47 protein-coding genes (2 of these 47 running past the window's edge) are annotated in these 56,914 nt (G+C 70.8%); 25 read left to right on the forward strand and 22 right to left on the reverse strand.

Translation table 11 applies throughout. From position 1 onward, the window contains the following. From ACIBG8_RS49425 to ACIBG8_RS49440, 4 genes are all read right to left on the reverse strand, one after another. Positions 1–3,051, reverse strand: partial view of an amino acid adenylation domain-containing protein gene (locus ACIBG8_RS49425; RefSeq protein WP_397350292.1) — the beginning only. Its footprint begins 5,100 nt before the window's first position; 3,051 of the gene's 8,151 nt are visible here — the first part of the coding sequence; the start codon lies at positions 3,049–3,051; its stop codon lies beyond the left edge, outside the window. Beyond that, positions 3,048–7,445 (reverse strand): amino acid adenylation domain-containing protein, encoded by a 4,398-nt coding sequence (locus ACIBG8_RS49430; RefSeq protein WP_397350293.1) that lies wholly within the window; start codon positions 7,443–7,445, stop codon positions 3,048–3,050. Before ACIBG8_RS49430 ends, ACIBG8_RS49425 begins: the two co-directional genes overlap by 4 nt. Positions 7,446–7,651: 206 nt before the next feature. After that, positions 7,652–8,212, reverse strand: coding sequence for a dihydrofolate reductase family protein (locus ACIBG8_RS49435; RefSeq protein ID WP_397350294.1), 561 nt, complete (start codon positions 8,210–8,212; stop codon positions 7,652–7,654). Between the two features lie 150 nt (positions 8,213–8,362). Further along, on the reverse strand, positions 8,363–9,562 hold the full coding sequence (locus ACIBG8_RS49440; protein ID WP_397350295.1) for an MFS transporter: 1,200 nt from the start codon (positions 9,560–9,562) through the stop codon (positions 8,363–8,365). 51 nt (positions 9,563–9,613) lie between these two features. On the opposite strand from ACIBG8_RS49440, the gene ACIBG8_RS49445 reads away from it, so the two are divergent. Further along, the gene (locus tag ACIBG8_RS49445) at positions 9,614–9,847 is read left to right on the forward strand and encodes a LapA family protein (RefSeq protein WP_397350296.1); all 234 of its coding nucleotides are present in this window, start codon (positions 9,614–9,616) and stop codon (positions 9,845–9,847) included. Here the strand turns inward: ACIBG8_RS49445 and ACIBG8_RS49450 are convergent. The 3 genes from ACIBG8_RS49450 to ACIBG8_RS49460 are packed head-to-tail and all read right to left on the reverse strand — an operon-like array spanning position 9,812 to position 12,047. After that, positions 9,812–11,380: a CocE/NonD family hydrolase gene (locus ACIBG8_RS49450; RefSeq protein WP_397350297.1), complete on the reverse strand. Its 1,569-nt coding sequence runs from the start codon at positions 11,378–11,380 to the stop codon at positions 9,812–9,814. The genes ACIBG8_RS49445 and ACIBG8_RS49450 overlap by 36 nt on opposite strands. Before the next feature lie 25 nt (positions 11,381–11,405). Further along, positions 11,406–11,849, reverse strand: coding sequence for a Clp protease N-terminal domain-containing protein (locus tag ACIBG8_RS49455; protein ID WP_397350298.1), 444 nt, complete (start codon positions 11,847–11,849; stop codon positions 11,406–11,408). Positions 11,850–11,852: 3 nt separating this feature from the next. After that, positions 11,853–12,047: a hypothetical protein gene (locus ACIBG8_RS49460; protein ID WP_397350300.1), complete on the reverse strand. Its 195-nt coding sequence runs from the start codon at positions 12,045–12,047 to the stop codon at positions 11,853–11,855. Between the two features lie 51 nt (positions 12,048–12,098). Here ACIBG8_RS49460 and ACIBG8_RS49465 point away from each other — a divergent pair, with 51 nt between their 5' ends. Continuing rightward, positions 12,099–13,406 carry an FAD-dependent monooxygenase gene (locus ACIBG8_RS49465; RefSeq protein ID WP_397350301.1) on the forward strand — a complete coding sequence of 436 codons (1,308 nt, stop codon included), beginning with the start codon at positions 12,099–12,101 and terminating at the stop codon, positions 13,404–13,406. On the opposite strand, the gene ACIBG8_RS49470 is transcribed toward ACIBG8_RS49465, so the two are convergent. Continuing rightward, positions 13,363–13,869: a pyridoxamine 5'-phosphate oxidase family protein gene (locus ACIBG8_RS49470; RefSeq protein WP_397350302.1), complete on the reverse strand. Its 507-nt coding sequence runs from the start codon at positions 13,867–13,869 to the stop codon at positions 13,363–13,365. The genes ACIBG8_RS49465 and ACIBG8_RS49470 overlap by 44 nt on opposite strands. 52 nt (positions 13,870–13,921) lie before the next feature. Between ACIBG8_RS49470 and ACIBG8_RS49475 the strand changes: the two genes are divergently transcribed. The 5 genes from ACIBG8_RS49475 to ACIBG8_RS49495 all read left to right on the forward strand — a co-directional run bounded on the left by ACIBG8_RS49475 (position 13,922) and on the right by ACIBG8_RS49495 (position 17,421). Then, the gene (locus ACIBG8_RS49475; protein ID WP_397350303.1) at positions 13,922–14,224 is read left to right on the forward strand and encodes a YciI family protein; all 303 of its coding nucleotides are present in this window, start codon (positions 13,922–13,924) and stop codon (positions 14,222–14,224) included. Further along, positions 14,221–15,378 (forward strand): RNA polymerase sigma factor, encoded by a 1,158-nt coding sequence (locus tag ACIBG8_RS49480; RefSeq protein WP_397350304.1) that lies wholly within the window; start codon positions 14,221–14,223, stop codon positions 15,376–15,378. The genes ACIBG8_RS49475 and ACIBG8_RS49480 overlap by 4 nt, the downstream gene beginning before the upstream one ends. 40 nt (positions 15,379–15,418) lie before the next feature. Beyond that, positions 15,419–16,150, forward strand: a complete 732-nt coding sequence (locus ACIBG8_RS49485; protein WP_397350306.1) for an alpha/beta fold hydrolase — start codon at positions 15,419–15,421, stop codon at positions 16,148–16,150. 227 nt (positions 16,151–16,377) lie between these two features. After that, positions 16,378–16,968, forward strand: coding sequence for a hypothetical protein (locus ACIBG8_RS49490; protein ID WP_397350307.1), 591 nt, complete (start codon positions 16,378–16,380; stop codon positions 16,966–16,968). A gap of 237 nt (positions 16,969–17,205) precedes the next feature. Then, positions 17,206–17,421, forward strand: a complete 216-nt coding sequence (locus tag ACIBG8_RS49495; RefSeq protein WP_397350308.1) for a hypothetical protein — start codon at positions 17,206–17,208, stop codon at positions 17,419–17,421. Here the strand turns inward: ACIBG8_RS49495 and ACIBG8_RS49500 are convergent. After that, positions 17,404–17,928 carry a hypothetical protein gene (locus ACIBG8_RS49500; RefSeq protein WP_397350309.1) on the reverse strand — a complete coding sequence of 175 codons (525 nt, stop codon included), beginning with the start codon at positions 17,926–17,928 and terminating at the stop codon, positions 17,404–17,406. The genes ACIBG8_RS49495 and ACIBG8_RS49500 overlap by 18 nt on opposite strands. 36 nt (positions 17,929–17,964) lie before the next feature. Here ACIBG8_RS49500 and ACIBG8_RS49505 point away from each other — a divergent pair, with 36 nt between their 5' ends. Genes ACIBG8_RS49505 through ACIBG8_RS49515 form a run of 3 tightly spaced genes read left to right on the forward strand, consistent with a single transcriptional unit; the run spans position 17,965 to position 22,437 of the window. Continuing rightward, complete coding sequence (locus ACIBG8_RS49505; protein ID WP_397350310.1) at positions 17,965–18,468, forward strand: hypothetical protein; 504 nt, start codon at positions 17,965–17,967, stop codon at positions 18,466–18,468. 48 nt (positions 18,469–18,516) lie between these two features. Further along, entirely contained in the window at positions 18,517–19,653 is a 1,137-nt protein-coding gene (locus ACIBG8_RS49510) for an amidohydrolase family protein (protein WP_397350311.1), read from the forward strand. A 3-nt stretch (positions 19,654–19,656) separates the two neighbouring features. Continuing rightward, entirely contained in the window at positions 19,657–22,437 is a 2,781-nt protein-coding gene (locus ACIBG8_RS49515; protein WP_397350312.1) for a BTAD domain-containing putative transcriptional regulator, read from the forward strand. On the opposite strand, the gene ACIBG8_RS49520 is transcribed toward ACIBG8_RS49515, so the two are convergent. Beyond that, on the reverse strand, positions 22,356–23,588 hold the full coding sequence (locus ACIBG8_RS49520; RefSeq protein ID WP_397350313.1) for an FAD-dependent monooxygenase: 1,233 nt from the start codon (positions 23,586–23,588) through the stop codon (positions 22,356–22,358). The two genes, ACIBG8_RS49515 and ACIBG8_RS49520, sit on opposite strands and share 82 nt — an antisense overlap. An 88-nt stretch (positions 23,589–23,676) precedes the next feature. Between ACIBG8_RS49520 and ACIBG8_RS49525 the strand changes: the two genes are divergently transcribed. Together ACIBG8_RS49525 and ACIBG8_RS49530 are read left to right on the forward strand one after the other, a co-directional pair. Next, on the forward strand, positions 23,677–24,840 hold the full coding sequence (locus tag ACIBG8_RS49525; protein WP_397350314.1) for a low temperature requirement protein A: 1,164 nt from the start codon (positions 23,677–23,679) through the stop codon (positions 24,838–24,840). 132 nt (positions 24,841–24,972) lie between these two features. Next, the gene (locus tag ACIBG8_RS49530; protein ID WP_397350315.1) at positions 24,973–25,998 is read left to right on the forward strand and encodes a fatty acid desaturase family protein; all 1,026 of its coding nucleotides are present in this window, start codon (positions 24,973–24,975) and stop codon (positions 25,996–25,998) included. Here ACIBG8_RS49530 and ACIBG8_RS49535 read toward each other — a convergent pair. After that, the gene (locus tag ACIBG8_RS49535) at positions 25,995–26,204 is read right to left on the reverse strand and encodes a hypothetical protein (RefSeq protein WP_397350316.1); all 210 of its coding nucleotides are present in this window, start codon (positions 26,202–26,204) and stop codon (positions 25,995–25,997) included. The genes ACIBG8_RS49530 and ACIBG8_RS49535 overlap by 4 nt on opposite strands. 31 nt (positions 26,205–26,235) lie before the next feature. On the opposite strand from ACIBG8_RS49535, the gene ACIBG8_RS49540 reads away from it, so the two are divergent. The 5 genes from ACIBG8_RS49540 (at position 26,236) to ACIBG8_RS49560 (ending at position 30,521) form a co-directional block, all read left to right on the forward strand. Then, complete coding sequence (locus ACIBG8_RS49540) at positions 26,236–27,351, forward strand: sensor histidine kinase (protein ID WP_397350317.1); 1,116 nt, start codon at positions 26,236–26,238, stop codon at positions 27,349–27,351. Next, on the forward strand, positions 27,348–28,016 hold the full coding sequence (locus ACIBG8_RS49545) for a response regulator (RefSeq protein WP_397350318.1): 669 nt from the start codon (positions 27,348–27,350) through the stop codon (positions 28,014–28,016). The genes ACIBG8_RS49540 and ACIBG8_RS49545 overlap by 4 nt, the downstream gene beginning before the upstream one ends. 96 nt (positions 28,017–28,112) lie before the next feature. After that, on the forward strand, positions 28,113–29,363 hold the full coding sequence (locus ACIBG8_RS49550) for a cytochrome ubiquinol oxidase subunit I (protein WP_397350319.1): 1,251 nt from the start codon (positions 28,113–28,115) through the stop codon (positions 29,361–29,363). Positions 29,364–29,374: 11 nt separating this feature from the next. Further along, complete coding sequence (locus ACIBG8_RS49555; protein WP_397350320.1) at positions 29,375–30,121, forward strand: cytochrome d ubiquinol oxidase subunit II; 747 nt, start codon at positions 29,375–29,377, stop codon at positions 30,119–30,121. A gap of 10 nt (positions 30,122–30,131) precedes the next feature. Continuing rightward, positions 30,132–30,521 carry a VOC family protein gene (locus tag ACIBG8_RS49560; protein ID WP_397350321.1) on the forward strand — a complete coding sequence of 130 codons (390 nt, stop codon included), beginning with the start codon at positions 30,132–30,134 and terminating at the stop codon, positions 30,519–30,521. Here ACIBG8_RS49560 and ACIBG8_RS49565 read toward each other — a convergent pair. Further along, on the reverse strand, positions 30,518–31,237 hold the full coding sequence (locus ACIBG8_RS49565; protein ID WP_397350322.1) for an SDR family NAD(P)-dependent oxidoreductase: 720 nt from the start codon (positions 31,235–31,237) through the stop codon (positions 30,518–30,520). The genes ACIBG8_RS49560 and ACIBG8_RS49565 overlap by 4 nt on opposite strands. Positions 31,238–31,304: 67 nt before the next feature. On the opposite strand from ACIBG8_RS49565, the gene ACIBG8_RS49570 reads away from it, so the two are divergent. Continuing rightward, on the forward strand, positions 31,305–31,886 hold the full coding sequence (locus ACIBG8_RS49570) for a TetR/AcrR family transcriptional regulator (RefSeq protein ID WP_397350323.1): 582 nt from the start codon (positions 31,305–31,307) through the stop codon (positions 31,884–31,886). Between the two features lie 10 nt (positions 31,887–31,896). On the opposite strand, the gene ACIBG8_RS49575 is transcribed toward ACIBG8_RS49570, so the two are convergent. Together ACIBG8_RS49575 and ACIBG8_RS49580 are read right to left on the reverse strand one after the other, a co-directional pair. Continuing rightward, positions 31,897–32,697, reverse strand: a complete 801-nt coding sequence (locus ACIBG8_RS49575; protein ID WP_397350324.1) for a tyrosine-protein phosphatase — start codon at positions 32,695–32,697, stop codon at positions 31,897–31,899. Positions 32,698–33,061: 364 nt separating this feature from the next. Next, on the reverse strand, positions 33,062–34,042 hold the full coding sequence (locus ACIBG8_RS49580) for an aldo/keto reductase (RefSeq protein WP_397350325.1): 981 nt from the start codon (positions 34,040–34,042) through the stop codon (positions 33,062–33,064). A 62-nt stretch (positions 34,043–34,104) separates the two neighbouring features. Between ACIBG8_RS49580 and ACIBG8_RS49585 the strand changes: the two genes are divergently transcribed. Genes ACIBG8_RS49585 through ACIBG8_RS49595 form a run of 3 tightly spaced genes read left to right on the forward strand, consistent with a single transcriptional unit; the run spans position 34,105 to position 36,409 of the window. Beyond that, positions 34,105–34,983, forward strand: coding sequence for a LysR family transcriptional regulator (locus ACIBG8_RS49585; RefSeq protein WP_397350326.1), 879 nt, complete (start codon positions 34,105–34,107; stop codon positions 34,981–34,983). Between the two features lie 10 nt (positions 34,984–34,993). Beyond that, the gene (locus tag ACIBG8_RS49590) at positions 34,994–35,194 is read left to right on the forward strand and encodes an EF-hand domain-containing protein (protein ID WP_397350327.1); all 201 of its coding nucleotides are present in this window, start codon (positions 34,994–34,996) and stop codon (positions 35,192–35,194) included. A 30-nt stretch (positions 35,195–35,224) separates the two neighbouring features. Then, positions 35,225–36,409, forward strand: coding sequence for a helix-turn-helix domain-containing protein (locus ACIBG8_RS49595; protein WP_397350328.1), 1,185 nt, complete (start codon positions 35,225–35,227; stop codon positions 36,407–36,409). On the opposite strand, the gene ccrA is transcribed toward ACIBG8_RS49595, so the two are convergent. Together ccrA and ACIBG8_RS49605 are read right to left on the reverse strand one after the other, a co-directional pair. Then, a complete protein-coding gene (gene ccrA, locus ACIBG8_RS49600) occupies positions 36,390–37,673 on the reverse strand; it encodes a crotonyl-CoA carboxylase/reductase (RefSeq protein WP_397350329.1) in 1,284 nt (427 codons plus the stop codon). The genes ACIBG8_RS49595 and ccrA overlap by 20 nt on opposite strands. After that, positions 37,670–43,753, reverse strand: coding sequence for an SDR family NAD(P)-dependent oxidoreductase (locus ACIBG8_RS49605; RefSeq protein WP_397350330.1), 6,084 nt, complete (start codon positions 43,751–43,753; stop codon positions 37,670–37,672). The genes ccrA and ACIBG8_RS49605 overlap by 4 nt, the downstream gene beginning before the upstream one ends. Positions 43,754–43,948: 195 nt before the next feature. Here ACIBG8_RS49605 and ACIBG8_RS49610 point away from each other — a divergent pair, with 195 nt between their 5' ends. From ACIBG8_RS49610 to ACIBG8_RS49620, 3 genes are all read left to right on the forward strand, one after another. Beyond that, complete coding sequence (locus ACIBG8_RS49610) at positions 43,949–45,289, forward strand: alpha/beta hydrolase-fold protein (RefSeq protein WP_397350331.1); 1,341 nt, start codon at positions 43,949–43,951, stop codon at positions 45,287–45,289. An 18-nt stretch (positions 45,290–45,307) separates the two neighbouring features. Further along, the gene (locus ACIBG8_RS49615; protein WP_397350332.1) at positions 45,308–45,937 is read left to right on the forward strand and encodes a hypothetical protein; all 630 of its coding nucleotides are present in this window, start codon (positions 45,308–45,310) and stop codon (positions 45,935–45,937) included. A gap of 629 nt (positions 45,938–46,566) precedes the next feature. Further along, on the forward strand, positions 46,567–47,115 hold the full coding sequence (locus ACIBG8_RS49620; protein ID WP_397350333.1) for a helix-turn-helix domain-containing protein: 549 nt from the start codon (positions 46,567–46,569) through the stop codon (positions 47,113–47,115). 355 nt (positions 47,116–47,470) lie between these two features. On the opposite strand, the gene ACIBG8_RS49625 is transcribed toward ACIBG8_RS49620, so the two are convergent. Further along, positions 47,471–49,237, reverse strand: coding sequence for a LuxR C-terminal-related transcriptional regulator (locus ACIBG8_RS49625; protein WP_397350334.1), 1,767 nt, complete (start codon positions 49,235–49,237; stop codon positions 47,471–47,473). A gap of 171 nt (positions 49,238–49,408) precedes the next feature. Here ACIBG8_RS49625 and ACIBG8_RS49630 point away from each other — a divergent pair, with 171 nt between their 5' ends. Continuing rightward, a complete protein-coding gene (locus tag ACIBG8_RS49630; RefSeq protein ID WP_397350335.1) occupies positions 49,409–50,200 on the forward strand; it encodes a LuxR C-terminal-related transcriptional regulator in 792 nt (263 codons plus the stop codon). Here ACIBG8_RS49630 and ACIBG8_RS49635 read toward each other — a convergent pair. The 5 genes in view from ACIBG8_RS49635 to ACIBG8_RS49655 are tightly spaced (at most 52 nt apart) and all read right to left on the reverse strand, a layout consistent with a single transcriptional unit that may run on beyond the window. Further along, entirely contained in the window at positions 50,185–51,474 is a 1,290-nt protein-coding gene (locus ACIBG8_RS49635) for a hypothetical protein (protein ID WP_397350336.1), read from the reverse strand. The genes ACIBG8_RS49630 and ACIBG8_RS49635 overlap by 16 nt on opposite strands. Before the next feature lie 52 nt (positions 51,475–51,526). Continuing rightward, positions 51,527–52,909: a glycosyltransferase gene (locus ACIBG8_RS49640; RefSeq protein ID WP_397350337.1), complete on the reverse strand. Its 1,383-nt coding sequence runs from the start codon at positions 52,907–52,909 to the stop codon at positions 51,527–51,529. Continuing rightward, positions 52,906–54,249 (reverse strand): DHA2 family efflux MFS transporter permease subunit, encoded by a 1,344-nt coding sequence (locus ACIBG8_RS49645; protein ID WP_397350338.1) that lies wholly within the window; start codon positions 54,247–54,249, stop codon positions 52,906–52,908. The genes ACIBG8_RS49640 and ACIBG8_RS49645 overlap by 4 nt, the downstream gene beginning before the upstream one ends. Beyond that, entirely contained in the window at positions 54,242–56,782 is a 2,541-nt protein-coding gene (locus ACIBG8_RS49650; RefSeq protein WP_397350339.1) for an MMPL family transporter, read from the reverse strand. The genes ACIBG8_RS49645 and ACIBG8_RS49650 overlap by 8 nt, the downstream gene beginning before the upstream one ends. Next, positions 56,775–56,914: the 3' portion of a fatty acyl-AMP ligase gene (locus tag ACIBG8_RS49655; RefSeq protein ID WP_397350340.1), read on the reverse strand. The gene runs 1,615 nt beyond the window's last position; the window shows 140 of its 1,755 coding nt (coding positions 1,616–1,755); the start codon falls outside the window, past its right edge — the gene reads right to left on this strand; its stop codon occupies positions 56,775–56,777. Before ACIBG8_RS49655 ends, ACIBG8_RS49650 begins: the two co-directional genes overlap by 8 nt.

The following is a 56,914-nucleotide window of genomic DNA, read 5'->3' on the forward strand; positions in this document are numbered from 1 at the left end:
TTCGAGCTGGGCGAGGAACCACAACCTCGCCTGCGCCCCGGACAACGCGCCCGGCGCGAGCGGCGTGACAGGCCGGTGGGACCCGGAGGTCGGCAGGTGCGCGGCCAGGTCGGCCAGCACGGGATGCTCGAACAGCACCCGTACGGCCAGCGAAGCCCCCAACCGCTCCCGCAACCGCCCCGCCACCCGGGTGGCGGCGAAGGAGTGCCCGCCCAGGGCGAAGAAGTCGTCGTCCGCCCACACCTCGCCGAGACCGAGCACCTCCGCCCACACCTCGGCGACCAGGTGCTCCTGCGGCGTCCCCAGCGGCACCCGCACGTCGGGCGCGCTCTCCGGAGCAGGCAGCGCCGCCCGGTCGACCTTGCCGTTCGGCGTGAGCGGCAGAGCGTCCATGACGGCGATCCGCGCAGGAACCATGTAGTCAGGCAGCCGCTCACGCAAAGCCGCCCGAAGCCCGGAGACATCGGTGGAAGCAGGCGTCACCCAGGCCGCCAGCCGCCGCTGCGCCCCCTCACCGACCGGCAGCACGACGGCCTCGTCCACCAGCGAGCGCAACGCGGTGACGATCTCCCCCAGCTCCACCCGGAACCCGCGGATCTTCACCTGGTCGTCGACCCGGCCCAGGAACTCGACCAGCCCGTCGCGGTTCACCCTGACCCGGTCACCCGTGCGGTACCAGCCGTCCACGAACCGCTCGGCGGTCAGGTCGGCGCGTCCCAGGTAACCACGGGCCAGGCTGGGCCCGCCGATCCACAACTCCCCAGGCACGCCGTACGGCACGGGCCGCCCGGACGGGCCGACCACCCGGCACACGACGTCGGCCAGCGGACGCCCCAGCGGCGCCGTACCCGAGGCCACCTCGCCCGCGTCGCAGGCCAGCACGGACACGGTGGTCTCGGTGGGCCCGTAGTGGATCTGCACGGCCAGGTCGGGCCTGGCCCGCCGTACCCGGTCGAGCAGGTCCTGCGGCACCGCCTCGCCCGCCAGGATCAGCAGCTTGTCCGGCAGCGATTCCGTGCCGAGGAGTTCGAGCTGGCTGGGCACCATCTTGACCGCGTCCGCGCGGGGCGCGGCCAGGTAGGCCTCGGGGTCCGTGGCGGTCTCGTGGTCGATCAGGTGCAGGGTCGCGCCGGTGGTGAGCGCGCAGAGCACGTTGGTCAGGCCGAGGTCGGCCGCGTGCGTGGAGACGAGGGCGAAGGAGGTCAGGCCCTCGGGGAGGCGTTCGGCGACCGCGCCCAGGTAGTGGACGATCTGCCGGTGCTCGACGGCGACACCCTTGGGCTCGCCGGTGGAGCCCGAGGTGTAGATGACGTAGGCCAGGTGGTCGGGGCTGACCGCAACCTGAGGCCTATCAACGGATTTATCCGGAAAAAGGCCGTCGGTCAGGACGATCCGCGCGCCCGAGGCCTCGATGATCGCCTGGGTGCGTTGCGACGGGTAGACCGGGTCGAGCGGCAAGTACGCCGCGCCCGCCTTGAGCACGCCGAGCAGGGCCACGACCAGCTCAGGGCGGCGCTCCATGAGCACGCCGACCGGCTCCTGCGGCCGCACCCCGCTGCCCAGCAGGTGGTGGGCCACCTGGTTGGCGCGCCGGTCCAGCTCGGCGTAGGTGAGGTCGCCGACCGCGACGGCGTCCGGGTTCGCGTCGGCCGCCCGCTCGATCAGCGTGTGCAGCGGCACGTCCGTCGGCAGCTCGTGCGCGGGCCCGCACAGGTCGGCGCCCGCTGGCAGGCGCACCGGCGCTTCAGGCTCGTCGAGCAGGGTGTCGAGCAGCGCCAGGTACCAGCCGACCAGCTCCTTCGCACCCGTCGAGTCGTACAGGTCGGTGCGGTAGCGCAGCTCTCCGGCGAAGCGGTCGCCGTGGTCGGCGAGGGTGAGGTTGAGGTCGAACTTGGCGGTCGGCGACGGCAGCGGCTCCTGCGCGACCTCCACACCGGGCAGGGTGATCGGCGCTCCCGCGTCGTAGACGTTGAGCATCACCTGGAACAGCGGGGTGACCGACAGGTTGCGCTCCGGCTGCAGCCGCTCGACGATGCGCTCGAACGGGGTGCGGGCGTGCGCGAAAGCGTCCAGCGCGGCCGTACGTACCCGGTCGAGCAGCTCGGCGCCGGTCGGATCGCCCGAGGTGTCGGTGCGCACGACCAGGGTGTTGATGAAGCAGCCGACGACCTGCTCGGTGTCCGGGTGGTGCCGTCCCGCGTGGGGGACGCCGACGGCGATGTCGTCGCTCCCCGACAGCCGGGCGAGCAGCGCCTGCAGCCCGGCCATGAACACCATGAACGGCGTCATGCCCGGCACAGCGCGCACCTTGGCGGCGAGGGATTCGGGCACCTCGACCGCGACCGTGTCCCCCTGCCAGGAGGGTACGGCCGGCCGTACGCGCGCGGTCGGCAGGTCGAGCACCGGCGGGAGCCCGGCCAGTCGCTGGGTCCACCAGTCGAGGTCGCCGCCCTCAGGCCGGTCGGCCTCCCATGCGGCGACGTCGGCGTACTGCAGCGCGGGCAGGGGCGGCTCCGGCGCCAGCCCCAATCGCGCCGAGTACAGCGCGGCGAGGTCCTGCAGCAGCAGCCGCTCCGACCAGGCGTCCGTCGCGATGTGGTGGGCGACGAGCGCCAGCACGTGCTCGTCGCCGCCCAGCCGGAACAGCGCGGCCCGCATGGGCGGCTCGGCGTCGAGGCGGAAGGGTCGCCAGGCGAACTCCTCCAGCGACTCTGGATCGAGCTCGACGCGCAACGCCGAAGGCGGCTCGGGGCGTACCCGGTCGCCGTCGACCACGCCGCGCAGGACCCAGTGCCGCTCGGCCAGCTCGGCGACCGCGCTGGTCAGGGCCTCGACGTCGAGCGGCCCGCTCAGCCTCAGCGCCAGCGGCACGTTGTACGCGGGCGAGTCAGGCTCCAGCTGGGCCAGGAACCACAGCCGTTCCTGCGCCGGGGACAGCGGCATGTCGGCCGCCCCGAGCGCCGGGATCCCGGCGGCCGGTGTGGCGGCTCTGGCCGCGGCGAATCGGGACCGGACCATTGCGGCGATCCGGTCCTCAGAGACTTCCGTCATGCGTCGTTCCCGCCCATCAGCTCGGCGACCAGAAGTTCTTCCAGACCCGACGCGAAGTCGGCCAGCACCGGCCGCTCGAAGAGCAACCTGACCGGTACGGCCAGCGCCAACGTCTCGTGAAGCCGCCCGACCACGCGGGTCGCGGCGAAGGAGTGCCCACCAAGGGCGAAGAAATCGTCGTCCGCCCAGATCTCGGGCCGTTCGAGGACGGCCGACCAGACCTCGGCGACGAGGTGCTCCGGATCGCTGCTCAGCGCCCGCCTGCTCGCAGCCGGAGGCTCGCCGGGGTCGGGCAGCGCCGACCTGTCGACCTTGCCGTTGGGCAGCGTGGGCAGCGCGGGCAGCACGACCCACCTGCGCGGCACCAGGTGTCCCGGCAGGCGCGACCTGACGTGCCGCTCGGCGCCTTCGGCGTCGGCCGTCACGTACCCGACCAGGTGCGCCTGGGCGCCCTCGCCGGACACGGTCACCACGCCGTCGGCGACCTCGCGCAGGACCTCCTCGATCTCGCCGAGCTCGATCCGGTAGCCGCGCACCTTCACCTGGTGGTCGCGGCGGCCGTGGAACTCCAGCCGACCGTCCTCCCGCCACCGCACCAGGTCACCGGTCCGGTAGACGCGCCCGCCGGGCACGAACGGGTCGTCGGCGAAAGCGGCTGCCGTGAGGTCCTGCCTGCCGCGATACCCGCGCGCGACACCCGCGCCACCGATCAGCAGCTCGCCGATCGCGCCGGGCGGCACCAGCCGGAGTTCGTGGTCGACCACGTAGACCCGGTCGCCCGGTGTCGGCCGCCCGATCGGGATGGGCCCCGGCTCGTCGGCACCGACCCGGTGCAGGGTCACGCCGACCGTGGCCTCCGTGGGGCCGTAGCCGTTCCAGAGCTGGCCGACCCGCTCGCGAATCTGCCCCGCCAGCGCCGGGTCCAGGCTCTCCCCACCGGCGATCGCCAGCAGGCCCGGGCCGCCCTGCCACCCGGCGGCCAGCAGCATCCGGTAGGTGGTGGGGACCAGGTCGAGCATCGTGACGCCGCTCGCCTCGATCCGCGCGGCGAGCGCGTGCCCGTCCACGGCCGTTTCCCTGTCCACGACCACGACAGTGCCGCCCGTGCTCAGGGTGAGCCACAGCTCGGTCACCGAGATGTCGAAGGTCAGCGGCGCGACGGCCGCGTGGACCACGCTCTCGTCCAGGCCCAGCTCCGCCCGTACCCCGGCCACGTAGGCGGCCAGGTTGCCGTGGGTGACCTCGACGCCCTTGGGCTTGCCGGTCGAGCCGGAGGTGTAGATCACGTACGCCAGATCACCCGGTTCGACCTGCGGCAACGCCGCCTGGCCCACCGCGCCCAGGTCGTCGGCCGTCAGCACCAGGCGGGCGCCGGCGTCCTCGGCGAGCCAGCGCAGCCGGTCCTCGGGGTGGTCCGGGTCCAGCGGCAGGTACGCCGCTCCGGCTCGCCACACGGCCAGCAGGGCGACGGGCAGCCGGTGGTCGCGCGGCAGGCGGACGCCGACCACGTCACCTCGCCGCACCCCGCGCTCCACCAGCGCGGACGCCAGCCTGGCCGACCAGGCGTCCAGCTCGGCGTGGGTGAGCTCGGTCCCGTCCGGGCCGATGGCGGCCGTCCCCTTCCTGGGTACGGCCAGCGCCTGGACGACCGTCGGCGGGAAGTCGGGCAGCTCGGGTCCCGCCGCGCGGTCCAGCAGCAGGGCGCGCTCGTCAGGAGTGACGAGTTCGAGGCGGCTGTCCGGCTCCGACTGCAGGAACCACAGCAGCCGGTCCATGTACGCCTCGGCGTCCTTGCGCCCCAGGCGGGACGTCGCGTACTCCAGGTGGAGCTCCGCGCCCTCGGCTGTCCTGTTGACCAGCACGCTGAGCTCGTGGACGGACGCGCCGGTGCCCAGCTCGGTGAGCAGCTCCACGCCGTCCAGGCGCACCGGGATGTCGGCGTGCTGCATCGCCAGCAGCACCGGGGCCCTGGGGAGCTCGGCCGGCGGGATCTCCTGGTGGATCAGCGCTCTCGTGGTGGCTTCCGCCGCCTGCCGTACGAGGTCCTGGAAGGTCAGGTCGCCGGTGGGGCGCAGGCGGATCGGGAGGGTGTCCACGAGCGGGCCGACGACGTCGGTCAGCTCGGTACGCGCCCGGCGGGCGGCCACCGCGCCGACCAGCGTGTCGGGCTCGCCGGACGCCAGGGCGACGGCTGCCAGGCAGACCGCGTAGGGCGTGGCGCCGCACTGCTCGGCGAGCGCCTCGATGTCGGGCAGCTTCCTGATGATCCTGGCGGAACGCAGGTCGTCCGGCGGCGGGGCGGCCACCGGGGCGCCGTCCAGCTCCTGGCGCCAATACTCCCTGTGCCCGTCGAGGTCCTGCCGCTGTTGCGTGGCCACGTCACCGACCTGGACGGCCGGCGCCTCGCCCGGCTCACCGGCCAGCGCCCGCATGAGCACCGCGACCGAGGCGCCGTCGAAGGCGAAGTGGTCGACCACGACGACCAGCTCGTCCTCGCACAGGCTGGCCCACATCAGGGGCACCTCGGAGGTGAGGTCGAAGACGTGGGTGGCCGGGTTCTCGCCCTTGGCGTGCCGTCCCAGCGGGACCGGGACCGGCGGGTGGACCACGGCGTACGGCACGCCGTCCCGGCCCACCTCAACCGTGCTGCGCAGCACTTCGTGCTCGGCCACGAGCGCATTTAGGGCGTCCGAAATGCGGTCGGTGTTATCGATCCTGAAGCGGATGCCCAGGGTGGTGACCGGGGTGTCAGGGTGCAGCCTGGTCAGGGTCCAGAACTCGCGCTGCATGTCGGTCAGCGGGTGCGTGGTCCTGCCCCGCCGTACCAGCTCGGGGGCCTCGGCCCTGTGCGCGGCCAGCCCGGCCGCGGTGGGGTGCGACAGGAAGGCGGCCAGCGGGACCGGGTGGCCCAGTCGGCGGGACAGCTCCGTGACCACCCGCGCCGCGGCCAGCGAGTGGCCGCCCAGGTCGGCGAAGTGGTCGTGCACGCCGACCTCGGGCAGGCCGAGCACCTCGGCGATCACCTCGGTCACCAGGCGCTCGTCGTCGGTGCGCGGTGCGGTCATCGGCTTCTCGCGCGTTCTCGCCGCGCCCAGCCGGGGCAGGGCGCGCTTGTCCACCTTGCCGTTGGGACCGAGCGGCAACAGGTCGGCCACGCCGATCCTGGTCGGGATCAGGTGGTCGGGCAGCCGCTCCCGCAACCACGCCCTGAGCTCGGGCTCCGTGACCTCCGCCGCTTCGACGTGGCCCACCAGGTAGGCGACGCCGTCGGCGTCCCTCTCGGCGAGCACGGTGGCCCGGCGTACCGCGGGGTGGCCCGCCAGCGTGGCCTCGACCTCGCCCAGCTCCACCCGGTAGCCGCGGACCTTCACCTGGTCGTCGGCGCGACCGGCGAACCGCAGCTCGCCGTCCACCACCTTGACCAGGTCACCGGTCCTGTAGGTGCCGTCGAACGGCTGGCGCAGGTAACCGCGCGTCACCACCGGGCCGCTGATCCACAGCTCACCGTCCCGGATGTCGAAGATCGCGCCCGCGATGGGCCCGCCCAGGGACGGCTCGCCCGCGTAGTCGCGGGGGATCTCGGCGACGGCGCACGTGGTGGTGCACTCGGTCGGTCCGTACAGGTTGAGCACCCTGCGCACGCCCGGGTTGGCGTAGATGCGCCGCACCAGGGCCGCGGTCAGGGGCTCTCCGCCGGAGAACACCGCGCGGACGCCACCCGGGAGCGGCTCCTTGAGCAGCACCGCGAGGGCCGAGGGGACGCCGTAGACCGTCGTGACCTCGTCCCTGGCCGGGAGCGTGGGCAGGGACAGGAGGTTGTCGGCCAGGATGACCGTGCCCCCGGCGACCAGCGGCAGGAAGAGCTGGCTGACGGACGGATCGAAGCAGATGGACGCGGTGGCCAGCATGCCGCCGAGCTCTTCAGCCGTGTAGTGCTCCGCCTCCCAGCGCAGGAGGTTCATGGTGTTGCGGTGCTCGACGACGACGCCCTTGGGGGTGCCGGTGGAGCCCGAGGTGTAGATCACGTACGCGGCGTCCGTGGAGTCGCCGTCCACGCGGACGGGCTCCCCCTGTGCCAGGTTCTTCAGGGTGTCCTGGGTGATGACGGTCGTGACCTGGGCGTCCTCGGTCATGAACCGCAGGCGCTCCTCCGGGTAGGCCGGATCGAGCGGGACGTAGGCCGCCCCCGCCTTCCACACGCCCAGCAGGGCGGGGACGAGCCAGTCGTCCCGGTGGAGGCACACGCCTACCAGGTCGCCTCGGCCCACACCCTGCGTGACCAGGGTGCGGGCGACATCGTTAGCCCGGTGGTCCAGCTCTTCGTAGGTGAGTCTGGTGGTTCCGGCGATCACCGCGGGGTGGTCGGGGGTTCGCCGGGTTTGGGCTTCTATCATTTCGTGGACGCGACGTGGAGTGTCGATCGTCCCGGTCGCCGTTGACCGTTCCGTGCTCGCCATCAGCGGTCTGCCTTAGGTGATTGCGGGCGTGGTTTTACCACGAATGACTGCTACGTCGGACTTATCGGGTAAAGAGTACATAGCGATCATTGCGGACGGCAGGACCTTGATCGATTTCTTTGTCGCGGTTCTGTCACACGCGCCTAGGCGCGCTGGTAGTGCAGCAGGACGGTCTTCGCGTCGAAGGTCCGCGAGTCGACGAGCCGCAGGTTCACCCGCTCGTCGCGAGCAGGGAACAGCGGCTTGCCGCCGCCGAGCACGACCGGGTGGACGACGACGTGATACTCGTCGATCAGCCCCAGGTCGGTGAGCGCCGCCGGCAGCTCGGCGCCGCCGGTGAGCAACAGGTCCTTGCCCGGCTCCCGCTTCAGCTCGCCGACCTGCTCGGCCAGGTCCCCGCCGATCACCCGGGCGTCCCAGTCGGCCTTCTCCAGCGTGTTGGAGAAGACGATCTTGGGAGTCGAGCGCCAGACGGGCGCATAGTTGACGTCGTGGCTGTCGGTGGAGGTCTCGTCGGCAGTAGGCCAGTAGGAGGCCATCATCTCCCACACGACACGGCCATAGATGAAGGTGTCCACCCGCTCGGTGAGCGCCTCGGAGTAGGCGAAGAGCTCGGGACCGATGGCGGGCCAGTCGAACTCGCCGTTCGGGCCGCAGATGTAGCCGTCGGCGGAGACGTGGACCCAGAAGATGATCTTTCGCATGGCTTGGCTCTTTCTCTTGGACGCTTGTCACCAGGAGGTCGGAACCGTTCGCCATTTTTCTACACATCCTCGGGCCGGTTTTTCGCTTCTGACCCGAGTCTGCGTTGACGGGGTTTCACAGACCTCTCAACACCGTCTCAAGGGTGCGAGTCAGGCGGCAAGGGCGGGCTCGAACGCGCGGGTCCTGAGACCGGCGCGGGCGACGGCGACGGCGAGGACGCAGACCGCGACGGCCGCGTAGAAGACCGCGACCAGCCCGAACACCTCGGCGAGCAGGCCGCCCACCGCGGCGCCCAGCGGCATGCCGCCCGCGCCGATCAGGCGGTAGGCCGAGTTGACCCGGCCCAGCAGCGCGGACGGGATGATGCGCTGGCGCAGCGACACCACGACGACGTTGCTAGACGCGGCGGTGATGCCGATGAGGAACACCGCGGGGAACAACGCGTAGGCGGAGGGCAGCACCACGGGGACGAGGAGCAGCAGGCTGTTCCCCAGCCAGGTGATCACCAGCGTCCGCCCCTCGCCCGCCCACGCGGCGAAGCGGGCCACGAACAGCGAGCCGAGCAGGGCACCGACCGCCAGGACCGTCATGGCCACGCCGAAGGCGGACGACGTGAGCCCGATGCGGGACTCGGGCCCCACCGCCCACAACACGAAGACGGAGAAGAACGCGGCGTTGGCGGTGTTGAGCATCCCGGCGGCGATGGCCAGCGCCCGCACGACCCGGTCGTTCCACAGGTACGACAGCCCTTCCTTGATGTCGACCCGCAGCGGCGCGGTGGAGACCACCTCGGGCCTGAACCGCCGCCCACGCATGCCCAGCAGGAGCGCCCCGGCCACCGAGTAGAGCAGCGCAGGAGCGCCGAAGACGGCGGTGGGCAGGACCGCGACCAGCAGACCGGCGAGCGGCCCGCCGAGGAAGTCGCCGCCGATCGTCTGGGCGGCCACGATGCGCCCGTTGGCGGCGGCGAGGCGCTCGCGCTCGACCACCATCGGCAGCACCGCCTGCGCCGCCGTGTCGGCGAACACCTCACACACCCCGAACAGCAGCAGCGCCACCAGCAGGAGCGGCAGGCTCATGAAGTCGAGCAGCGACGCCACAGCGGTGAGGGCGAGCGCCCCGCCGCGCAGCCAGTTGGCGATCACCATGATCCGCCGACGGTCCAGGCGGTCCGCGAGCGCTCCGGCGTACAGGGTGCAGAGCAGCCAGGGCAGCGTCACGGCCACGCTCACCAGGGACACCAGCGTGGGCGAGCGGGTCAGCGTGACGGCGAGCAGCGGTGCGCCGACCTTCAGCACCCCGTCGGCGAGGTTGGAGGCGGCAGCGGAGGCCCAGAGGTAGCGAAACATGTGAAGCTCCCATTCGTGCAAAGAAACCTTTGCAAAGATAACGTTGCACAGATGGGTATGCAAGGGGATGTGAACATCAAGAACTGGCCGCCGCGCGTGTGGGTCGCCCTGGCGCTCCTCGTCCTGATAGTGATCTTCATCTTTCAGAACGGGCAGACGGCGACGGTGCACCTGCCGTTCATCGCGGTCCAGGCGCCGATGTGGATCACGCTGCTCGCGTGCGTCGTGGTGGGGATCCTGATCGGCGTGCTAGGCCGGAGGAAGTCCAAGGCTGACGGTAAGTGACGAGGTGTGGAGCACCTCGACCTCGCACGGCAGCAGCTCGACGCCCGTGCCGAGCGGCTCGCCCGTGCCGTGGTTGCGCACCAGGCGGGGGTGCGCGCCGCTGGCGACCTGCACGCGCAGCCGGTGCCCCGCCGCGAAGCGGTGCGCGGTGGGCCACAGCTCGACCCTGACCTCGCGCGTCCCCGAGCCTGAGGTCCTGACCAGGCCGTCGCACACGTTCCTCGACTCCCCCGACGGGTGCACGTCGCAGAGCCTGACCACGAAGTCGGCGTGCTCACGCGAGGTACGGACCACCAGGTCGGCACGCACGGCCCCGATCGCCTCCAGGTCGGCGGGAAGCGGCTCCGAGGTGTAGACGAGCACGTCGGCGCGCTCCTCGTGGGCGCGGTTGTCCACGACCGGCTTGCCGTCCGAGTTGAGCAGCGGCCCGCCGGGCAGCGGGGTGGGGTCGGCCGGGTCGAAGACGTAGGAGTCCGAGCCCTCGCCCGGCTCGTCGGCCAGCGCTGGGCCCAGGTACCAGGTGCGCTCCGGGCCGGACGGCCACGACGGGTACTCGCGCCACTCGTCCGCCCCGGTCACGAAGAGCCGCACCGGCAGCTCGCGCACCCCGGACGGGTCGTCCAGCAGGTGGGAGCGGAACCAGCCGAGGCTCTCGCCGAGCGCGATGCCGAACATCCCCATGTCCCCGTGCCACCACGGCCCGATCGTGAGGTGCGGCCGGCGCCCGGCCGCGACGAGCGTCGCGTAGTCGGCCATGGTCTGCGGCAGCGCGAAGTCGTACCAGCCGGTGGTGATGTGCATCGGCGCCGTGGTTCCGGCGACGAGGGGCCGGTGGTCGCAGCCCGCCCAGTAGCCGGCGTCGCGGTCCAGCCAGCGGCCGAGCCACGCGTACTGCTTGCCGGAGATGTCCCGCCCCACCGACGACAGCGGCAGGTCCAGGAAGCGGCGGCGCACCCGGTCGTTGAAGCCGAACCTGCGCGGGTTGAGCACCCCCATGACGTGCTCCTGGTTGGCCGCCCAGAGGAAGGCGTCGTCCAGCGAGAACCCGCCGCCCTGGTACATCGTCGGCTCGAAGGTGGCGGAGGTGACCTGCGCGGCCATCGCCACGATCTCCGGGGAGTCGCACACCGCCCACTGCACGTTGCCCAGGTAGCTGGGGCCGAAGGTGGCCAGGCGCCCGCCGTACCAGGGCTGCTTGAGCACCCAGTCGATGGTGGCCAGCCCGTCCTCTCGCTCATGCGCGAACGGGACGAACACCCCGCCCGAGTCGCGGGTGCCGCGGGTGCTCTGCATCAGCACCTGGAAGCCGCGCTCGGCGATGATCCTGGCCAGCAGGCCCGCGACGGACCGCCTGCCGTACGGCGAGCGGATGAGGATCAGCGGCTGACCCGGCGCGGCCGGAGCGAAGTAGCGGTCCGCGAGCAGGACGACGCCGTCGGGCATCGTGGTCCGCAGATCACGCTCGACGCGCACCTTCTGCGTGGCGGGCCCCAGACCAAGACGACCGGCGGCGAAACGGCTCAGGAAGGTCATTCCCCCTTCCTACGGGTTGTCAGCGCTATCCGTCCAGCAGCCGAGCTCGTACGGCGGCGCGGTCGACGTCGAGCTTGGCCAGCAACGCCGCCACCGGGTCTGGCTGTTCTGCCTTCAACAGCTCCATCAGCAGGTAGGCGGGCGCCCAGCTCCTGGTGCGGACGCTGGTCGCCTTCACGCACCGGTCCACCGCGGCGCGCGCGCCCGTCGAGAGCCTGCTGATCGACACGGCCGGGTGCTTGGCCGCGACCGGCTCGAATCCGGTCGTGTCCAGGCCGATCGCGGCCAGCGCGTCGTTGTCGAGCCCGTCGAGCGCGGCGCGGGCCGCGGGCAGGTCGGTGCCGAGCGCCTCGGCCACCTGCTCGTCGGTGAGCAGGCCCAGCAGCAGGTGCTCCGTGCTGATCCGCCGGTCGCCGCGCCTGCGCGCCTCTTCCTGCGCCGCCTTGATCACTTTCGCGAAAGGTCTCATGACTCACTTCCCGTATTTGGCGTGTACCGACTGCCGTGACATGCCCAGGGCGTCGCCGATCTGTTCCCAGGTCCAGCCCTGCTCCCTGGCCAGCGCGACCGAGTTGGCCTCGACCTGCTCGGCCAGCCGGTGCAGCGCGCCGACGGCCCTGAGGCAGACCGCCGGGTCCTGGGATCTGATGCGTTCAGAAAGCTCCACGCCTGTCAGGCTAGATTGACAGGACTCTCTTTGTCAATCTAGCCTGACGCCATGACCAACATCGTTGTCGCAGGTGCAGGGCCTGTCGGGCTGATGCTCGCGGGCGAACTCAAGCTGGCGGGAGCCAATCCCCTCATCCTCGAACGGCGCGCCGAGCCCAGCGCGCTGCCCAGGGCCAACGGGCTAGGCGGGCGCGTCGTGGACCTCCTGGAGTACCGCGGGCTGCTGGAACGGCTCGGCGACGCGTTCCCCGTGCCCTCGTGGCGGTTCGGGCCCGTGCAGGTCACGCTCGACCGGCCCATGCGGGTGCTGCTGATCCAGCAGCCCGAGCTGGAGCGCCGGCTCACCGCGTGGGTCACCGAGCTGGGCGTGGAGATCAGGCGCGGCCACGAGGTGACGGGCTTCACGCAGGACGCCACCGGCATCACCGTCCACGGCACCTCGGACGTGCGCGCCGACTACCTGGTCGGCTGTGACGGCGGGCGCAGCACGGTGCGCGAGCTGGCCGGGATCGGCTTCCCCGGCGACACGGGCAGCGAGCTGCTCAGGATGGGGCACTTCAGGGTCGAGGACGCGCCGCCGACCTCCGACTGGGTGCGCACGCCGCGCGGAGCCGTCATCGTGACCTCGCTTCAGCCGGGGGTGGCGATCATCGGGGTGCGCGAGGAGGCCTCGGTGGACATGGACACGCCGCTGACCGTGGCCGAGCTCAAGGACGCCTACCTGCGGGTCAGCGGCTCACCGCTGGACTGCGGTGAGCCGATCTGGCTGTCCAGGACGGTGTCGCAGGCGCGGCTCGCCGACCGGTACCGCGAAGGGCGGGTGTTCCTGGCCGGGGACGCGGCGCACCTGTTCCCCGCCGGAGGGTCCGCGCTCAACGTCGGGCTGCTCGACGCGGTCAACCTCGGCTGGAAGCTGGCCGGGGAGCGGTTCCTGGACACCTACCACGACGAGCGGCACCCGGTCGGGGTCGGCACACTGGCCCAGACGCGGCTGCAGGAGCTGCTCAACGGCGTCGTGGACGGCGACGTGCGCGCCCTGGCGACGTCCTTGCTGCAGTACGGCGAGCCGTCGAGCGAGCTGAGCGAGCTCCTCTACAGCGCGGACTCGGCGTTCGGCCGCTTCCACCCGGTCTCGCCCGCCGCCGGGCGGTCGGCGCGCGCGGTGCTGGTCACCAGCGCGCCCGCGCTCGCCGCGGACTACGACGTGGACGTGGTCGAGGCGCCGGGCGACGCCGTGCTGGTGCGTCCCGACGGGATCGTCGCCTGGGAGGGCCCCGCAGAGGAGGCGGATGCGGCGCTCGACCGCTGGTGCGTCAGAACCGCCAGCGCGTCTGGCCGAACGGCTCGCCCTTGCTGAAGCCGAACGCCTTGACCGGGGCGACCTCGAACACCAGCGCCCGCCGTACGCCGTCGGCCGTGAACGCGCCGTCGCGCACGTCGAAATGCCACTCCTTGCCGTACTTGCCCTCCCACCCCCCAGCCAGCCGCCGCAGCCGCTCCTCGTCGGTGATCCGTACCGCCTGACCCTCGATGACCAGGTCGACGCCCGCGTCGTAGGCGTTGGTGCCGGTGACGAGGACGACGTGGGGGTTCTGCTCCAGGTTCCTGGCCTTCTGCTCGTCCGGCCCGGTGCAGAAGTGCATCGCACCGTCCTGCCAGAGCGCGATCAGCGGGGTGACGTGCGGGCGGCCGTCGGCCCGCACGGTCGTGAGCCAGAAGATCCGCGCCTCCTCCAGCAGCCCGACGGCCCGTTCCCACGGCACCGCCGTGGCGCCGTCGCCGCTGAAGGACATGTCCAGGTTCGTGATGGGAGTCGTCATGCCCGGATAGACCAGCGAACGGAGCAGAAGTCATCGGGTACGTTCGAGAACTGTGAAGTACTTGCTGATGATCGGTCACGCGCCCGAGCTCGACGGGTGCGACGGCTGGAGCGAGGAAATGCAGCGCAGGGGCGTGCTCGTCTCGGGCGTGGGCCTGCAGCCGCCCGAGGACGCGACCACCGTGCGCGTGCGCGGCGGCGAGGTCCTCCTGACCGACGGGCCGTTCGCCGAGACCAAGGACCAGGTCGGCGGGTTCAACCTCATCGAGTGCGCCGACCTGGACGAGGCCATCGAGATCGCCGCAGCGCACCCGGCGGCGGCCTATGGAATGGTCGAGATCCGCCCGGTCCGATGAAGGCGGTCGAGCGCGCCTTCCGCGAGGAGTGGGGACAGATCGTCGCCACCCTGATTCGGGTGACCGGCGACTGGGACCTCGCGGAGGAGTGCGCCCAGGAGGCGTTCGCGCAGGCGCTGCAGACCTGGCCGCGCGACGGCGTGCCGTCCAGGCCTGGCGCCTGGCTCACCACGACGGCGCGCAACGCGGCGACCGACCGGCTCAGGCGCGAGGCGGTCGGCGCGGCGAAGCTGCGCGAGGTCGCGCTGCTGGCGGGCGAGCGCGAGACGCCGCAGGACCAGCTCATGCTGATCTTCACCTGCTGCCACCCGGCGCTCGCCTACGAGGCGCGGGTGGCGCTCACCCTGCGCACGCTGGCCGGGCTGACCACGGCCGAGATCGCCAGGGCCTTCCTGGTGCCCGAGATGACCATGTCGCAGCGGCTGGTCAGGGCCAAACGCAAGATCCGCAACGCGGGCATCCCCTACCGGGTGCCGCCCGCGCACCTGCTGCACGCGCGCCTGTCCGCCGTGCTGGCCGTCCTCTACCTGCTGTTCAACGAGGGCTACTCGGCCAGGCACGAGCTGGCGTCCGACGCCCTGCGGCTCGCGCGCATGCTCGTACGGCTGATACCGGGCGAACCCGAGGCGGCCGGTCTGCTCGCCCTCATGCTGCTGCACGACGCCCGGCGCGACACCAGGACCGACGCGTCAGGCGTCCTGGTGACGCTGGAGCACCAGGACCGCTCCCGCTGGGACTCCGCAGAGATCGAGGAGGGCGTCGCGCTCCTGGACGACGCCCTGCGCCTGGGACGGCCCGGCCCCTACCAGGTGCAGGCCGCCATCGCCGCCTGCCACGCCACCGCGCCGACGGCGGCGGAGACCGACTGGGCGCAGATCGCCGGGCTCTACGACCGGCTCGTGCACCTCGTGCCGACGCCGGTGGTGGAGCTGAACCGGGCGGTGGCCGTCGGGATGGCGCTCGGTCCCGCTGCCGGGCTGGCCATCGTCGACGGGCTCTCGCTGGAGGGCTACCACCTGCTGCCCGCCACCCGGGCTGACCTGCTGCGGCGCCTTGGCCGTCACGAGGAGGCGCGGGCCGCCTACCGGGAGGCGCTGGCGCTGGCGACGTCGGAGGCGGACCGGAAATTTCTCCAGCGGCAGCTGTCTGTCTGAGTCGCTGCCGTTCGTCGGTGTTGGCGAAGGGAGAGTCTCAATGATTTCTTACGACATTTCAGGTTCTGGTCCCACGATCGTCTTCGCTTCCGGGGCCTTCAACGACAAGGACACGTGCCGGCCGCTCGCGCAGGCGCTGGAGTCGCAGTTCACCTGCGTCCTGTACGACCGCAGGGGGCGGGGCGGCAGCCACGACATCGCCCCGCCGTACACGGTCGAGCAGGAGGTCGAGGACCTCGACTGGCTGATCGGGCAGGTCGGCGGGCCGGTCCACGTGTTCGGCTTCTCCTCGGGGGCGGTGCTCGCCCTGCACGCGGTGGCCAGTGGGTTGCCGATCCAGAAGCTCGCCCTCTACGAGCCGCCATCCGTCGTGGACGCCGTGGGGTCTGACCATGTCGGGCCGATCACCAGGCTCGTCGAGGCGGGTCATCGGGGGGAGGCCGTCGAGTATTTCCAGACGGAGATCATCGGCATGCCGGTCGAGATCGTGCACCAGATCAGGAACGCGCCGTTCCGGGCCAGTATGGAGGCCATCGCGCCGTCGCTGGTGCACGACGTCCTGCTCGTGTCCCACGTGAGCAGTGACCTCGTCTCCTCGGTCAAGTCGCCCGCGCTCGTCATAGTGGGTGCGGAGAGCCCCTCGTTGCTGCACGACGCGGGCGCCTCGATCGCGGCCGGGCTCCCCCACGGCTCGCTCGTCACGCTGGAGGGGCAGACACACGACCTCGTGCCATCGGCCATCGTCCCGGTGATGGCCCCCTTCCTGACCTGACCCCCGCATCCCGCAAAGGGACCTTGAGGTGCCCAAAGGCCCCGCGAGGAGTGGATGGGATCCCTCAGGGGGGTGGGATCCCCCGTGAGAGGTGGGGTCCCTCGTGGGGGTGGGGGGTCCGTCGTGAGAGGGAGGTGAGGGTTGGGTCTTGTCGGCGATGGCAGGAGCGGTCGGAAAAGCCAGCATTGAGGCATACCAAGAACGACCGCTGCCAAGGAGAACCCCTGATGAACCCCCGCATCGCCTTCATTGCCGCCCCCCTCCTCACCATGGCCTACGGCGTGATCCGCCTCATTGACGGGCTGGATGGCGCCAAGGGCCCCGGCCTCGCCTGGACCGCCGGTCACCTTGCCTTCATCGGCGCGCTCGTCATGTTCGTGGTGACCTTCTGGGAGATGCGCCGCCTCGCAGGACGCGGCCTGCTCGCGACCACCAGCGCCGTCCTCGGCACCGTCGGAGTGGCCGCGCTGATCGCGCAGTTCGGGATCGACATCGTGGTGGGTTTCCTGGCCGTGGACCACGACGCGATGGGCCCGCTGTTCGACCAGGTGCAGAGCGTCCCGCTGGTGTCCCCGATCGTCTACCAGGCCGTGCCGTTCCTCTTCTACATCGGCCAGCTCGCGATCGTCATCCAGCTCGCCGCCACCCGCAAGGTGAAGGTCTGGACCCCGGTGCTGGTGCTGGTCGACCTGATGCTCCCGATGGTCGACAAGAACTTCATCCCGCTGGGCGCGCTCTTCCTGCTCATCTCCTTCCTCCCCCTGGCCCGCCTCAGCGCCGTCGCCGCCCCCCGCACCCCCGCCCACGCCCACGTCTGAACCACCCCACGACGGCCCGCCTCCCTCACGGGACGCGGGCCTTTCCGTTTCGTACGGCTGACGCACCGCAGTAACGGCGGGGACCACGTGCGGCGAGTGCCATGACGCACGGCCGGTCACCCGCGTCGGCGGGTGGCGATCCCCCGGCTCCGCCGTAAACGAAAAGAGTGGTGGATGGAACGCCTCGGCAGATGGTGGAATGGGCGTTCGACCCAATCCCCCGCGAGGAGCACGCCCGTGAGAGACAACCTCGACCTCGCCACCAGCGCCCAGGAGCTGGCAGACAGCGCCCCCGCCGGGTCCGTCAGCCGCGCGGCCGCCGCCTCCGTGGCCATCACCTGCGCCACCACCCGCGACGTCGACCAGGCCAGGACCACGCTGGACGGCCTGGCGCCCGAGGAGGTCAGGCTGGCGGCGCTGGAGCTGTTCGACCGCCTACAGGGAGTCCAGTAGCTTCAGGTAGTCCTGCCCCCGCTCGGTGATCTTGGCGTAGTCCTTCAGGTCGAACCGGTCGTCCGGCGCCTGGTGGTCGGTCCTGATCGCGTTGAGCCCGCCGTCGCGCACGGGCACGACGAACCGCATCGCGTCGAGGCGTTCGAGTTCGCGCACCATGTGGTTGGAATACTGCACCTCGAACCGCCCCGGGGTGTCGAGCCCCTGCAGGTGGCTGAGTTCGAACTTGGTCACGATGCCGGACAGCGCCATCTTGAGCGCCTTGACGTCGGACTCGAGGGCGCGCTGCCGGTCCTCGACCCGGCGCAGCCGGATCTTGCCCGCGCCGCCTGGGTCGAAGGTGAGGTCCTCGATGGAGTACTGCGACAGCACGAGCACGGCGATCGCGACGATGATCTCGGGCGTCGACAGCCGCGCCGAAGGGCCGATCAGCCCCAGCGGCACCATGATCAGATACGCGACGAGCAGCGCTCCGACCACCGCCGCGAGCACGCGCCGAACCACCATAGAAGGAGCAGACGCCCGAACCCCCAGGGAGGTCAAGTGCCCCGGTTGACCGACATGCCCGCACTCCTGCGCGCCGTGTCCGGCTTCCACGCGGAGCCCCTCGACGTCCCGATGGAGGAGGAGGCACTGGAACTCGCCGCCAGGAGCCTGGAGGAGTCCGGGTTGCTGCTGGTCGGCGAGATCCACGGCGTGCGGGAGAACCCGCTGGTCGCGCTCACCCTGATGCGCGCGCTCGGCGTGACGCGCCTGGCCCTGGAGTGGCCGCCGGAGATCGCGGCGGACGGCCCCACGATCGTCGTGGCGGGCAACCTGCACACGCCCACCGAGCCGCACCAGGAGGGCATCCCCATGGGAGCGCACCTGGCCCGCGCCAGGCCGGGTTTGCGCTCGATCGCCATCGAGTACGGCAAGGGGAGCTTCTACAACTGCGCGCCACGCCACATCGACAGCACGGCCGGGGAGGGGTTGTCGGTGCGTGAGGGCAGGCTGGTCTTCGGGCTGCCGCGGTTCACCGAGGCAGAGGTGCCACATCGGGTTTGAGTACGGGGTACTCATGTGCGCCGAATGGGCCGGTGCGAGCGTGAAGTCATGTTCACCATCTCTGCGAGGCGCCTCTTCGACGGCCATGACGTGCTCGAAGACCAGGTCGTCCGGATCGACCAGGGAAAGATCGTCGACCTCGCCCCGGGGCGCGCGGCGGACGTCGACCTCGGCGACGCCACCCTGCTGCCCGGCCTGATCGACTGCCATGTCCACCTGACCTTCGACGCCAGTGACGACGCCGTCGCCCACCTCCAGACCGCCTCGGACGAGGAGCTCGTCGCGGGCATGCGGCAGGCAGCCGCGCACACCCTGGCCAAGGGCGTGACCACCGTGCGCGACCTCGGCGACCGCAACTACCTGTCCCTGCGCCTGGGCCTGGGTCCCACCGAGGGCCCGGAGATCCTCGGCTCCGGCCCGCCCATCACCACGACCAAGGGCCACTGCTGGTTCCTCGGCGGGGAGGCGGACGGCGAGGAGGGCGTGCGCGCAGCCGTACGGGAAAGAGCGCGCAACGGCGCGCACGTGATCAAGATGATGCTCACAGGTGGCGAGCTCACCCCGGGGACCAGGTCGTGGGAGCGGCAGTACGAGCTGAGCGAGGTCAGGGCGGCCGCCGACGAGGCGCACGCGCTGGGCCTGCCGATCGCCGGGCACGCGCACGGCGCGGACGGCATCGCCTACGCCCTGGAGGCCGGGTTCGACACGATCGAGCACTGCACGTTCTTCACCGAGGACGGCCTCGACATCGACACCGAGCTCATGGCCAGGCTGGCCGCCTCCGACGTGGTGATCTCGCTGACGATGGGCGTGGTGCCGACGGACGCGCCGATGCCGCCGCGGGTCAGGGCGCTGCTGCCACGCCTGGGCGAGTTGCTGCGGGCGCACCGCGACATGGGGATGAAGGTCGTCATCGGTACCGACGCCGGCATCGGTCCGCCCAAGCCGCACGGGCTGCTGCCGCTGGGCGCGCAGATGCTGGTGGAGATGGGCGGGTTCGAGGCGCTCGACGTGCTGCGCTCGATCACCGCCAGGGCCGCCGAGGTCTGCCGCGTGGGCGACAGGAAGGGCAGCATCGCGCCCGGTTTCGACGCCGACCTGGTGGCCGTGACCGGCGATCCGGTGTCCGACATCGGCGCCCTCCACCACCCTGTGGGCGTGTGGCGGCTGGGCCATAGGCTCTGATGCGTGACGCGTGTCGGGATCCTGGGGCCGCTGCAGGTGCGCGACCATGAACACGTTGCGAAGATCGGCGGCGCGCGGGTGCGGGTGTTGCTGGTCAGGCTCGCGCTCGATCCCGGCCGCGTGATCACCGCCGAGCAGCTCATCGACGACCTGTGGCCGGGTGAGCCGCCCGCCCACCCGCTGGCCGCGCTGCAGTCGCTGGTGTCCAGGGCCAGGCGGGAGGCGCCGGGGCTGATCGGCTCGCACCCGGCGGGCTACCTGCTCGACGTGGCTCGCGAGGAGACCGACGCGTGGGAGTTCGAGCGGCTGGCCCGCGCGGGCGACCACCGCGCTGCCCTGGCGCTGTGGCGCGGCCCGGCGCTCGCCGACGCTTCCGGGCACCCGTTCGCGATGGCGCCGTCCGCCCGGCTGGAGGAGTTGCGCCTGCAGAGCCTGGCCGCCGACCTCGCCACCAGGCCTGATCCAGCGGAGTTGGAAGAGCTGGTCGCCGCGCACCCGTTGCGCGAGCCGTTCCACGCCCTGCTGGTACGCGCCCTGGCTGCGGCCGGGCGCGCGGGCGAGGCGCTGGAGGCCTACGAACGCATCAGGGCCAGGCTGGCCGACGAGCTCGGCGCCGACCCGGGTCCCGAGCTGCGCGAGGCGCACCTGGTAGCCCTCCGCATCGAGGTCCAGGGCAACCTGCCCGCCCGCCTGACCAGCTTCGTGGGCAGGAAGGCCGAGGTCGTACGGCTGCGCGAGCTCCTCGACGGCGATGCCCGCCTGGTCACCCTCACCGGTCCCGGCGGCGCGGGCAAGACGCGGCTGGCGATCGAGGTGGCCGCCACGCTCGACGCCCGCGACGGCGTGTGGCTGGTCGAGCTCGCCCAGGCCTCCGGGGTGCGCGCGGCGGTCGAGTCCACGCTGGGCACCACCGACCTCCGCGGCAGCGCGGCGCTCATCGTGCTCGACAACTGCGAGCACGTCGTGGACGAGGCGGCGCAGGTGGCTGAGCGGCTGCTCGCCGAGGCCCCCGAGCTGCGGATCATCGCCACGAGCAGGGAGCCGCTGGACATCACCGGCGAGCGCCTGCATCAGGTCGGCCCGCTGGCGGGCTCCCCCGCCGTCCGGCTGTTCACCGACCGGGCCGCTGCCGCGCGGCCCGACCTGCACCTGGACCGCGAGGAGGTGCTGAAGATCTGCGCGGAGCTCGACGGCATCCCGCTGGCGATCGAGCTGGCCGCCGCACGGCTGCGCACGATGCCGCTGTCCGGCCTGGCCGAGCAGCTCGCCGACCGCCTCGCGCTGCGCGGCACCCGTACGGCGGAGCCCAGGCATCGCACCTTGCGCGCGGTCATCGACTGGAGCTGGGACCTGCTGACCCCCGACGAGCAGCGGTTGCTGAGCCGCATATCGGTGTTCGCGGGCGGCACGACGCAGGCCGCGGTGCGCGAGGTGTGCGGCGGCGACCCGGGCTCGCTGGTCGACAAGTCGCTGGTGGTCCTCCAGGGCGAGCGTTACGTGCTCCTCGAAACCGTCAGGCACTACGCGGCGGAACGCCTGGCCGACCCGGAGACCGCGCAGGCGCACGCCCGCTACTACGTCGAGCTGTCCGAACGCGCCGAGCCGTACCTGCGCGGAAAGGACCAGGTGCGCTGGCTGAGCGTGCTCGACGCCGAGCAGGCCAACCTGGACGCCGCCCTGCAGCACACCGCCGATCCGCTCAGGGCGATCCTGCCGAGGTTCTGGCCGTGGGTCATGCGGGGCCGCTGGCGTGAGGCGCGCACCTGGTCGGCCGACGTGCTCACGAGGGTGCCTCAACAGGAAGAGGATCTCGCCTACGCGCTGTGCGTGCTGGTCAGCGGGGGCGGGCTGCTGCCCGTCGTGTGGGAGTCCGACCATCCGGCCGCGCTCGCCGCCTGGACGCTGGCCGGGGACTTCGGGCTGCCGGTCGACGTGGTCGAGCGGGCCAGAGCCGCTCTGGGCCGGTTCAGCGGCCATGAGGATCCGTGGACGCGGGCGACGGTGCGGTTGATGGCGGGCATCTCGGAGTTCGAGTTCGGCGCGGCGCGGGCGGCCGAGGAGCCGCTGGCCGAGGCGCTCACCGGGTTCCGGGCCGCGGGCGACCGATGGGGGCTGGCGCTGGCGCTCTACTGGCTGTCGCTGACCGTGGAGAACCGGGGCGACTTCGCCGGGGCGCTGGCGCTGGTGCTGGAGTCCGCCGGGCCGTCCGCCGAGATCGGCGGGCTGGACGCGCTGCCCGGCCCGGTGATGCTCTTCGCCAGGATCGGCCAGCTCAGAGGCCGTGTGGGCGACTTCGCCGGAGCCGCCCGCGACCTGGATCTGGCGTGGACGGCGGCCGAGCGGGCCGACGACCCGCTCGCCATGGCCAGGGTGGTGCACGCCAGGGCCATGCTGTCCCGGCGGCGCGGCGCACCGGACGCGCAGATCGCGCGGCGGGCCCTGGAGCTGGTCGGGCTGGCCGACGTGCCGCCGCCGCAGTTCGTGGCCCAGGTCCTGGCCGAGGTGTCCAGGGCGACGGGCGAGGTGGAGCCGCTGCGCCGGGCGCTCGCCCTCATGGACGGCAACCCGGACAGGACGGCGCGGGCGGTGATCCTGGAGGCGGCCGCCGAGCGGGTGGCGCCGGTGGAGCTCGTCGGCGCCGCGTGGGCGCTGCGCGGGATCACCGGGACCGCCGACCCCGAGGTGCTGGAGAGCCTCGGCGGTCAGCGCACGTCGGCCCGGGAGATGCCGAACCCGGAGAGGTACGCGTCGAGCTTGCTGGCCGGGCCGTCGAAGCCGATGTAGCCGTCGGGACGGATGAGCAGGTCACCGTGCAGGGTGAAATGTCCGCCCCACAGGCCGGGCATGCGCTCGCCGCCGCGCTCGCCCACGGACAGCGGGCTCTCCCAGTAACCGAGGTTGAGCTGCTGCGTCTCCTCGTCGCGCTTGAGGTCGCCCTCGCGCAGCAGCCTGGTGCTGAGCCCGAGCACGTGCTCGGCGATCGGCATGCGCTCCGCCTCGTAGGTGCCGATCAGCCGCTCGTCGCCGCTCGCGAGCTTCCAGCCCAGGTTGTAGGCGTCCTGGATGCCGGTGTTCATGCCCTGCCCGCCCGCCGGTGAGTGCACGTGGGCCGCGTCCCCGGCCAGGAAGACCCTGCCGACCCTGAACCGCTCGGCCATCCTGATGTTGACCCGGTACTCCGACCTCCAGGTGACCTCCTTGAGCGTGATGTCGGAGTACCTGGAGACGATCTTCTGGAAGTCGGTCTCGTCGGTGACCAGCGAGGTGAACTGGAAGACGTCGGTGCCGGGCAGCGGGCACAGCCCGAACGCCATCTGCTGGGTCTCGGGGTCCACGTACACGCGCCAGTACTCGCGGTCGACGTCGTCGGTCTTCACGTCGCCGAGCAGCATGCGCTCGCTCTCGAAGGTGTCGCCGTGGAAGCCGACGCCGAGCCTCTTGCGCACGGTGCTGCGGCCGCCGTCCGCACCGACCAGGTAGTCGCACTTCACGGTGCCGTTGCTGAGCGTGACCGTGACGCCGTCGTCGTCCTGCTCGAAGTCGATGACCTCGGTGCCCAGCTCCACGTGGTGGCCGAGTTCCGCGAGGCGCTCGCGCAGGATCCGCTCGATCCGCCACTGCGGCTGCATGATCACCATCGGGTACGGCACGTCCTCGGTCGGCTCCTTGGGCTCGTGCATGCGCCCCTCCCAGACCATCTGGTCGCCGACGTAGCTCCTGATCGCGGGGTAGACGGCGCCGGTGGCGAGGATCTCGTCGACGACGCCGAGGTCGTGGAAGATCTCCAGCGTGCGCGGCTGGAGGCCCTTGCCGCGCGAGCCTCTGGGGTGCTCCGGCGACCGCTCCACGATGCGGAAGTCGACGCCGCGTCGGGCGAGTTCGATGGCGAGGGTCAGACCGGTCGGGCCGCTGCCGACGATGAGTACGTTTGTCATGGAAGGGACGATGCCCGAGCCCGCTGCCGGATCGCTGTCAGCCGCTAGCATGATGCCGCCGCTGGGGCGTGTACTGAAGGGGCGTGTGATGGCCGGGGAGATCCTTCGGTCGAGGAGTGAGCTGGGCGGCAGGGTCGCACCGATCGAGCTCTTCTTCGACCTCGTCTACGTCTTCGCGGTCACCCAGCTGTCCCATCTGCTGCTGTCCGACCTCACTCCCGCGGGCGCCGTGCGCACGCTGTTGCTGATGCTGGCGGTGTGGTGGGCGTGGATGTACACCGCATGGAGCACCAACTATTTGCACCCGGACCACCCGGTCATGCGGTTCACGCTCGTCGGCATCATGCTGGCCGGGCTGGTGATGTCGGCCGCCCTGCCCCACGCGTTCGGCGACAAGGCGGGCTGGTTCGTCGGCGCCTACCTCGCCATCCAGGTGGGCCGCACGCTCACCGTCACGCTGCTGTCCAGGGGCGAAGCCGTACAGAAGGTGTTCCTGCGGGTCCTGGTCTGGATGATGTTCTCGGCCGTCCTGTGGATCGCCGGGCTGTTCTTCGGCGGGTGGACGCAGGTGGCGTTCTGGGCGGCCGCGCTGGCCGTCGAGTACACCGCACCGTGGCACGGTTACCGCACGCCGTTCCTGGGCCGGTCGGAGACGTCGGACTGGACGATCGACGGCGGCCACATGGCAGAACGGTGCCAGCTGTTCGTCATCATCGCCCTGGGCGAGTCCGTGCTGGTCACCGGCGTGACGCTGATGAACGAGGACTTCTCCGGCCCGGCCGTGGCCGCCCTGGTCGCCGCCTTCCTGGGAAGCGTGGCTCTGTGGTGGGTCTATTTCGACCGTACGGCGGAAGCCGCGGCGGAGGCCATCGCCGCCTCCGACGACCCCGGCAGGATCGGCCGCTCCGCCTACACCTTCATCCACCTGCCCATGGTGGCGGGCATCATCGTGATGGCCGTCGGCGACGAGCTGGTGATCGCCCACCCGGGCGGCCACGTCGCTCTGGGCACCGCGCTCACCGTGCTGGGCGGCCCCGCCCTGTTCCTGATCGGCCACGCCATGTTCAAGCGGGTCGTGTTCGGATATGTGCCCGTCAACCGGGTAGTGGCGGTGCTGGCGCTTGCCGTACTCGGACTGGTGGCACTCTTCGCGCCGCCGATCGTTGTACTGAGTGCGGCCACCCTGGTCGTCTGGGGGGTGGCGGCGTGGGACTTCGTTCTTATCCGGCGACGCGACGCCCGAGAGCGCTGATCCACTGCTTGATGCCGGATACGGTGACACAGCATGGTGGGGTCAGCACCACCCCACCCAGGGGTGGACGCGGGATTTTGCGTCGTCTCGGAAGGACCGAGACTCGAAACCCACCGCAACGTGAGGAGACCAGTGACCACGCCTGTCACGATCGAGTCCAAGGGCAGTGACTTCGCCCAGTTAACACGCAAGATTCAGGACGCCGGCCTGCTCGAGCGGCGCCCTGTCTATTACGCGCTCCGCGGAACCCTCCTTGGCCTGGCCTTCTTCGGCGGATGGGGGCTGTTCCTGTGGGTGGGCGACTCGTGGCTTCAGCTGCTCGTGGCCGCATTCCTCGCGATCGTCTTCGCCCAGGCCGGGCTCTACGCGCACGACCTGGCGCACCGGCAGATCTTCAAGAAGCGTCCGGCGAGCGACGTCGTCGGCCGCCTGGTCGGCAACCTCGGCATCGGGCTCGGCTACGGCTGGTGGAACGACAAGCACACCCGCCACCACGCCAACCCCAACCACGAAGAGCACGACCCTGACGTCTCGCCGGCCGTACTCGTGTGGTCGGACAACCAGGCCTCCAAGGCCAAGGGGTTGCCGCTGTTCATGGCGAGGTGGCAGGCCTACCTGTTCTTCCCGCTGCTCACCCTTGAGGGCTGGCACCTGCACGTCGCCAGCGTGAAGTCGGTGCTCAAGCCGGGCGTGGTCAAGCGCAGGGGCCTGGAGGCGGCGCTGCTCGCCGCCCACTTCGTCATCTACTTCGGCATCGTCTTCGCCACCCTGCCGTTCGGCATGGCGATCGTGTTCCTGCTGGTGCACCAGGGCCTGTTCGGCATCTACCTCGGCTGCACGTTCGCGCCCAACCACAAGGGCATGCCCGTGCTGAGCGGTGACGACAAGCTCGACTTCCTGCGCAAGCAGGTGCTGACCTCGCGTAACGTCCGGGGCGGCTGGTTCATCAACACCGCGCTGGGTGGGCTCAACTTCCAGATCGAGCACCACCTGTTCCCGAACATGCCCACGCCGAACCTGCGCCTGGCGCAGCCCATCGTGCGTGAGCACTGCGAGAAGCTCGGCGTGGACTACCTCGAGTCCGGGCTGATCAGCTCCTACAGCCAGGCCATCAGGCACCTGTATTCAGTCGGCGAGGCTCTGCGGGTCAAGGCCTAGCCGTCGAGTCGTTTCCGCAGTCCCTCCCGCCGGGCCTCCAGCTCGGCGATGAGCTCGTCATTGTCGTCGGCCAGCTGCAACATGGCCGACCGTTCTGCGGCGTCCGTCGGCCCCATGTCACCGACCTGCTCGCGCAGTTCGGCGGTCGAGGCGCGGAGTTTCGCCAGGTCCTCATCGACCTGGCGAAGTTCGTCCTGAATACTCATCCCTGTCCCATCCCCAACTAGGCTTGTGATCATGCGCAGGATGTCGCCCAGCACGATCGCGACGGCGGGTGTCGTCGCAGCGACGCTGATCGGCACGGTCATCGCCGCCATCTACCAGCACAAGACGCCCAACGTCCTCGACGTCGTGCTCCCGCTGGTGGCCTGCACCGCGATCTTCTGGCGCAACCGGCACCCGGTGGCCGTGCTCATCGTGGTGGGGCTCACCACGTTCATCTACTACCCCTACGCCTACATCGACGGGCCGTTCCTCCTGTTGACCGTGCTGGCCCTCTATACGGCCGCCGACCAGGGGCACCTGCTGGCCGCCATCGTCACGGGCGGCGCCGGGCTGCTGGCCATGGGGTTCGGCGAGACCGAGGTCAGGCACGTCGACAACACCACCTTCCTGATCATCGCCGAGGGCATCGTCACCACGATCACGATCGGCGGCGTGACCAGGAACCGGCGCGCCTACCGCAACGAGGTGCACGAGCGGGCGCGCGAGGCCGAGCGCACGCATGCCGAGGAGGTACGGCGGCGCGAGACCGAGGAGCGGCTGCGCATCGCCAGGGAGCTGCACGACGTCGTCGGGCACAACATCTCGCTGATCAACGTCCAGGCCGGGGCGGCGCTGCACGGACTGAAGAAGCGGCCGGAGGACGCCGAGGCGGCGCTCCGCACCATCAAGGAGACGAGCAAGGAGACGCTGCGCCAGCTGCGTACCACCCTGGGCGTACTACGCCAGGTGGACGAGGACGCCCCGGTCGTGCCTGCGGCGAGCCTGACCAGGCTGGACGAGCTGACGGCCGGACTCAGCGTGACGCTGGACGTGCCGGACTCGCTGGAGGACCTCCCTGCGGAGGTGGACCTGGCCGCGTCGCGCATCGTCAAGGAGGCGCTGACCAACGTCTCCCGCCACTCGGGCGCACACCACGCATCCCTCGCCATCACCCGCACACCCCGAAATATCACCATCCGCGTCGAGGATGACGGGCCGGGCGCCACCTTCACCGAGGGCACCGGCTACGGTCTGCAGGGCATGCGCGAGCGCGCCATCGCCCTCGGCGGCACCCTCGAAGCCGGTCCCCGCCCTGAAGGCGGCTTCCGCGTCGTCGCCGACCTGCCGCTACAGAAGGAAACCGCATGATCCGCCTCCTGCTCGCCGACGACCAGACGCTGGTCCGCGCCGGTTTCCGCTCGATTCTCAACGACGAGGACGACTTCGAGGTGGCCGGTGAGGCGGCGAACGGGGCCGAGGCCGTCGCCAAGGCGCGCGAGCTGCTCCCCGACGTCGTGCTCATGGACATCCGCATGCCCGAGCTCGACGGCCTGGAGGCCACTCGCCAGATCGTCGCCGACCCCAGACTCGCCGACGTCAAGGTGATCATCCTGACCACGTTCGACCTCGACGACTACGTCTACGGCGCGCTCAGGACGGGCGCCAGCGGGTTCCTGGTGAAGGACACCGAGCCTGCCGAGCTGATCCACGCCGTCCGCGTCGTGGCGCGCGGCGACGCGCTGATCGCCCCGTCGATCACCCGCAGGCTGATCTCCGAGTTCGCCGGGAGGGTCAAGCGCCCCGACCCTGGACCGGAGCTGAACGGGCTCACCGAGCGCGAGCGGGAGGTCATGGGGCTGGTCGCGCACGGCCTGTCGAACGACGAGATCGCCGCCAAGCTCGTCCTCAGCCCGGCGACGGCGAAGACGCACGTCAGCCGCATCATGACCAAGCTCGGGGTGCGCGACAGGGCCCAGCTCGTGGTGCTGGCGTACGAGGCGGGGATGGTGACACCGGGGTGGCTTACGCCCTGAGTTGTACGGCAAGCGCCCCCATGATGCTCCGGGAGTAGGTCAGGTGTCCGCGCAGGCATGACGACCCGGCCATAGCCGTACCGGGACTGTGTACGCATGGAAACGGTTGAGCTGGCCCGCCTGCAGTTCGCGCTCACAGCGGGGGCGCATTTTCTCTTCGTGGCGCTGACACTGGGGCTGGCCACGCTGGTCGCGGTCATCCAGACGCGGGCCACGTTCTCCGGCAATCCTGTGCACCTGCGGATGACCCGGTTCTGGGGGCAGCTCTACATCATCAACTACGCCATGGGCATCGTGACCGGGCTGGTGATGGAGTTCCAGCTCGGGTTGTCGTGGAGCGGGCTGACGCACTTCGCGGGCAACGTGTTCGGGGCGTCGCTGGCGCTGGAGACGCTGGTGGCGTTCTTCGTCGAGTCGACGTTCCTGGGATTGTGGATCTTCGGGTGGGGGCGGCTGAACAAGTGGGCCCATCTGGCCACGATCTGGGTCGTGACGCTCACGGCGTACGCCAGCGCCTTCTGGATCATGATCTCGAACGGCTTCCTGCAGAACCCGGTCGGCTACAAGATCGTCAACGGTGTGATGGAGCTCGCCGACTTCGGCGCGATGCTCGCCAACCAGGCCTCGCTGACCGCCTTCGGGCACATCATGGGCGGCGCGATGGTCACCGGCGGCCTGTTCATGGCCGGGGTCAGCGCCTACCACCTGCGTAAGCGCACCCTGGAGCAGGACTTCTTCCGCAAGTCGCTGCGCGTCGGGCTCGGCGTGGCGCTGCCCGCGCTGATGTGGACGGTCACCTTCGGCGGGCTGAGCTTCGACACGCTGCAGCCGACCAAGGTGGCCGCCTACCAGGGCTCGGCGGAGGACATGGCCAAGGCGCAGGCGGACGCGGTGGCGATGTTCGGCCCCGGCGACTACCTGCCGCCCAGCGGGCCGGTGTCCACCGCCGCGATCCTGATGATGACGTTGTGGGCGATCATGATCCTCGTCGTGGCGGTCAGCGTGCTGCTGATGGTGTTCCGGCCGGCGGTGCGCCGGTTCAGGGTCTGGCACTGGCTGCTCACCGCGATGATCCCCGTCCCGTTCGTCACGATGCTCTGCGGGTGGATCTTCCGGGAGATGGGCCGCCAGCCGTGGGCCGTCTACGGGCTGCTGAGGACCGAGGACGCGATGTCGCCGGTCACCCACGGGCAGATCCAGCTCTCCCTCATCGCGTTCACCGCCGTCTTCTCGATGCTCATCCTCGTCAACTACTGGCTGCTGGCCAGGCAGGCCAGGCGCGGGCCCGACGCCGTCCAGCTGGGCGAGCAGCAGCAGCGCCCGGCCGAACTCGTCCTGACCTACTGAAGGAGCCCGTCATGGAGATCTTCGTTCTCGCCTTCTTCGCGATCGGCTACCTGATCCTGGCCGGGGCCGACATCGGCATCGGCATGCTCCTGCCGTACCTGGGGCGGACCTCTGACCAGCGGCGCGAGGTGATCGCCGCGATCGCGCCGTTCTTCCTGGGCAACGAGGTGTGGCTGGTGGCCACCGGCGGCATCCTCGCCGGGCTGTTCCCCACGCTGGAGGGCGAGCTGCTCAGCGGGAACTACGGGGTGATCGTCGCTCTGCTGGCCAGCTGGGTGCTGCGTGACATGGGCCTGTGGCTGCGCGGCCGGGTGCTGGCCGGTGGCTGGCAGGCGCTCTGGGACGGCGTGATCGTCGCCGGGAGCTGGGGGCTGGCGCTGTCGCTCGGCACGTTGCTGAGCGACATCCTGCTCGGCGTGTCCGGGCCGGTCGGGATGCTGCCCGCGCTGATCATGGCGGTGCTGTTCGCCGCGCACGGGCTGGCGTTCGCCTCGCTGCGGCTGCGCGGCGAGCTGCGCGCGCGGGCGACCGTACTGTCCGCGCAGACGGGCGAGGGCGTCACCTACGCCCTGACCAGCGGGGTCATCGCGGCGCTCGCCATCGTGGCCGGGCTGCGGCTGCCGCTGACCGACTCGCACACCGGGGTCGCCGCCTTCCTGGCGCCCGTGGTCCTGGTGCTGATCCCGTTCCTGGTCGCGGCGCAGGCGTGGGTCTGGTGGACCTTCCGTCACCGCGTCACCGGTCCGTCCTACCTGTGAAGATGGGTTTATGACAGTTAGAGAACTTCGCCTGGTTGTGACCGCAGATGACTACGAGGAGGCGCTCCGGTTCTACCGTGACGTCCTCGGCCTGCCCGAGCGGGAGGCCTACAACTCCGAGGACGGCAGGGTGACGATCCTGGAGGCGGGCCGGGCCACGCTGGAGATCGCCGACAGGAACCAGGCCGAGTTCATCGACCGGGTGGAGGTCGGCCGCCGGGTGGCCGGGCACATCCGGGTGGCCTTCGAGGTGGCCGACTCCGCTGCGACCACCGCGACGCTGGCCGAGGCGGGCGCGAAGGTGATCGCGGAGCCGACCCGCACCCCGTGGAACTCGCTCAACGCCCGCCTCGAAGGCCCGGCCGGGCTCCAGCTGACCCTGTTCGAAGAGCTCGGCTAGAGGTTCGCGCCGCCCGTGGCGTCGAGGGTGGTCCCGGTGACGAAACGGGCGGCGTCGGACACCGCGAAGGCGACGACGTCGGCGATCTCCTCGGGGGTGCCGACGCGGGCCAGGGCGTGGCGGGAGGCGGCGAAGTCGTAGGCCGCCGGGTCCTCGTGCAGCCAGGCGTTCGCGTCGGTGTCGATGATGCCCGGCGCCACGTTGTTGACGGTGATCCCGCGCGGGCCGAGCTGCTTGGCCAGGTTGAGGGTGAGCAGGTGCAGGGCGCCCTTCGTCATGGCGTAGACGATCCCGTCGGGAAAGGCGATCCTGGTGACGCCCGAGGTGACGTTGACGATCCGGCCACCGTCCGGGATCAGCGGGAGCAGGCGCTGCGTCAGGAAGAACGGCGCCCTGACGTTCACGGCGAACATGCGGTCGTAGCTCTCCTGCGTCACCTCGCCGAAGGGCTCGTGCAGCCCGATCCCCACGTTGTTCACCAGCACGTCCAGCGTGTCGATCGCCTCGGCGAGCCTTTCCACGCCGCCTTCCGCGCCCAGCTCCGCCCGCACCGCGAACGCGCTGCCGCCCGCCTCCTCGACGAGCCGCACGGTCTCCTTGGCGGCCGCCTCGTCCCTGGCGTAGTTCACCGCGACCCTGAACCCGTCCCGGCCCAGCCGTACGGCTGTCGCCCTGCCGATTCCCCTGCTCGCCGCGGTCACGAGGGCAGTCTTCATGGCACGAAACCTTTCTTTAGCGATCGATACAGCAACCGTAACATAGCGATCGCTATAGAATGAGTGCATGGCGAGGCAACGGGCGTTCGACAGGGACCAGGCGCTGGAGACCGCGCTCACCGTGTTCTGGCAGTACGGCTACGAGGCGACCTCCGTCGCCGAGCTGACGGCGGCGATGGACATCAGGCCACCCAGCCTGTACGGCGCCTTCGGCGACAAGCGGCGGCTCTTCGAGGAGGCCGTCGCGCGTTACCAGGAGACGTGGGGGGCGTTCGCCGGAGTCGCGCTGGCCCAGCCGGGACCGGCGAAGGACGCCATCGGGCGGATGCTGCGCGAGGCCGCCCAGCAGTACACCGACCCCGCCCACCCGCCGGGCTGCCTGGTGATCTCCGCGGGGGTCAACTGCGGGCCGCAGTCGGCCGAGGTGCAGGAGTGGCTGCGTTCGCTGCGCGAGGCGAGCAAGGCGGCGCTGAAGGCCAGGATCGAGCAGGATCTGGACGGCGACGCCGAGACGCTGGCCACCTATTTCGCGAGCGTGATCCAGGGCATGTCGACGCAGGCAAGAGACGGCGCCTCTCGCGAGATGCTGGAGCGGGTGGCGGATACGGCGATGCTGGCGTGGCCCGACTTGTCCACACCCTGGGGATAACTCTGGCCGTCTATCCCGCGTCTCCGAGGTAGAGGTCCTTCAGCGCGGTCAGCTCCTGGTCCGTGAGGCCGAGCGCCGTCCGCGCGTAGCCTTCCGCGTCGCCGTACAGCTCCTGGGCGGTGTCGAAGGCGGCGGCCAGGTAGACCTCGCGGACCTCCAGGAGGGGGCGGACCACCTCGGGGTCGATGCCACCCTGGGCGACCATCTCGTACAGGCCCGCGTAGGCGCTCTCGAGGTGGCGGTTGCTGTCGAGGTAGTCCGCGAGGACGGTCTCGCGGTCGACGCCCAGGAGGGTGAGGAGCAGCGCGGACCCCCAGCCCGTGCGGTCCTTGCCCGCTGTGCAGTGCATGAGGGTGCCGGGCTTTGTCAGGGTACGCAGGAGCTCGCCGAAGGCCTCGTGGGCGTCGGGGGTGGTGACGAAGGCGCGGTAGACGTCGACGAGGAAGGCTTCGGCGGACTGCGGGGATTTGAGCGCTTCGATGCCGTCGGGGGAGGCGAACAGGGAGGCGATGTCGGCGCCGTGACCGCCGTGCTTCTGGACGTCGAGTACCCGGTAGTGGACGCCTTCTGGGAGGCGGTCCGGCTGGTCGGTGCGCTCGGTCCGGGTGCGGAGGTCGCAGACTCGCTTCACTCCGGCTTCGAGGAGGAGTTGCTGCTCGTCACCGGTCAGCCGGTCGAGGGCGCCGGACCTGAACGCGAGGCCCATTTTGACCTTGCGACCGTCGGTGGTGCTGTGTCCGCCCACGTCACGTAGGTTGGGCGCGGATGCGATATCGAGTGTGTCCCCCACACGCCCGACGGTATCAACCACCCCATCCCACCATCAGCCCACCAACCCTCCCCACCCCTGAAGCCCCCAGTGGCCGCGCTCCCGCTCCTGGCGGTTGCCACCACCCCACCACCCCGCGCCGCGCCCCGCCACCCCGCGCCGCGCCCCGCCACCCCGCGCCGCGCCCCGCCACCCCGCGCCCCGCCACCCCGCGCCGCGCCCCGCCACCCCGCGCCGCGCCGCGCCCCGTCACCCCGCCATCCCGCCCCGCGCCCCGCGCCCCGCGCCCCGCGCCCCGCGCCCCGCGCCCATGAGGTTGGCCCGCCCGTCCTCTTCGCGACACATAAGGATCCTAAAGACCCTCAAAAGCCAAGACCCCCAAGATCCCTTGGTCTTGGGGGTTGGGTCAGAGGAGGGTGCCGCCGAGGGCTTCGAACTTGCCGAGGGCCTGGTCGATGCGAGCGAGCGTGTCCGCATGCAGCGTGATGTCCGCCGCCGCGATGTTCTCCTCGATGTGCGCAGGCGTCCGGCTGCCCGGGATCGCCACCACGTGCGGGTCCTGGTGCAGCAACCACGCCAGCGCGAGCTGCGCCGGAGTAACACCCAACTCCGCCGCCAGCGTACGAACAGGCGCGTACCGGTCGTTGTTAGCCGAAAGGTTCTCGCTGGAGAACCGGGGCGCGTTGCGCCGGAAGTCCCCCTCCCCCACCCCCTGCACGGTCCCCGTCAGGAACCCGTTCCCCAGCGGGCTCCAAGCCACCAGCCCCACCCCCAGCTCCCGAGCCGCAGCCAGCAGATCCGCGTCCACCGGCCGCCACATCGACCACTCGTTCTGCACAGCCGCGATCGGATGCACAGCATGCGCCCGCCGCAACTGCGAAGCGGTCACGTTCGACAGCCCGATGTGCTTCACCAGCCCGTCCTTCACCAGCGAGGCCATCGCGCCAACGGTCTCCTCGATGGCCACCCCCGGGTCGGGGTAGTGCGCGTAGTAAAGGTCGATCGCGTCGATGCCCAGGTTGCGCAGGCTCCGCTCGGCGTAGGTCCGGACCAGGCGGCCCTCGCCGTTCACCCTCAGCTCGTTGAACGCATACCCCACCGGCACCGACCGCGCGGGCTCGCCGTCCAGGAGCGCCAGCCCGAACTTGGTCGCCACCACCACCTCGTCGCGCCGCCCCTTGATCACCTTGCCGACCAGCCGCTCGTTGTGCCCGTCAGCCCCGTAGGCGTCGCTGGTGTCCACGTGGGTGGCGCCCGCGTCGAGCGCCGCCGTCAATGCCGTCGTCGCGCGCTCGTCGTCGATGTCGCCGTAGACACCGGGCGACAACACCATCGCGCCGAAACCGATCGCGGGTACTTCCAGATTTCCCAGTTCGCGTGTCGTCATGACCATGAGGATGCCGCCGGAGGTCTGGCCGCGTCCAAGACCCGTTGCTATAACCATCGGTTATGGATGTGCACCTGCGGGACCTGCGCTACTTCGTCGCCGCGGCCGAGGAGCTCAACGTCACCAGGGCGGCCGAGCGGCTGTTCGTGTCCCAGCCCGCGCTCTCCAAGCAGTTGCGCACGCTGGAGCGCCAGCTCGGCTTCCCGCTGTTCGACCGGGTGCACAGCGGCCTGATGCTCACCCGGCAGGGCCACGCCCTGCTGCCCGTCGCGCGCGAGCTGCTGCAGGCCTGGACCTCCGGCGTGGAGGAGGCCAGGGCGTCGGCGCCCACCGGCACGCTGGTCATCGGCATGCAGACCGCCGTCGGCCGGGGGCTGCAGCAGAAGGCGCTGCAGGCGTTCCGCGCCAGGATGCCCGGCTGGCAGGTGTCACTGCGCCTGGTCGGCTGGCAGGACCCGAGCGGCGGCCTGGCCGACGGCAGCTCGGACGTCGCCTTCATCTGGCTGCCCGCCCCACCCGACCTGGAGACGCTGGTGCTGGCCACCGAGCGCAGGTTCGTCGCGTTGCCCGACGATCATCCACTGGCGACAAGGACCGAGATCCCCTTCGACGACCTGCGCGAGGAGGCGTTCATCGCGCTGCCAGAGGCGGCTGGGCCGCTCAGGGATTTCTGGCTGGCGCTCGACGCGCGCGACGACGAGCCGGTGGTCGCGGCGGTCGCGGACACGGCCGAGGCGGTGTTCGAGGCGGTGAACGGCGGGCTGGGCATCGTGCTGCTCTCCGAGGGCAACGCGGGCCTGTACAAACGGCCGGGCGTCACCTTCCGTCCCGTCCAGGGACTCACCCCCGCACAGCTGGCCATCGCCTGGCGAAGGGGCGACCTCAGGGCACATGTCGCAACCTTCGTCGAAGCACTCAAAGAACCCGATAAATCGCACTAAGGTCGGTCGCATGGACGATTACAAGATCACCTTCGGCATCGTCGACGCCGACGGCGACGGCAGGATCTCGGCAGAGGAGCTGGTCCGCCTCATGGAGGTGCTCGGCCAGCCCATCACCATCGAATCCGCCCAGGCCAGCATCACCAAGCTCGACCAGGACGGCGACGGCCTCATCGACGTGGAGGAGTTCGGCGCCTTCCTGAATCGATAGCAAGCCTGCACAATGGCGGCAGGAGGGACGATGGCTATCAAGAGTGACGCGAGTGATATACGAATCTCCGCGGAAATCGTCAAGTCGCTCAGGCCGGGCATCGACCGGGTCTCCAAGGAGGTCATCCAGGAGATCCAGACCCGCATTCCCGAATACGCCAGACCCTCGGACGAGGTCTACATCAAGGTCGTCAGGACAGCCGTCGAGCAGGCCATCGACGGCTTCCTCGACCGTATGGAAAATCCCGACGCCCCGTGGGACCCCGAGCCCTTTCGCCTGATCGGCCGCGGCGAGGCGGCCGAGGGCCGCAATCTCGAACCCCTGCAGACGGCCATGCGCCTGGGAGCCCGCGTCGGCTGGCGGCGGCTCACCGAGATCGCCGAGCCGCTCGGGCTGTCCCCGCACTCGCTCTACGACCTGGGCGAGGCCATCTTCATCTACCTCGACCAGCTCGCCGACGCGGCCGCCGAGGGCTTCGACGAGGCCAGGGCGCACGCGGCTGGCGAGATGGAGCGGCGCCGCCACCGCCTGCTCGACCTGCTGCTCAGCCAGCCGCCAGCCTCGGGCGAGGCCATCGCCGACCTGGCCAAGGCGGCCGGGTGGCGGCTGCCGAAGACGGTGGCCTGCGTCGCGCTCGACGAAGGGCACGGCACCTACCGCACCCCGTCCCTGCCGCCGGACGTGCTGACCGGGCTGGAGCGGCGCAACCCCTGCCTGCTCGTGCCCGACCCGAGCGGGCCCGGCCAGGCGCAGACGCTGGAGCAGGCGTTACGCGGATGGAAGGCGGTCGTCGGCCCCGCCGTACCCCTGGCCGGGGCTGCCGCCTCGCTGCGGTGGGCCACCGAGGCGCTGTCATTGGCAAGGCGCGGGGTGCTGCCCAAGGGGCTGCTGCGGTGCAGCGAGCACATGGCCACGCTGGTCGTGTTCAAGGACGAGGAGCTGGTGAGCGCGCTGGCGGAGGTGCGGCTCGCGCCGCTGGCGCACCTGCGGCCGACGCAGCAGGACCGGCTGGCCGAGACGCTGCTGGCGTGGCTGCGCTACGGGCGCGGCGCCGGTGAGGTGGCCGCGCGCCTGCACGTGCACCCGCAGACCGTGCGTTACCGCTTACGCCAGTTGGAGGAGCTGTACGGCGAGCAGCTCGCCGACCCCGACATCCGCTTCGAGCTGGAAATCGTGCTCAGAGCCCGCCAATCCCTCATGACCGGAACAGCCTGAGCTTGTCCTCCCCGATGCGTTCGCGCAGGGCGTGGTCCTCGATGCCGAGGTCCTCCTCAGGCGCGAGGGCCAGGACGCCGACCTTGCCGACGTGCTCGTTCAGCTGTACGGCTCGCGCGGCGTCGGCGGCGCGCTCCAGCGGGTAGACCCTGGACAGCGTCGGGTGGATCATGCCGAGCGAGATCAGCCGGTTCACCTCGTGGCATTCCTGGTAGTTCGCACCGTGCGAGCCGATGATGCTCTTGAGCTTCATCCACAGGTGCCTGTTGTCGTACTCATGCGCGTACCCGCTCGACGACCCGCACGTCACCACCGACCCGCCCCGTCTGGCGACATACACCGACGCCCCGAACGTCTCCCTGCCCGTGTGCTCGAAGACGATCGCCGGGTCCTCGCCCACCTGCCTGCGCACCTCGGCGCCGAACCTGCGCCACGCCTTCTCGTCGTCGAGGTGCTCGAACTGCGACCGGTCGACCACATGTGAGCAACCCATGCGGCGCAGCAGCTCCGCCTTCTCCGGCGAGCTGACCACGCCCACCGGGATGCCGCCGCCGTTCTTGACGAGCTGCACGCCGTACGCGCCGAGTCCTCCGGTCGCTCCCCACAGCAGCACCACGTCGCCCTGGCGCATGCGGGAGCCGCGCTCGCTCACCAGCATCCGGTAGGCGGTCGAGGCGCAGAGCATGTTGCACGCCGCCTCCTCCCAGCTCAGGTGCCTGGGTTTGGGGAGCAGCTGGGTCGCCTTGACCACGGCGAAGTCGGCGAGGCCGCCGAAGTTCGTCTCGAACCCCCAGGCGCGCAGGTCGGCGCCGAGCATGCCGTCGTGGTGGGTGATCGGGTCCTCGCTGTCGACGTAGGCGGGGCTGGTCACCACCCGATCGCCGACCTTCCAGCGCCGTACGGCGACGCCGGTGCGGACCACGACTCCCGCGGCGTCCGACCCCACCACGTGCGTGGGCAGGTCGTGACGGGGATCGGTCCTGCCGAGCCGCTCCAGGAACGCGAACGTGGGGATCGGCTCGAACATCGCCGTCCACACGGTGTTGAAGTTGATCGCGCTGGCCATGACCGCGACCAGGACCTCGTCGGCGGCGAGCTCCGGCATGGGCACCTGGCCCACGTGCAGCGTCCGGCGCACGTCCTTATCCGGAAACATCCCGACCTCATCCTTGCGGACGTGGACGGCGCGGTAGGTCGACGGGACCTCCAGCGCGGCCAGCTCAGCGGGATCGGCGCCTTCGGCCACGGCTCGTGCCAGCGTCATAACAGTCCCTTCAGGTGCCCGGCGATGACCTCGACGTAGGGCGGATCGAGCAGGTTGAGATGATGCGCCCCCTCGATCGGCACGACCTCCAGCCGAGGGGCATAGGGCCCGAACCCCCGTGCCGGGTCGTCCTGATGCGCGTACCGCACGTCCTCAACCGCCCAGGGCGTGGCCTCGGTGGAACGAAAGAGCACGACCCTCCCGAGGTACGGCTGCGCCTCGTACTGCTCGATGGCCCGGGTGTCCTCGTGCGAGGTGATCTGGTGGCGCAGGATGGCCGGGCTCAACATCCCGAGGACCCCGGACTCGGCGATCCGTTCCTCGGTGAGCGCGAGCTGCCCCTGCTCGTCCAGCTCCCGCAGCTCCTCGAGCCCGAGCTGGACGTCGACGCCGTAGGTCTCCCGCAGATACCCCGAGAAATCCACATACCGCTGGGCCTGGATCTCCAGCCGCCGCTCCGGGTCCACCTCGTCCGGCAACCCAGAATCGATCATCACGACAACCTCGACGTCGCCCAGCTGCCTCGCGATCTCGAACGCCAGGATGCCGCCGAACGACCAACCCCCCAGCCTGTAGGGGCCGTCACAGGTCTGTCTGATCGCCCCGGCATAACGGGCGGCCCGCTCGACGATCCCCAGCTCCTCGCCAACCCGCTCCAGCCCGAACACCGGCACACCCAGCCGGTCGGCCAGCAACGCGTACACCCCGGTCGTCCCCCCGGCGGGATGCGCCAGGAACAGCGGAGCACCGTCACCCCCGCTCAGCCCGCGCACGATCCCACGCTCCGCCTCGCCCTCGTCCACCGCCCGAACCGCGTCAGCCACCTCAGCCACCAAGACCCCCACCACAGAGCCCCCCGCCCCCACACCGGACGCCACCGTACGGTCCTCCCCCACACCGGACGCCGCCGTATGGTCCCGCCCTCCGCCGGACCGCGCCGTATGGTCCACCCCCACACCGGACGCCACCGTATGGTCCCGCCCTCCGCCGGACCGCGCCGTATGGTCCACCCCCACACCGGACGCCACCGTATGGTCCCGCCCTCCGCCGGACGGCGCTGTAAGGTCTGCCCCCACACCGGACGGCACCGTATGGTCCCGCTCCAGAACGGACGGCACCGTACGGTCCAGCGCCGGGACGGACAGTGGTGTCCCCGGCATCGTCAGTGGGCGGCCCAGCTCTTCGGAGAGGAGGTCGAGGAGCACTTCGAGCACCTCCGGCTCGATCCTCTCGGTGACCGAGGGCTCGCGGCCGAGTACGCGGGTGAGGACCCGCACCACCTGGCGTTCCGCGGCGTCCCTGGGCCCGATCGCCGTCTGGGCCATCACCCCGCCGACGATCCCCAACTCCTGGGCGACCAGGAGCGCCAGCGCCCCCAACGTGCCCCCCTTGAGGAGGGGCGCGATGGGTACGGTCACCCCGAAGTCGTGCTCGATCGTCCCCCGCAACCGCGTGGCCGCCAGCGAGTCGAGCCCCAGATCCGTCAGCACGCTGGCCTCACCCAGCCACACCGGATCGAACCCCAGCACGGCAGCCGCCCGCTCGGTGACCTTGGCCGCGATGACCGCCAGCGCCTCGTCCGGCCCGAGGTCGGACAGGTCCCTGACCACCTCGGCCGCCACGTCCGCGACCAGCGAGAAGTACGGCATCCGCCCGACGGCCGGAAAGACGGCCGCAGCGACGGCGGGATCCAGCCGCACCACGCCCATGGACCGCCCACGCTGCAGCAACGCCTCCAACGCCTCGATCCCCTCACCGAGGGTCAGGGGTTCGACGGCGGGCATGGGGTTGGCGCCCTGCCAGGCCCCCCAGTTGATCGAGATCCCGCCGCGTTGCTCGCAGAGGGCGTCGAGGAAGGCGTTGGCGGTGGCGTAGGCGGCCTGGCCTGGCGACCCGAGGAGCGCCGCCGCCGAGGAGAACCCGACCCACCAGTCGAGATCCATCCCGCGGGTGGCCTCGTGCAGCAACAGACCACCGTGCACCTTGGCCCGCCAGACCCGCGCGACACTCTCCCTGTCCAGCTCGGCGGCGAGCCGGTCGTCGAGCACTCCGGCGGCGTGCACGACCCCGCGCAGCCGTACCCCATCTGCCGTGGCGACCTCGACGAGCCTGCGCACAGTGCCGGGATCGGCGAGATCCCCGACGACGACCTCAGCGGGAAGCCCGCCCAGATCGGCGGGCGCAGTCCGCCCGTTGAGCACGACCCTGGTAGCCCCCCGATCAACCAGCCAGCGCGCCACCACCAGCCCGAGCGCCCCGAACCCACCGGTGATCACATAACTCCCGGCCCCGACCACACCTCCCCGCTTCCCAAGGCCCCCGGTCGCAGCGGGGTGGACGAACTCGAGACCTGCGCGGGCGAGCCGAGCGAGCGGGCGTGACCGGTCGTTGCCGTCGCGAGTGAGCCGAGCGGGCGGGTGTGACGGGTCGTTGGAGTCGCGGGTGAGTTGGGGCTCTGGGCGGGTGGGGGTGAGGTCGGCGCGGGTCAGGCGGGCGGCGTAGCGGGTGCCGTCGCGCCACGACACCTCGTCGTCGTCGCTGTCCCCCGCGAGTTCCAGGTCCAGGGAATCGAGGGTGTCGACGTCGACGATCCTGGGGCGTACCTCGGGGTGCTCCAGAGCCAGCACCCTCACCAGGCCGCGCAGGGACGCGGCGACCGGGTTGCTGGACGCGTCCTGGGTGACGATGGTCAGCCTGCGCCCCTGCTGGGTCAGGTGCGCGATGTCCACGACGAGCTTCTCCGCCCGCCGCGGGTCCAGATCGGTGGGAACCAGGACGACCATCCCGTCGTCGCCGGGCGCGAGGCGGGACGCTCGCGGATCCCCCTCGTCGGCCAGGACGAACCACCCGCGAGCGCCGGCCGTCTCGCACCCGGCATCCACCAGCGGCGCCGGGACCCAGACCCGTTCGACGAGCTTGCCGTCCAACCGCACGGGAACCGCTACCGCCGGAATCTCACGGACCTCAATGCCCCCGAATGTCCCATCCACACCTACATGGGCGATGCTTTCCAGTCCTTCTGGGTACGGCTGCGCGTCGCTCATGCGGGCCGAGCCGTAGACGTGCCACACACCCGCCGCGTCCTTCGCGGTCACCTCGATCACGCCGTCCGCCAGCGTGACGGTCACCTGCGCCGGGAGGGGCAGGAGCTCGTGGAGCACGACGTTGTACAGGGAGGTCTCGCCGTACACCTCACAGGCAGCCGCCCAGGCGAGCCTCGCCACCGCGGTCACGGGGAGGATCGGGTGGCCGTGCCTGTGCCAGTCCTCCGGCGGGAGGCGCCAGGGGGCGTCGGACAGGTCGTCCAGCAGCGTCGTCCACGCGTGGCCCGCAGCCGTCTCCACGTGGGCGCCGAGCAGCGTGTGGCCGGAGGTCCTGTGGACGGGGGCCACCCAATGGCGGTCGTGTTTCCACGGGGTGGCGGGGACGTCCACGACGCGGCCGGCCGTACGGAGGCGTATGGAGGGGGCGGTTCGAGCCAGTTGCTGGTAGAACTCCGCGTCGTTGCCGCGCCTCAGGGAGTGGCTCGCCAGGCCCAGCAACGGATGCGGGCTGATCTCCGTGAAGGTGGTGAACCCGTCGTCCTGGGCGGCGCGGATCGCCTGCATCAGGCGCACCGGCCGGCGGATCCCCGCCGCCCAGTAGGCGGGGTCGAACGCCGGCGCCTCGCGGGGGTCGTCGAGGACCGTCGAGTAGTACGGCAGGCCGGGCTTGCCTGGGGCGATCGCGGCCAGTTCCTCACGCAGCAACGGCAGCAGCGGTTTGACCTGCGGTGAATGTCCGGCCCCCTCGGCGGTGAGGGTCCGGGCGAACAGCCCGCGCGCCTCCACCTCGGCCGCGAACCGCGCCACCCGGTGCGGGTCGCCGGTCACCACGGTCTGGGTGGGGCTGGAGTACACGGCGACGTGCAGATCGGAGGGGACCTCCTCTGCCGCCACCTCCAGCACGGCCATCGCGCCGCCGCCGCCGAGGGTGCCGAGGAGGCGTGCGCGCCTGCAGATGATCCGCACCGCGTCGTGCAGCCCGATGCCGCCGGACACCACGGCTGCCGCGACCTCGCCCATCGAGTGGCCGATCATCGCTCCAGGCGTGACGCCGTAGGCGGTCCACAGCCTGGCCAGGGCGATCTGCATCGCGAAGATCACTGGTTGTACGGTGGCCACGCCGGAATGCGCCGGGTCGAACAGCTCGATGCCCGCCTCGGCGCGCAGCAAGGGGGCGAGCTCGTCGAGGGCGGCTCGGAAGGCTGGCTCTTGTGCGTACAACGTCTGGCCCATGCCGGGCCACTGCGCGCCGTACCCGCTGAAGACCCACACGGGTGCGCCCTGGTGGACCGGCTCGGGGGTGAGGGACAGGAGTTTGGTGGAGAGTTCGGCGACGTCGGAGGCGACCACAGCTGCCCCCACCCGTCCGCGCCCTGCGCGTCTGGCCAACGTGTGGGCGACGTCGCCGAACTCCGTCTCCGGGACCCAGCCGGCGAGCTTGGTGGCGAACGACCGCACCCGCTCCGCTGTGGTGTCGGTCAGGACGAAGACCCGCTTGGCGGTGCCGTCCTGGGTGGTGAAGGGCTGGGGGGTGAAGGCGTCGAGGGCGACGTGGGCGTTGGTGCCGCCGAAGCCGAACGAGGACACCCCGGCCCGCGCGTCCCGCCGTGGCCACAGGGTCGGTTCTGTGACGACCTCGAGTTTGACGTGCGGGTTGCGTTCCCTGAAGTGGATGCTGGGCGGGATCATGCCGTGATGCAGGGCGAGCGTCGCCTTGATCAGCCCGGTGACCCCGGCAGCCGCCTCCAGATGCCCCAGGTTCGACTTCACCGAGCCGATCAGCACGTCCGGGCCGAGCGCCGCCACGATCGCCCGCGCCTCGATGGGGTCGCCGAGGAAGGTGCCGGTGCCGTGCGCCTCGATGTAGTCAGGCCCCCGGTCCAGCCCGCCGTACACCTCGCGCAGCAGCGCCTCCTGCGCCTCCGGGTTCGGCGCGACGAGCCCGTTGGACCGCCCGTCCTGGTTGACGCCGGTGGCCCTGACCACGGCGAGCACCCGGTCGCCGTCGCGCACGGCGTCCGCCAGCCGCTTGAGCACCACCACCCCGCAGCCCTCGGCTCGCACCATCCCGTCGGCCGACGCGTCGAAGGCCTTGCACCGCCCGTCGGGCGCGGTGCCGCCACCCTGGTCGAAAGCCATCGTGACGACCGGCGACAGCAGCAGGTTCACCCCTGCGGCCAGCGCCAGGTCGCTCTCCCCCGTGCGCAGGCTGCGCACGGCCAGGTGGGTCGCGACGAGCGACGACGAGCACGCGGTGTCCACGGCGAGGCTGGGCCCGCGCAGGTCGAGCAGGTAGGACAGGCGGTTGGCGGCGATGCTGGACGCCGCGCCGGTGGCCGTCCAGGCGTCGACCCTGGTGGCGTCCGCCGTGGTCAGGTAGGCGTACTCGTTGCCCGAGATGCCGACGAACACTCCGGTACGGCTGCCGCGCAACGACCTGGGCGCCAGGCCGCCGTGCTCCAGCGCCTCCCACGCGGTCTCCAGCAGGATGCGTTGCTGCGGGTCCATCGTGGCCGCCTCGCCAGGGGCGATGCCGAAGAACTCGGCGTCGAACCCGGCGACGTCGTCGAGGAAGCCGCCGTGCCTGGTGGTTCTGGCGAGCACTTCCGCAGTCCTGGCCGAGCCGTCGTCGAACAGCTCCCACCGGCCCTCGGGGACCTCGGTGACGGCGTCGCGCCCGTCCATGAGCAGGCGCCAGAACGCTTCGGGGCCGTGTGCCCCCGGCAGTCGGCACCCGAGCCCGACGACGGCGACGAGCTCTTCACCCGGTTTTCCCGGATCTTTCGTGACTTCGGGCGGCCGGGTCAGTGCGGCGGCGAGGCGGTTGACGGTCGGGTACTCCCACACCAGCGTCGGGTCCAGCTCCCTGCCCAGCAGCTCGGCCAGCTCTCCCGCCGTGGCCACCGCGTCCCTGGACGACAGCCCGAACTCCTCCAGCGGCCGGTCCGGATCCACCTGCTCGACCCGCAGATGGCAGCGGGAGGCGATCCGGTCGACGAGGAAGCGGCGGATCCCGCCTTCGCTGACTTCGTCCATGGTGATCGGCCAACCTACCGATCCCGGCGCGCCGGGGGCAGCACCGGAGCTTCACATTCCGCCGCCGAGATTTGTCACGGGCGTGATGATTTGTACGGCACAGCGCATGTGTGTGCGCCATTTCGTTGCATCTGGTCATAGCTGGGGTGCGGGGGTTGCGCCTAGCCTCGCCAGGCATCTGGAGAAGGGCTTCCCATGCGATCCCGTGGCTTCCTGGCGGTGGCGACCGTACTGCTCGTCGGCCTGAGCGCCACGCCCGCGCTCGCCGACCCCGACTGGTCGATCGACGGCCAGACCCCGCCGACGGCCCCGGTGAACGACGACAACCCGTTCCTGGACGACCCGAACGGCAAGCAGCCCCTCTCGACGGCGTCCGCTTCCCCTACGTCTGCTTCTCCTACGGGAGCGCCCACGTCATCCGCCTCCCCTGCCCCCACGCAGAAGGCCGCAACTACTCCGACGCGGCAGGACGCCGGAAGTGCCCGCTATGCCCCGTGGCAGAAGGCGTTGCCCGGCACCGCGAGGGTCGTCCGCGAGCGCTGGCTCGGCCCGAGGATGCTCGACCTCCTCATCTCCTCGCCGTCCATCGGACAGATGATGCCGGTACGCCTCCTCGTCCCCAAAGGCTGGGACAAGCGGGCGAAGCGCACCTGGCCCGTCCTCTACCTGCTGCACGGCGGCGCGGACAACTACACGTCCTGGACCAGGATGACCGACATCGCCGCCTTCACCGAGAACCTCGACGCGATCGTCGTCATGCCCGAGGCGGGGCGCGCCGGAAACTACTCCGACTGGTACAACAACGGCCGCGGGGGCACTCCCGCGTGGGCCACCTTCCACACCACCGAGGTACGCAGGCTCCTGGAGATCGGCTACCGCGCCGGGACCCGCAGGGCGATCGCCGGGTTGTCGATGGGTGCGTACGGGGCGATGAAGTACGCGGCGCGCTATCCGGGCATGTTCTCCTTCGTCGGGGCGTACAGCGGCATCATGGCCACCGAGATCCCGGGCATCCCGCAGATCATCCAGAACGCGCAGCTCAGCGAGCACCAGGACCCGAACGCGTTGTGGGGTGATCCGTACAAGAACCAGAAATACTGGGCGGCCAACGACCCGGTCGTGCTCGCGCCGAACCTCAAGGGCGTCAGCATCTACATGTCCAGCGGCACCACCAGCTTCGCCGGGCCGCTCGACCCGCCCGGCTCCCCGTGGCACCCGGCGCACCTCGGCGAGCCGATCTCGGCGTACACGGCGAAGGCCCTGAGCCAGCGGCTGGCAAGCCTGGGCATCCCGCACACCATGAACCTTTACACCAACGGCACCCATACATGGCCGTACTGGATCAGGGAGTTCAAGAACTCGTACCCGATGATCCTGGCCGCGCTGGGCCTGCGCGGGGGCGGTGCGCCGAAGGTCGGGCAGCAGGGGAACGACTGGCAGCTCGACAACCTCCCACCCATCATCCCGCCGAACGCGGTCCAGCCCGCGCCACTGCCCTTCGGCGTGAAGGACTTCACCATCGTCCCGCCAGGGTGAGTTCGTTATACTGAACGAATGGTTCAGCATAATAGATATCTGGACGATACTTACCTGACCGAGATCGAGACGATGGTGATCGCGTCCGGCCCCGACTGGGCGGCCGTGCGGGACAACGTCTTCCACCCCCAGGGTGGCGGCCAGCCCGCCGACAGAGGATGGCTGGCCGAGCAGGAAGTCGTTCCAGTACGGCAGGGCAACCTGGTCGTAGTGCCCGCCGTGGGCCTGGCAGAGGGCGACCGAGTGCACGCGCATGTGGACAGCGAACTGCGCCGACTACACGCCGCCCTGCACACAGCCGGACACTTGGTCGAGGCAGCCGGGCGAAGCAGGGGGTTGGAGATGACAGGCAGCATCCACTTCCCCGGCCAGGCAAGGATCGAGTTCACCCCACCCGAGGTGCTTCCCGAGGCGGAGGACTTGCTGGAGTTCACAGCAAAGGCCATCGCCGACGACCTACCGGTGACAGCGTCGTACGAGACAGAGGGCCTCCGCGTCGTACGCCTCGGCGCCCTGCACGCAGCACCCTGCGGCGGCACCCACGTCGGGCGCCTGAGCGACCTGGCCGAGCTCGCAATCACCGCGATCAAGGTCAAAAAGGGCCGCCTCCGCATCACCTACACCGCCTCCCACAGCCCACGCCGATGAGCGCGTGGAGACTCGGAGCTCTCCGACGCTGCCAAGGCAATGAGCAAGCACCTCCGGCCCACGCTCGCGGGTGGCTGGGACTGGCGATAATCGTGTCGACGAAGACAGCAAACGACTGACGACTGACAGATGACAGATTTCGACCGACACCTCACGACAGACGACCGACTGTCGATGACTGACGGTGGAGGACTGACGGTGGAGGACTGACGGTGGAGGACTGACGGCCAACCGCTGACGGCTCACGGCTAACGACCGACGACTGGCGGCCGACGGCCAACGGCCAGCGACGGACGGCTCACGGCCAACCGCTGACGGCTTACGGCTCACCGCCAACCGCTGACCGCTGACCGTGGAGGGCTGACGGCCGACCGCTGAGGGCTCACGGCCAACAGCTAACGGCGGGAGCGCCGACGGCTCACAGCCAACGGGCAACGGCCGACGGCGAGGACCGACGGGTCACGGCCACCCGCTGACGACGGACGACGGGAAGACGGACGACGGGAAGACGCACGGCGGGAAGACGCACGGCGGGAAGACGCACGGTGGGGAGGCGGACGGCGGACCGTTGATCGCTTCGATGGGGACAGTGGGACAGATGAGGGTGGCGGAAGGATGGTGGTGCGGCGATGATCGCGAGTAGTGCGGCGGCTGCTGCCGGTGCGCAGGTGCAGCGGCGGCGCAGGCAGCGGGGAATGAGCCAGGCCGAGCTCGCCAGGCGCACCGGCCTCAGCAAGGCGACGCTGTCGCAACTGGAGGCAGGCACGGGCAACCCGACCATCGACACCCTCGACGCCATAGCCGTAGCTCTGGCCATCCCCCTCACCGACCTGCTGACCCGCGACTCCCCCACGGACACCCTCCACCTCCCGGCGACCGAACCGCTCGACGGTGGCCCCACCAGGGAACTGCTCAGGAGGATCAGCGGCGGCCACAGCCTAGAGCTCTGGCGTCTCCGCCTCCCGCCGAACACCACCGTCGACGGCATCCCCCACGCTCCGGGCACGATCGAGCACCTGCTGATCTCGTCCGGCCACCTCACCGCGGGCCCGACGGACGACCTTAGGGAACTGGGGGAAGGCGACCTGCTGGCCTTCCCGGGAGACGCTCCGCACGCCTACAGGACAGAGGACACCCCCGCCGACGTGACCGTCGTCATCGCCTCCCCAGCCACCTGAGGGCAGGCAGGTAGGGCCGTCGAGCGCCCTCACGCGGCACGGCAGGTCATCCAGGCGGTCTGGAGGCAGGTGCGCGGGCCCGTGGTGCGGCAACCTCACGCGGTAATCGTCCAGGCAGTCTGGCGGCAGGTGAGCAAGGCCGCCGCGGTGCAGCCGCCCTACGGCTGGTGATCCAGACGCCCTAACGGCGGGTGAGTAGGGCCGCCGTAGTGCAGCCGCCTTACGACTGGTGATCCAGGCGACCCAACGGCGGACGAGCAAGGCCGCCGTGGTGCGGCTGCCTTACGGCTGGTCATCCGGCGGTCCGGCGGCAGATGAGCAGGGTGTGGTGCGGCAACCTGACAGTCGGGCTGGCCTACCGGCAGGTGAGTAGGGCGGTGAGGGCGGCGCGGGAGGAGATGCCGAGCTTGGCGTAGATGCCGGTCAACGTCGACTCGACCGTGCGTGCGCTGACGAACAGCCGCGCTGCGATCTCCCTGTTGCTGCATCCGGCCACCACCAGGTCGGCGACCTCGCGCTCCCGGCCGGAAAGCTCGACAGGGACCCGCACCAGTGCTCGCGCGGCTGCCTCGGCAAAGAGTCGTGCCCCGCACGAAGCGGCCAGCTCACGCGCCCGCAGCAGATGCCCCCGAGCCTCCTCAGCCAAGCCCGACGCGCCCACAAAGCCAGAGGCCCCCGAGGGACCAGAAGCCTCCGCGCGACCAGAGACCCGAACACCCGCGAGGTCAGAGGCCCCCACACCCTCGAAACCAGAGGCCCCCGCGCCCGTGTAGCCAGGGGTCTGCGCCGCCGCGAAGCCAGAGGGCTCCGCGCCCACGAAGCCAGAGGGCGCGCGCAAAGCATCGGAGGGCCGAGTGCCTGAAGAGTCCGAGGACCGCGCACCCAAGGGCCCGGAGGGTCGGGCGGCCAAGGGCCCGGAGGGTCGGGCGGCCAAGCGGTCGGAGGGTCGGCTGTCCAAAGGGGCGGAGGGCGGCGTGCTCGAAGGGGTGGAGGGTTGGGTGTCCAAAGGCGCGGAGGGTTGGGTCAAAGCGAGGTCGGAGGCAAGCGTGCCTGCCAGGACCCTCGCGGAGGCCGCCTCCGCCAGATTCCCCTCCGCCTCGAAGCGCATCGCCACCGAAACCGCCAGCGGCAGCGAGCGCAACGCCCCCGCCAATGCCAACCGCGCCCGCCCGTCCACCAGCCCGTGCCCGCAAGCAAGCGCCCCCCGCGCAGCACGCTCGGCCTCGCCGTACCTCCCCAAAGCGCGCATCGCCTCCGACAGCACCACCAGATGGCGCGATCGCCGCAACGGCTCGAAAAGGTGCAACGAGTACCCACCCCCAACCCCGACGAGCAGGTCGGCACACCCAGCCGCATCCCCGTGCAACAGCCGCACCGCCGCCAGGATCCCAGCCGCAGTACGGCCGGCCCGCCGCGCGGCCGCCGATGCCAGGCGTTCAGCGGACTCCGCCTCCCCCATCCAGATCAGCACCTCACACTGGTGCGACCGCGCGATCAACGCCCGCGGATGGTCCCCAGCGAAGACCGCCGCGTGGTCCAGCGTCTCCACCGCCTGCGACAACTGCCCCCGCACCCCCTGAGCGATGCCGAGGCAGTGCGACATCGACGCCTCCACGTAGGCCCCGCCAAGCCGCATCCCGCGCTCCGCGTGCCGTACGGCGTCCGCTGGACGGTTGATCAGCAGCTCCGCCCAGCTCAGCCACTCGAGCGCCGGGTAGTGATCATCGGGCAACGAGTCCACCAGCCCGGCCGCCTTGGCGATGCGCGCGTACGTCCGCCGGATGCGCGCCCCCCGCGCGAGGTCACCGTACGCGCTCATGGCCAGCGCCGCCGCCTGCACCGGCTCGCCGCCCACCCGCCGCGCCGCCGCGACCACCGGCTCGGGCACCCCGTCGCCGATCGTGGCGGCGGCCAGCTCCAGCCGCAGTTCCACGGCCGACCGCTCCTCGCCGTCGGGCAGCGCTTCGATCTCCCTGGCGACCAGGGCGGCGGACTCCCGATAGCGCCCCAGCAGCCGCTCCACCCGGGCGCACCTGGCGACGACCGCCGCGCGGGCGCTTCCCGGCGGGAGCTCGACGATCGTCTGGTGTAACTGTGCACGCGTCGCGGAAAGCCACGTCATGACCCAGCTCCTAGAATATTGTTCTAATCATATGCCTTGAACCCACCCGGATTCCACTGCGTACTACTCCACGGGGGCCCTACGGGAGGATTCGTGGGCAGGTCGCGTGCGTGGGCATTTCAGGTTCTCGCCGAACAACCAGCCAGACCATACGAAGCGGGCGCACATGCCGTGCTCGCCGTCTCTTTCTGCCACGACGGGCGACGCGCTTCGGCCGAGGGGCACGCGGCGAGATGCGCCGACCTGTTCGACAGCCTGCTGGACGGCGAGCTGTCAGAGGCGCTGGAGGCGGCACTCCTGGTGGCCTGGGCGGAGATCCACGTCGAACGGCACGCGGACGCCGTACGCCACCTGGTCCGCGCACTGCCGCTGGCCGGGCGCCCCCTCGCCGACGACCTCAGGTCCGCGCTCGCGGTGGCCCGCGTGGGGACGGGCGAGCTCGACCTGGACGAGGCCGCCCTGTGGCCCCAGGCCGTCCCGGGCAGGCACGACTACGCCCTGCTCGCCCGCGCCAGAACCCTGGCGACGCAGGGCGACGAACGGCAGGCGGCGCACCTGGCGGGCGAGGCGGCGGGGCGGTTCGCCGCGGTCGGGGCCAGGATGTACGAGGCGCAGGCCAGGCTGCTGGCCGGGAGTGCGCAGGCCGACGCGGGCGAGCTGAGCAGGGCCAAGGCGTTGTTCGAGTCGTGTGGCAGCCCGCGTTTCGCCGAGCTGGCCATGGCGGAGCTGCGCAGGCTCGGCCCCCGGCGTACCCGGGGAAGTGCCGACTCCGCCGACCTGACCGTCCGAGAGCGTGAGGTCGCGCTGCTGGTCGGTGAGGGGCTCACCAACCAGCAGATCGCGGGCCAGCTACGGCTCAGCGTGAAGACCGTCGAGACGCACCTGGGCAAAGTGTTCAGGAAGGCGGGCGTGACGAACCGGTCGAGCCTCGTCACGACCCTCGCCGGTCAGCCGCGCACGTAGAGCTGGCCGAACACCTCGGCGAGCTTCTTCATGTCGGTGGCGACGTCCACCTCGGGGGCCGCCGGGTCGTAGATCGTGGCGAGCCTGGGCTTCACCGAGCCGAGCAGCTTGAGCTTCTCCCAGGTCGGGTTGTCGGCGTTCTTGGCGCCGAGCACGCGGTTGACGGTGCCGTTCGGGTCCTGCCAGCGCGTCCACAGCGTGACGGTCTCCGCGGCGTCCGCCTGCAGCACGGCCGCCACCCGCTCGGTGATCGTCTTCTCGGCCTGCTCCGCTGTCAGCTTCGAGGAGTCGGGGGCGGTGAAGACCGCGTCCTCGGCGGCGATCTGCGCGTAGGCGTCCCAGGCGCGGGCGCGCACCTGGATCCACTGGTTGCGCTGCGCCTCGGCCGCGTCGATCTTCCAGGTGGTGAACTCGGTGGCCAGGTGGCCGTCGTCGAGGCCGAGCTGGTCCACGGTGCCCGCGGCGAGCAGGCGGGTGAACAGCTCGGGGTCGAGCGTCGGGTACTTCTTGGCGATCTCGGTCTTGCACGCGTCGTTGGCGCCGCAGCCGAACAGCGGGATCACGGTGTGGATCGCCAGCTTCTTGCCCGGCACCACCTTGCGCAGCGCGGCCGAGGCCTCGGTGACGAACTTCTCGACCTCTTCCGCGGTGGTCAGCGTCTGGTTGTAGCCAACCTGGGAGGAGAACCTGACGCCGATCACGCCGGGCTGCGCGGTGAGCGCGGCCACCTGCTTGACGGCCTCGGCGAGCTTGCCCGCCTTCCAGTCGTCCGCCAGGTCGGTGTCGATCCACACCCGCAGGCCAGAGGCGGTCGCGGTCTTGGCCGACTGGCCGGCCGGGGTCTCGGCAGCGGCCTTGAGGTCCTCCTGCGAGACGGTGTCGGGGTCGACGGAGCAGGTCGTCTCGCCGTCCTTGCACTCCGGCTTGCCCTCGTCGTCCTCGGCGCCCGGCACGTCGGGGTCGCCCGCGTCGTGCGGGATGCCGTCGCCTTCGAGGTCGTCCGAGCAGACGTTGCCCGCCTCGGTGCAGTTGACCTTCGGCGAGTCGAAGGGCTGGGTGTTCTTCATGTTCTCGCCGTCGTTGCCGAGCCAGAACTTGGCGATCTCGGCGGCCTCCTCAGGGGTGGCCAGCCAGCGGCAGACGACGTACGCCGGGGTGTCCGAGGCCATCAGGTCCTTGCAGCTCTTCGAGTCGTCCGCGGCCGAGGCGTTCGGCGCGACGATGCCGAGCAGTGCTAAGGCGAGGGCGATGACGAAGAATTTCCGCTGTCGCATGGGACCTACTCCACGAGGGGATCAAGGGGGCATCTGCACCCTATCCGGACGATCAATACTGTTCAATGAGGTCGACCGCGGTCTTCACGCCGTCTTCAACTTCCAGTAACCGCCCGAGTTGCGCTGATTTTTCAACATATTGGGGTACGGCCAGCAGCCTTTCTCGCAGGTCAGCCCCCACGGGAGGACCCGCGCCCAGCGCCGCCACCCTCCTCGCCCAGAAGGGCTGGTCGGCGAAGAACGGGCACACGATATTCGGCACCCCAGCCGTCAAAGCGGCGCCCGTCGTGCCCGCGCCGCCGTGGTGCACGATCGCCGCCATGCGCGGGAAGAGCAGATCGTGCGGCACGTCACCGGCTACGAAGACGTCGTCGGACGGCTCGGCGGTCAACCCCTGCACCACGACCCGCCCCTTGACCTCATCGAGCACCGACGAGCGGCCCGCCATGCTGCCGAACCCCACGTACACCGGCTTCGGCCCGGCCTGCAGGAACGCCTCCAGATCGTCGGGCAACCGTTCCCCCGCGACCCGCCAGTAGCCGGTGAGATGCACGTGCTCCGGCCAGTCGCGGGGGCGGTCGACCACGTGCGGGCTGACCCCGCAGAGCACCGGCACCCGGCCCCTGCGGTCGGCGGCGAACGGGCTGCCTCGCATCGGCGCCAGGCCGAGGACGCTGCCACGCAGCCTGTTGACCATCCTGGCGAGCATGAGCCAGCTCAGCCGCTCGATCAGCGCGTAGCTGATCCGGTTGCCTACCGCGCCGAGGCTCCTGGCGTCGATCAGCGGGTTGGGGAACGCTCGGGTGGGCTCGCTGGGCTGGAAGTGGAGCAGCATGTACGGCGTGCCGTACAGGTCGTGCAGGTGCCTGCCGAAGCTGCCCAGCGCCGGGGCCAGCACGAGGTCGGCCTTCGCGCAGGCGGCGTCGACCTCGGCCACGAGCCTTTCGGCGAGCGGTTCCACCACGGTCCTGAAGCCGCGGACGAAGCCGAGCGGGCCGCTGCGCAACCACGCCTGGCCCTCCTCGCTCTCCACGATCGCCATCGGGTCGACGCTGAGCGGCGCGTGGGCCAACCTTGCCCCAGGGACCCTTTGAGAGATCCACCCTCGGGGAGGGGTCCCCTCCTGCGAAGGAGTTTCCCTTTGGGGATGGATCCCTCTTTTTGGGGTCTTGGGGTCGGGGTTGCGGTCAGGGCTGCGGGTGGAGTCGGGGCTGCGGTTGTGGTGGTCGGAGGTGCGGGTGGGGTCGGGGGTGCGGTTGTTGTGGTCGGGGGCCGAGGTTGGGGTGGGGTCGGGGATGGGGGTGGTTATCAGGGGGGCGTAGCGGGCGGCTGCGACGACTGTCACGCTGTGGCCGCGCTGGGTCAGGCCCTGGGCCAGGGCCACGCACGGCTGGGTGTCGCCGCGTGAGCCGAGGGCCAGGATGGAGATCCTCATGGCAGCGTGTTCAGGCTGATCAGCGAGCCGCCCACGACGAGCGCGGCGGCGGTGAGGAGGCCGATGGAGTAGCCGCGCGAGAAGGTGTCCGCGGTGTGGACGATCGCCCCGATCGCCGCAATCCCGAAGAGGCCTGAAATTTCACGACCCACGGTGAAGACGCCGCCTGCCACCCCCGCCTGCGCCTCGGGGACCGCGCCCAGCACCGCCGAGCCCAGCGGCATCGTCAGCGCCGAGCCCACCCCGATCGCGCACACGGCGGGCAGCAGGTCCGCCCACCCGTCGCCGGACCGCAGGAACGCGACCGCCGCCATCCCCGCAGCCACCAGGGCCAGGCCCAGGGCGACGGTGTGGCCGGGGCCCAGCCGTACCTCCAGCTTCGGCACCAGTGGCGTCACCACGACCACCAGCAGCGCCAGCGGCACGAACGCCAGCCCCGACGCGGTCGGCGAGAAGCCGAGCACCCCCTGGAGGAACAGCGCCGTGTAGAAGAAGACGCCGTTGACGCCCAACCCCCAGAGCACCTGCGCGGCGACGCCGCCACTGAACGTCCTGGAGCGGAAGAGCGCCAGCTCGACCATCGGATCCGCGGCCCTCCGCTCGACCACCAGGAACATGACGCCGCCCGCGGCGCTCGCCGCGAGGGCGGTGAGAATGAGCGGCGAGGTCCAGCCACGGTCGGCGCCGTGGATGAGCGCGAACGTCCCCGCGGACAGGAAGACGGCCGACGCCACCAGGCCGGGCAGGTCGAGCCGTCTGGGCGTGGGGCGCGACTCGGGGACTGCCGTCAGGGCGAAGGCGATGGTCACCGCGCCGATCGGGACGTTGATGAGGAACACCCAGCTCCAGTGGGTGTGCTGGCTCAGGTACCCGCCGACGACCGGGCCCAGGGCCAGGGCTCCCGCGCCGGAGGCCATCCAGACGGCCACGCCTGTGGACCGCTCGCCGTCCGGTCGCCCAGCCAGTACGGCGAGCGTTGCCGGGAGGATCAGCGCGGCGCCCATGCCCTGGATGACGCGCATCAGGACGAGCATCTCGATGGAGCCCGCCAGGCCCGCGCCCAGGGAGGCGGTGGTGAAGATGGTGAGTCCGGCGAGGAGCGCGTTCCTTCGGCCGTAGACGTCGGCGAGCCTGCCTCCGGCCAGCATGAGTCCGGCGAAGGTGATGATGTAGCCGGTGGCCACCCATTCCAGGGCGGGGAGGCTTGCTGCGAGGTCCTGCTGGATGGTGGGGAGGGCTACGGTCACCACAGTGTTGTCGAGGGTGGTGACGAAGCCTGCCAGGGCTACTACGAGGTAGAGGGGCCAGGTGCGGGTCGCTTGGAGGGCGAGCTCAGCCATCGACCTCGACCCACTTCCAGCCGCTGCCGTCGGCTTTGACCACCTTGGTACGGCCCGTAGCCACGCGCACCCAGCCGCCGGTGGACTCGTGTTCTGCTTTCAGCGGGACAGGGTCGGTGTCTGCGCTGAAGACCACTGAACGGACGGTTGCTGGCTCGCCGTCCTCTTCCGCCCAGTACCACCCGGGGCCGCTGGGGTTGGCCTTGATCACGCGCCCTCCTGTGCTCGCCGTAGAAGGGCGCCGAGCTCCACCGACGTCCCCGCTCGCCGTACCGGCGCCTGGGAGAAGCGCCGATGGGACAGCGAGCGGAGGGCTGGCGGGCGGAGGGGCGGGGAGGGGTGGGCGGGCAGGCGTGGCTGGGAGGGGTGGAGTGGTGGCGGTTGCTGCGGGTGGGGTGTGGAGGTCCATGTGGGTGTGGAGGCGGCGTAGCCACGGGGGGAGCCACCAGTTGGCCGCCCCCAGCAGCCGCATCGTGGCGGGCACCAGCAATGCGCGCACCAGCGTCGCGTCCACCACGATGGCCACGAACATCCCGACCCCGAGCAACTTCACGATCGTGATCCCCGCGGTCGAGAACGCCCCGATCACCACCAGCAGCAACAACGCCGCGCTCGTGATGATCCCGCCCGTCTTCTGAAGACCCACTGCCACGGCCACGGTGTTGTCCCCGGTCCGCAGCCACTCCGCCCGCACCCGCGACAGCAGGAACAGCTCGTAGTCCATCGACAGCCCGAACACCACCGCGAGGATCAGCACCGTCACCGTCGCCTCGATGGACCCCGTCGACGTGAACCCCAGCACGGAAGCCAGGTGCCCGTCCTGGAACGCCCACACGATGACCCCGAACGACGCCCCGATCGACACCACGTTCATCAGCAGCGCCTTCAACGGCAACACCAGCGACCCGAAGGCCGCGAACAGCAGCACCCCCGTGACCCCGCACACCACCAGCACCATCCACGGCAGCGTCGCCGCCAGGCTGGCCATGAGGTCCATCTGCGCCGCCGTCGACCCGCCGACGACCACCTGGCGGAAGTTCGGCTCCAGCGTCATCGAGCGGATCAGCGTGACCAGCCGTTGCGCCTGGTCCGACATCGGATCAGCGCCATAACGTACGGCCAGCCGTACCGCGCCGTTGTCCTGCGAGAACCCCGTGACGTCGACCCCGGTCACCCCTGGCAGGTCCTTCAGCCGCGAGACGAACGGCTTGACGTCCAGCGGGCTGACCTCGGTGGCCCCGTAGCCGTCCTCCCGCAGATCCCGCTCGACCAGCACCTGGACGTCGATCGTCGCCATGGTGTTCCTGGCGAAGTCACGGTCGATCGTCTCGGCCACCTGCCGCGACTCCACCCCGGACGGCAGCACCCGGTGGTCCACGTTGCCGAACCGCACGTGCAGGAACGGCAGCGCCAGCGAGACCAGCACCACGGCCACGACGACGAGATACAGCACCGGCCGCCGCATCACGCTGGACGCCACCCGATGCCACAGGCTCCCCTCGGCGAACCCGAACCGCGGCGTGACCCGCAACGCGTCCACCCCAGGCCCCAGAACGGCGAGTACGGCAGGCAGCACGACCAGCGCCGACACCATCGCCACCACCACGACGGCCGCCGCGCCGAGCCCGATGGACCGCAGGAACATCTGCGGGAACAACAGCAGCCCGAGCAGCGCCGTGGCCACCGTGAGCCCGGAGAACGCGACCGTGCGCCCGGCCGTCGCCATGGTCCGCACCACGGCCTGCTCCCTGGTCGCCCCCGCGCGGATCTCCTCCCTGAAGGCGCTCAGGACGAAGAGCGAGTAGTCGATCGCCAGCCCGAGCCCCAGCATGGTGACCACGTTGAGCGAGAAGACCGACACGTCGGTCACCTCGGTCAGCAGCCTGAGCAGCACCAGCGCCCCGAGCACCGAGAACAGCCCGACGACCAGCGGCAGCCCGGCCGCCACCAGGCTGCCGAACACCAGCACCAGCAACACGAGCAGCACCGGCATCGAGATCGTCTCAGCCCTGGCCAGGTCGGCGCCGGTCTGGTCGTTGAGGTCCTTGACCAGCGGCACCGAGCCGCCGATGCGCACATCGAGGTTGGCGACGCGCAGCTCGTCCTTGATCGCGGCGTAGTTCTGTTGCTTGGTCTGCGGGCCGCCGCGCAGCGTGATGAGCGCGTAGGTGGCGTAGCCGTCCTTGGAGACCAGTTGCTTGGAGCGCGACGACCAGTAGGTGACGATCCTGCGCACCTTGGACGACGGCAGGGCCCTGAGCACGTCGTGTACGGCCTGGCGGTACCGCTCGTCGGCGACCTTGACGGTGGCGTGCCGGTAGAGGACGACGACGTCGGGGGCGTTGCCGCTGTACCACTCGTCGTTCCAGCGGGCCGAGGTGGTCGACTCGGCGGCCGGGTCCTCGAACCCGCCGTCCACCATGCGGCCGAACAGCTCCAGGCCGAAGGGCGCGACGAGGATCGCCGCGACCAGGCTCAGTACCAGGAGCGTCCAGCGGCCTCGATAGACGAACCGGCCGAGCGACTCAAACAAACGCGCCCTCCAGGTAGGCCTGCTGGCAGGCCCGCCGGGCGATCTTCCCGCTGGACGTGCGCGGTACGGCTCCCGCCTCGGTCAGGACGACGTCATACACCGATAAATCATGATTTCTCGCGACAGCCGCCC

Source organism: Nonomuraea sp. NPDC050556 (genome assembly GCF_044457355.1).
Lineage (GTDB): Bacteria > Actinomycetota > Actinomycetes > Streptosporangiales > Streptosporangiaceae > Nonomuraea.

Excerpts from the sequence above, each read along its gene's own strand:
- ACIBG8_RS49430 (WP_397350293.1), bottom strand. The coding sequence starts at position 7,445 with ATGATAGAAGCCCAAACCCGGCGAACCCCCGACCACCCCGCGGTGATC.
- ACIBG8_RS49435 (WP_397350294.1), bottom strand. The coding sequence starts at position 8,212 with ATGCGAAAGATCATCTTCTGGGTCCACGTCTCCGCCGACGGCTACATC.
- ACIBG8_RS49440 (WP_397350295.1), bottom strand. The coding sequence starts at position 9,562 with ATGTTTCGCTACCTCTGGGCCTCCGCTGCCGCCTCCAACCTCGCCGAC.
- ACIBG8_RS49445 (WP_397350296.1), top strand. The coding sequence starts at position 9,614 with ATGGGTATGCAAGGGGATGTGAACATCAAGAACTGGCCGCCGCGCGTG.
- ACIBG8_RS49450 (WP_397350297.1), bottom strand. The coding sequence starts at position 11,380 with ATGACCTTCCTGAGCCGTTTCGCCGCCGGTCGTCTTGGTCTGGGGCCC.
- ACIBG8_RS49455 (WP_397350298.1), bottom strand. The coding sequence starts at position 11,849 with ATGAGACCTTTCGCGAAAGTGATCAAGGCGGCGCAGGAAGAGGCGCGC.
- ACIBG8_RS49465 (WP_397350301.1), top strand. The coding sequence starts at position 12,099 with ATGACCAACATCGTTGTCGCAGGTGCAGGGCCTGTCGGGCTGATGCTC.
- ACIBG8_RS49470 (WP_397350302.1), bottom strand. The coding sequence starts at position 13,869 with ATGACGACTCCCATCACGAACCTGGACATGTCCTTCAGCGGCGACGGC.
- ACIBG8_RS49480 (WP_397350304.1), top strand. The coding sequence starts at position 14,221 with ATGAAGGCGGTCGAGCGCGCCTTCCGCGAGGAGTGGGGACAGATCGTC.
- ACIBG8_RS49485 (WP_397350306.1), top strand. The coding sequence starts at position 15,419 with ATGATTTCTTACGACATTTCAGGTTCTGGTCCCACGATCGTCTTCGCT.
- ACIBG8_RS49490 (WP_397350307.1), top strand. The coding sequence starts at position 16,378 with ATGAACCCCCGCATCGCCTTCATTGCCGCCCCCCTCCTCACCATGGCC.
- ACIBG8_RS49500 (WP_397350309.1), bottom strand. The coding sequence starts at position 17,928 with ATGGTGGTTCGGCGCGTGCTCGCGGCGGTGGTCGGAGCGCTGCTCGTC.
- ACIBG8_RS49510 (WP_397350311.1), top strand. The coding sequence starts at position 18,517 with ATGTTCACCATCTCTGCGAGGCGCCTCTTCGACGGCCATGACGTGCTC.
- ACIBG8_RS49520 (WP_397350313.1), bottom strand. The coding sequence starts at position 23,588 with ATGACAAACGTACTCATCGTCGGCAGCGGCCCGACCGGTCTGACCCTC.
- ACIBG8_RS49525 (WP_397350314.1), top strand. The coding sequence starts at position 23,677 with ATGGCCGGGGAGATCCTTCGGTCGAGGAGTGAGCTGGGCGGCAGGGTC.
- ACIBG8_RS49535 (WP_397350316.1), bottom strand. The coding sequence starts at position 26,204 with ATGAGTATTCAGGACGAACTTCGCCAGGTCGATGAGGACCTGGCGAAA.
- ACIBG8_RS49540 (WP_397350317.1), top strand. The coding sequence starts at position 26,236 with ATGCGCAGGATGTCGCCCAGCACGATCGCGACGGCGGGTGTCGTCGCA.
- ACIBG8_RS49545 (WP_397350318.1), top strand. The coding sequence starts at position 27,348 with ATGATCCGCCTCCTGCTCGCCGACGACCAGACGCTGGTCCGCGCCGGT.
- ACIBG8_RS49550 (WP_397350319.1), top strand. The coding sequence starts at position 28,113 with ATGGAAACGGTTGAGCTGGCCCGCCTGCAGTTCGCGCTCACAGCGGGG.
- ACIBG8_RS49555 (WP_397350320.1), top strand. The coding sequence starts at position 29,375 with ATGGAGATCTTCGTTCTCGCCTTCTTCGCGATCGGCTACCTGATCCTG.
- ACIBG8_RS49560 (WP_397350321.1), top strand. The coding sequence starts at position 30,132 with ATGACAGTTAGAGAACTTCGCCTGGTTGTGACCGCAGATGACTACGAG.
- ACIBG8_RS49565 (WP_397350322.1), bottom strand. The coding sequence starts at position 31,237 with ATGAAGACTGCCCTCGTGACCGCGGCGAGCAGGGGAATCGGCAGGGCG.
- ACIBG8_RS49570 (WP_397350323.1), top strand. The coding sequence starts at position 31,305 with ATGGCGAGGCAACGGGCGTTCGACAGGGACCAGGCGCTGGAGACCGCG.
- ACIBG8_RS49580 (WP_397350325.1), bottom strand. The coding sequence starts at position 34,042 with ATGACGACACGCGAACTGGGAAATCTGGAAGTACCCGCGATCGGTTTC.
- ACIBG8_RS49585 (WP_397350326.1), top strand. The coding sequence starts at position 34,105 with ATGGATGTGCACCTGCGGGACCTGCGCTACTTCGTCGCCGCGGCCGAG.
- ACIBG8_RS49590 (WP_397350327.1), top strand. The coding sequence starts at position 34,994 with ATGGACGATTACAAGATCACCTTCGGCATCGTCGACGCCGACGGCGAC.
- ACIBG8_RS49595 (WP_397350328.1), top strand. The coding sequence starts at position 35,225 with ATGGCTATCAAGAGTGACGCGAGTGATATACGAATCTCCGCGGAAATC.
- ccrA (WP_397350329.1), bottom strand. The coding sequence starts at position 37,673 with ATGACGCTGGCACGAGCCGTGGCCGAAGGCGCCGATCCCGCTGAGCTG.
- ACIBG8_RS49605 (WP_397350330.1), bottom strand. The coding sequence starts at position 43,753 with ATGGACGAAGTCAGCGAAGGCGGGATCCGCCGCTTCCTCGTCGACCGG.
- ACIBG8_RS49610 (WP_397350331.1), top strand. The coding sequence starts at position 43,949 with ATGCGATCCCGTGGCTTCCTGGCGGTGGCGACCGTACTGCTCGTCGGC.
- ACIBG8_RS49615 (WP_397350332.1), top strand. The coding sequence starts at position 45,308 with ATGGTTCAGCATAATAGATATCTGGACGATACTTACCTGACCGAGATC.
- ACIBG8_RS49620 (WP_397350333.1), top strand. The coding sequence starts at position 46,567 with ATGATCGCGAGTAGTGCGGCGGCTGCTGCCGGTGCGCAGGTGCAGCGG.
- ACIBG8_RS49625 (WP_397350334.1), bottom strand. The coding sequence starts at position 49,237 with ATGACGTGGCTTTCCGCGACGCGTGCACAGTTACACCAGACGATCGTC.
- ACIBG8_RS49635 (WP_397350336.1), bottom strand. The coding sequence starts at position 51,474 with ATGCGACAGCGGAAATTCTTCGTCATCGCCCTCGCCTTAGCACTGCTC.
- ACIBG8_RS49640 (WP_397350337.1), bottom strand. The coding sequence starts at position 52,909 with ATGAGGATCTCCATCCTGGCCCTCGGCTCACGCGGCGACACCCAGCCG.
- ACIBG8_RS49645 (WP_397350338.1), bottom strand. The coding sequence starts at position 54,249 with ATGGCTGAGCTCGCCCTCCAAGCGACCCGCACCTGGCCCCTCTACCTC.